The organism is Paraburkholderia ferrariae NBRC 106233 (genome assembly GCF_000685035.1).
Taxonomy (GTDB): domain Bacteria; phylum Pseudomonadota; class Gammaproteobacteria; order Burkholderiales; family Burkholderiaceae; genus Paraburkholderia; species Paraburkholderia ferrariae.
Window position 1 is genome coordinate 56,108 of sequence record NZ_BAYB01000008.1, and the last position, 57,671, is coordinate 113,778.

The 57,671-nt window shown below is 64.4% G+C and carries 47 protein-coding genes and 1 riboswitch (1 of these 48 cut by a window edge); of the genes, 20 read left to right on the forward strand and 27 right to left on the reverse strand.

Going from position 1 to position 57,671, the window contains the following annotated elements; translation table 11 throughout:
- The 3 genes in view from BFE01S_RS09065 to BFE01S_RS09075 are tightly spaced (at most 17 nt apart) and all read right to left on the reverse strand, a layout consistent with a single transcriptional unit that may run on beyond the window.
- A protein-coding gene (locus BFE01S_RS09065) for an efflux transporter outer membrane subunit (RefSeq protein ID WP_028225207.1) crosses the window boundary here: on the reverse strand, positions 1 to 974 show its 5' portion. It extends 514 nt beyond the left edge of the window; the window shows 974 of its 1,488 coding nt (coding positions 1–974); its start codon is at positions 972 to 974; its stop codon lies off the left edge, out of view.
- Between the two features lie 17 nt (positions 975 to 991).
- Positions 992 to 2,593: an MDR family MFS transporter gene (locus BFE01S_RS09070; protein ID WP_028225208.1), complete on the reverse strand. Its 1,602-nt coding sequence runs from the start codon at positions 2,591 to 2,593 to the stop codon at positions 992 to 994.
- A complete protein-coding gene (locus tag BFE01S_RS09075; protein WP_028225209.1) occupies positions 2,586 to 3,722 on the reverse strand; it encodes an HlyD family secretion protein in 1,137 nt (378 codons plus the stop codon). Before BFE01S_RS09075 ends, BFE01S_RS09070 begins: the two co-directional genes overlap by 8 nt.
- 94 nt (positions 3,723 to 3,816) lie before the next feature.
- On the opposite strand from BFE01S_RS09075, the gene BFE01S_RS38015 reads away from it, so the two are divergent.
- The 5 genes from BFE01S_RS38015 (at position 3,817) to BFE01S_RS09100 (ending at position 7,637) form a co-directional block, all read left to right on the forward strand.
- On the forward strand, positions 3,817 to 4,548 hold the full coding sequence (locus BFE01S_RS38015) for a CerR family C-terminal domain-containing protein (RefSeq protein WP_042337389.1): 732 nt from the start codon (positions 3,817 to 3,819) through the stop codon (positions 4,546 to 4,548).
- 94 nt (positions 4,549 to 4,642) lie between these two features.
- Complete coding sequence (locus BFE01S_RS09085) at positions 4,643 to 5,278, forward strand: LysE family translocator (protein ID WP_028225210.1); 636 nt, start codon at positions 4,643 to 4,645, stop codon at positions 5,276 to 5,278.
- Between the two features lie 139 nt (positions 5,279 to 5,417).
- Positions 5,418 to 5,924, forward strand: coding sequence for a hypothetical protein (locus BFE01S_RS09090; RefSeq protein ID WP_028225211.1), 507 nt, complete (start codon positions 5,418 to 5,420; stop codon positions 5,922 to 5,924).
- Positions 5,925 to 6,385: 461 nt separating this feature from the next.
- Positions 6,386 to 6,691, forward strand: a complete 306-nt coding sequence (locus BFE01S_RS09095) for a hypothetical protein (protein WP_028225212.1) — start codon at positions 6,386 to 6,388, stop codon at positions 6,689 to 6,691.
- Positions 6,692 to 6,974: 283 nt separating this feature from the next.
- A complete protein-coding gene (locus BFE01S_RS09100) occupies positions 6,975 to 7,637 on the forward strand; it encodes a dihydrofolate reductase family protein (protein WP_028225213.1) in 663 nt (220 codons plus the stop codon).
- A 30-nt stretch (positions 7,638 to 7,667) separates the two neighbouring features.
- On the opposite strand, the gene BFE01S_RS09105 is transcribed toward BFE01S_RS09100, so the two are convergent.
- The 5 genes from BFE01S_RS09105 to BFE01S_RS09125 form a co-directional block, all read right to left on the reverse strand.
- Positions 7,668 to 7,883, reverse strand: a complete 216-nt coding sequence (locus tag BFE01S_RS09105) for a DUF3820 family protein (RefSeq protein WP_028225214.1) — start codon at positions 7,881 to 7,883, stop codon at positions 7,668 to 7,670.
- Between the two features lie 49 nt (positions 7,884 to 7,932).
- The gene (locus BFE01S_RS41850; protein ID WP_052420835.1) at positions 7,933 to 8,838 is read right to left on the reverse strand and encodes a CopD family protein; all 906 of its coding nucleotides are present in this window, start codon (positions 8,836 to 8,838) and stop codon (positions 7,933 to 7,935) included.
- 2 nt (positions 8,839 to 8,840) lie between these two features.
- Entirely contained in the window at positions 8,841 to 9,206 is a 366-nt protein-coding gene (locus BFE01S_RS09115) for a copper resistance CopC family protein (RefSeq protein WP_028225215.1), read from the reverse strand.
- A gap of 16 nt (positions 9,207 to 9,222) precedes the next feature.
- Positions 9,223 to 10,140: a hypothetical protein gene (locus BFE01S_RS09120; protein ID WP_028225216.1), complete on the reverse strand. Its 918-nt coding sequence runs from the start codon at positions 10,138 to 10,140 to the stop codon at positions 9,223 to 9,225.
- A gap of 103 nt (positions 10,141 to 10,243) precedes the next feature.
- On the reverse strand, positions 10,244 to 10,618 hold the full coding sequence (locus BFE01S_RS09125; RefSeq protein WP_028225217.1) for a DUF2946 domain-containing protein: 375 nt from the start codon (positions 10,616 to 10,618) through the stop codon (positions 10,244 to 10,246).
- A gap of 178 nt (positions 10,619 to 10,796) precedes the next feature.
- Positions 10,797 to 10,954, forward strand: a riboswitch (adenosylcobalamin (AdoCbl) riboswitch).
- Between the two features lies 1 nt (position 10,955).
- On the opposite strand from BFE01S_RS09125, the gene BFE01S_RS09130 reads away from it, so the two are divergent.
- Positions 10,956 to 12,017: a HoxN/HupN/NixA family nickel/cobalt transporter gene (locus BFE01S_RS09130; RefSeq protein WP_028225218.1), complete on the forward strand. Its 1,062-nt coding sequence runs from the start codon at positions 10,956 to 10,958 to the stop codon at positions 12,015 to 12,017.
- A 566-nt stretch (positions 12,018 to 12,583) separates the two neighbouring features.
- Here the strand turns inward: BFE01S_RS09130 and BFE01S_RS09135 are convergent.
- The 4 genes from BFE01S_RS09135 to BFE01S_RS09150 form a co-directional block, all read right to left on the reverse strand.
- A complete protein-coding gene (locus BFE01S_RS09135) occupies positions 12,584 to 13,093 on the reverse strand; it encodes a flavin reductase family protein (protein WP_028225219.1) in 510 nt (169 codons plus the stop codon).
- A gap of 191 nt (positions 13,094 to 13,284) precedes the next feature.
- The gene (locus tag BFE01S_RS09140) at positions 13,285 to 14,313 is read right to left on the reverse strand and encodes a methionine synthase (protein WP_028225220.1); all 1,029 of its coding nucleotides are present in this window, start codon (positions 14,311 to 14,313) and stop codon (positions 13,285 to 13,287) included.
- A 26-nt stretch (positions 14,314 to 14,339) separates the two neighbouring features.
- The gene (locus BFE01S_RS09145; protein ID WP_028225221.1) at positions 14,340 to 15,323 is read right to left on the reverse strand and encodes a DUF1852 domain-containing protein; all 984 of its coding nucleotides are present in this window, start codon (positions 15,321 to 15,323) and stop codon (positions 14,340 to 14,342) included.
- Positions 15,324 to 15,549: 226 nt separating this feature from the next.
- A complete protein-coding gene (locus BFE01S_RS09150) occupies positions 15,550 to 16,221 on the reverse strand; it encodes an epoxyqueuosine reductase QueH (protein WP_028225222.1) in 672 nt (223 codons plus the stop codon).
- Positions 16,222 to 16,560: 339 nt separating this feature from the next.
- On the opposite strand from BFE01S_RS09150, the gene BFE01S_RS09155 reads away from it, so the two are divergent.
- On the forward strand, positions 16,561 to 17,469 hold the full coding sequence (locus BFE01S_RS09155; RefSeq protein WP_028225223.1) for a LysR family transcriptional regulator: 909 nt from the start codon (positions 16,561 to 16,563) through the stop codon (positions 17,467 to 17,469).
- Between the two features lie 95 nt (positions 17,470 to 17,564).
- Here the strand turns inward: BFE01S_RS09155 and BFE01S_RS09160 are convergent, their stop codons facing one another.
- A complete protein-coding gene (locus BFE01S_RS09160) occupies positions 17,565 to 18,938 on the reverse strand; it encodes an FAD-binding oxidoreductase (RefSeq protein WP_042337390.1) in 1,374 nt (457 codons plus the stop codon).
- 224 nt (positions 18,939 to 19,162) lie between these two features.
- Between BFE01S_RS09160 and BFE01S_RS09165 the strand changes: the two genes are divergently transcribed.
- Both BFE01S_RS09165 and BFE01S_RS09170 read left to right on the forward strand, forming a co-directional pair.
- Positions 19,163 to 19,429 carry a DUF4242 domain-containing protein gene (locus BFE01S_RS09165; RefSeq protein WP_028225225.1) on the forward strand — a complete coding sequence of 89 codons (267 nt, stop codon included), beginning with the start codon at positions 19,163 to 19,165 and terminating at the stop codon, positions 19,427 to 19,429.
- Between the two features lie 9 nt (positions 19,430 to 19,438).
- Positions 19,439 to 22,489 (forward strand): helix-turn-helix transcriptional regulator, encoded by a 3,051-nt coding sequence (locus tag BFE01S_RS09170; protein ID WP_028225226.1) that lies wholly within the window; start codon positions 19,439 to 19,441, stop codon positions 22,487 to 22,489.
- Between the two features lie 46 nt (positions 22,490 to 22,535).
- Here BFE01S_RS09170 and BFE01S_RS09175 read toward each other — a convergent pair whose 3' ends face one another.
- Positions 22,536 to 23,519: a LysR family transcriptional regulator gene (locus tag BFE01S_RS09175; protein ID WP_245621069.1), complete on the reverse strand. Its 984-nt coding sequence runs from the start codon at positions 23,517 to 23,519 to the stop codon at positions 22,536 to 22,538.
- A gap of 102 nt (positions 23,520 to 23,621) precedes the next feature.
- On the opposite strand from BFE01S_RS09175, the gene BFE01S_RS38025 reads away from it, so the two are divergent.
- From BFE01S_RS38025 to BFE01S_RS09200, 4 genes are all read left to right on the forward strand, one after another.
- Positions 23,622 to 24,761 (forward strand): MFS transporter, encoded by a 1,140-nt coding sequence (locus tag BFE01S_RS38025; protein WP_169742611.1) that lies wholly within the window; start codon positions 23,622 to 23,624, stop codon positions 24,759 to 24,761.
- A 31-nt stretch (positions 24,762 to 24,792) separates the two neighbouring features.
- A complete protein-coding gene (locus BFE01S_RS09185) occupies positions 24,793 to 25,674 on the forward strand; it encodes an alpha/beta fold hydrolase (RefSeq protein ID WP_028225228.1) in 882 nt (293 codons plus the stop codon).
- 199 nt (positions 25,675 to 25,873) lie between these two features.
- A complete protein-coding gene (locus BFE01S_RS09190; RefSeq protein ID WP_028225229.1) occupies positions 25,874 to 26,677 on the forward strand; it encodes a lipid II flippase Amj family protein in 804 nt (267 codons plus the stop codon).
- Between the two features lie 1,089 nt (positions 26,678 to 27,766).
- The gene (locus BFE01S_RS09200) at positions 27,767 to 28,090 is read left to right on the forward strand and encodes a hypothetical protein (protein ID WP_028225231.1); all 324 of its coding nucleotides are present in this window, start codon (positions 27,767 to 27,769) and stop codon (positions 28,088 to 28,090) included.
- A gap of 270 nt (positions 28,091 to 28,360) precedes the next feature.
- On the opposite strand, the gene BFE01S_RS09205 is transcribed toward BFE01S_RS09200, so the two are convergent.
- From BFE01S_RS09205 to BFE01S_RS09215, 3 genes are all read right to left on the reverse strand, one after another.
- Positions 28,361 to 29,098 carry an SDR family oxidoreductase gene (locus BFE01S_RS09205; RefSeq protein WP_028225232.1) on the reverse strand — a complete coding sequence of 246 codons (738 nt, stop codon included), beginning with the start codon at positions 29,096 to 29,098 and terminating at the stop codon, positions 28,361 to 28,363.
- 18 nt (positions 29,099 to 29,116) lie between these two features.
- Complete coding sequence (locus BFE01S_RS09210) at positions 29,117 to 29,524, reverse strand: VOC family protein (protein ID WP_028225233.1); 408 nt, start codon at positions 29,522 to 29,524, stop codon at positions 29,117 to 29,119.
- A gap of 182 nt (positions 29,525 to 29,706) precedes the next feature.
- Entirely contained in the window at positions 29,707 to 30,333 is a 627-nt protein-coding gene (locus tag BFE01S_RS09215) for a TetR/AcrR family transcriptional regulator (RefSeq protein WP_028225234.1), read from the reverse strand.
- A gap of 348 nt (positions 30,334 to 30,681) precedes the next feature.
- Between BFE01S_RS09215 and BFE01S_RS09220 the strand changes: the two genes are divergently transcribed.
- On the forward strand, positions 30,682 to 31,251 hold the full coding sequence (locus tag BFE01S_RS09220; protein WP_028225235.1) for a TetR/AcrR family transcriptional regulator: 570 nt from the start codon (positions 30,682 to 30,684) through the stop codon (positions 31,249 to 31,251).
- Between the two features lie 371 nt (positions 31,252 to 31,622).
- On the forward strand, positions 31,623 to 32,048 hold the full coding sequence (locus BFE01S_RS09225) for an organic hydroperoxide resistance protein (RefSeq protein ID WP_028225236.1): 426 nt from the start codon (positions 31,623 to 31,625) through the stop codon (positions 32,046 to 32,048).
- Between the two features lie 93 nt (positions 32,049 to 32,141).
- On the opposite strand, the gene recD is transcribed toward BFE01S_RS09225, so the two are convergent.
- The 7 genes from recD to BFE01S_RS09260 form a co-directional block, all read right to left on the reverse strand.
- The gene (gene recD, locus BFE01S_RS09230) at positions 32,142 to 34,370 is read right to left on the reverse strand and encodes an exodeoxyribonuclease V subunit alpha (RefSeq protein ID WP_245621070.1); all 2,229 of its coding nucleotides are present in this window, start codon (positions 34,368 to 34,370) and stop codon (positions 32,142 to 32,144) included.
- The gene (recB, locus tag BFE01S_RS38030; RefSeq protein ID WP_042337392.1) at positions 34,367 to 38,185 is read right to left on the reverse strand and encodes an exodeoxyribonuclease V subunit beta; all 3,819 of its coding nucleotides are present in this window, start codon (positions 38,183 to 38,185) and stop codon (positions 34,367 to 34,369) included. The genes recD and recB overlap by 4 nt, the downstream gene beginning before the upstream one ends.
- Positions 38,182 to 41,769: an exodeoxyribonuclease V subunit gamma gene (gene recC / locus BFE01S_RS38035; RefSeq protein WP_063834409.1), complete on the reverse strand. Its 3,588-nt coding sequence runs from the start codon at positions 41,767 to 41,769 to the stop codon at positions 38,182 to 38,184. The genes recB and recC overlap by 4 nt, the downstream gene beginning before the upstream one ends.
- Before the next feature lie 435 nt (positions 41,770 to 42,204).
- Positions 42,205 to 43,287: a sn-glycerol-3-phosphate import ATP-binding protein UgpC gene (locus BFE01S_RS09245; RefSeq protein ID WP_028225238.1), complete on the reverse strand. Its 1,083-nt coding sequence runs from the start codon at positions 43,285 to 43,287 to the stop codon at positions 42,205 to 42,207.
- A gap of 115 nt (positions 43,288 to 43,402) precedes the next feature.
- Positions 43,403 to 44,248, reverse strand: coding sequence for a sn-glycerol-3-phosphate ABC transporter permease UgpE (gene ugpE, locus BFE01S_RS09250; RefSeq protein ID WP_028225239.1), 846 nt, complete (start codon positions 44,246 to 44,248; stop codon positions 43,403 to 43,405).
- Positions 44,248 to 45,129: a sn-glycerol-3-phosphate ABC transporter permease UgpA gene (ugpA, locus tag BFE01S_RS09255; protein ID WP_028225240.1), complete on the reverse strand. Its 882-nt coding sequence runs from the start codon at positions 45,127 to 45,129 to the stop codon at positions 44,248 to 44,250. The genes ugpE and ugpA overlap by 1 nt, the downstream gene beginning before the upstream one ends.
- Before the next feature lie 251 nt (positions 45,130 to 45,380).
- Positions 45,381 to 46,622 carry an NAD(P)/FAD-dependent oxidoreductase gene (locus BFE01S_RS09260; protein ID WP_028225241.1) on the reverse strand — a complete coding sequence of 414 codons (1,242 nt, stop codon included), beginning with the start codon at positions 46,620 to 46,622 and terminating at the stop codon, positions 45,381 to 45,383.
- Positions 46,623 to 46,922: 300 nt separating this feature from the next.
- Here BFE01S_RS09260 and BFE01S_RS09270 point away from each other — a divergent pair, with 300 nt between their 5' ends.
- From BFE01S_RS09270 to BFE01S_RS38040, 4 genes are all read left to right on the forward strand, one after another.
- Positions 46,923 to 47,234: a tlde1 domain-containing protein gene (locus BFE01S_RS09270; protein ID WP_281177397.1), complete on the forward strand. Its 312-nt coding sequence runs from the start codon at positions 46,923 to 46,925 to the stop codon at positions 47,232 to 47,234.
- A gap of 95 nt (positions 47,235 to 47,329) precedes the next feature.
- Positions 47,330 to 47,614 carry a hypothetical protein gene (locus BFE01S_RS09275; protein WP_245621071.1) on the forward strand — a complete coding sequence of 95 codons (285 nt, stop codon included), beginning with the start codon at positions 47,330 to 47,332 and terminating at the stop codon, positions 47,612 to 47,614.
- Between the two features lie 387 nt (positions 47,615 to 48,001).
- On the forward strand, positions 48,002 to 48,565 hold the full coding sequence (locus BFE01S_RS09280) for a cytochrome b (RefSeq protein WP_245621072.1): 564 nt from the start codon (positions 48,002 to 48,004) through the stop codon (positions 48,563 to 48,565).
- Between the two features lie 210 nt (positions 48,566 to 48,775).
- Positions 48,776 to 50,137 carry an MFS transporter gene (locus BFE01S_RS38040; protein ID WP_042337453.1) on the forward strand — a complete coding sequence of 454 codons (1,362 nt, stop codon included), beginning with the start codon at positions 48,776 to 48,778 and terminating at the stop codon, positions 50,135 to 50,137.
- A gap of 34 nt (positions 50,138 to 50,171) precedes the next feature.
- Here BFE01S_RS38040 and BFE01S_RS09290 read toward each other — a convergent pair whose 3' ends face one another.
- Positions 50,172 to 51,479 carry an MFS transporter gene (locus tag BFE01S_RS09290; RefSeq protein ID WP_028225245.1) on the reverse strand — a complete coding sequence of 436 codons (1,308 nt, stop codon included), beginning with the start codon at positions 51,477 to 51,479 and terminating at the stop codon, positions 50,172 to 50,174.
- Positions 51,480 to 51,674: 195 nt separating this feature from the next.
- On the opposite strand from BFE01S_RS09290, the gene BFE01S_RS38045 reads away from it, so the two are divergent.
- Positions 51,675 to 52,208 (forward strand): nucleoside 2-deoxyribosyltransferase, encoded by a 534-nt coding sequence (locus BFE01S_RS38045; protein WP_042337393.1) that lies wholly within the window; start codon positions 51,675 to 51,677, stop codon positions 52,206 to 52,208.
- 128 nt (positions 52,209 to 52,336) lie between these two features.
- Here the strand turns inward: BFE01S_RS38045 and BFE01S_RS38050 are convergent, their stop codons facing one another.
- Positions 52,337 to 55,318, reverse strand: a complete 2,982-nt coding sequence (locus BFE01S_RS38050) for an autotransporter family protein (RefSeq protein WP_052420837.1) — start codon at positions 55,316 to 55,318, stop codon at positions 52,337 to 52,339.
- A 673-nt stretch (positions 55,319 to 55,991) separates the two neighbouring features.
- Positions 55,992 to 57,671 (reverse strand): S10 family peptidase, encoded by a 1,680-nt coding sequence (locus BFE01S_RS38055; protein ID WP_042337394.1) that lies wholly within the window; start codon positions 57,669 to 57,671, stop codon positions 55,992 to 55,994.

Sequence of the window (57,671 nt, forward strand, 5' to 3'; positions counted from 1 at the left end):
GACGCGAGCCGGCGCTCCGCCGCGCGGATATCGGGACGCTGCGCGAGCATGGTCGAAGGATCGCTCACCGGCACCGCTGCCGGCATGGCCGGCAGCGGCTTCGCGGCGGCCAGTTCCTGGTCGAGCGCGCCCGGCGCCTTGCCGGTCAGCACCGCCAGTTGATCGAGCGAAATCTCCACCTGGGCCGCGAGCGGCGTGATGGTCGAACGCGTGTTCTCCACCTGGGTGGTCAGCCGCTCGACGTCCACGTCCGCCGCCGTGCCGCCCGCGCGGCGCTGCTCGGTGAGCGTGAGCATCTGCTGCTGCAGGGCCGCCGTGCGCTGCGCGATGGCGAGCCGCTGCTGCTGGTCGCGCAGGTCGATGTAGGCCTGCGCCACTTCTGCCGCCAGCGAGACTTGCGCATCGGCGAGATCGGCGTTCACCGCGTCGGCCTCGTCGTTTGCCGCTTCGATCGCGCGGCGCGTGCCGCCGAAGAGGTCGATTTCCCACGAAGCGTCGAAGCCTGCCGTGTAGAACTGCAGCGGGCCGCCGCCGCTCGAAACCGCGCTGCTGCCGCTATCGCCGCCCTGCGTCTGCGAGGACGTAAATGCGCCGAGATTCGGCTCGCGCATGCGCACGGCCGCCGCGGACGCGGAGACCTTCGGCAGTTCCGCCGCGCGCTGCTGCGCAAGCTGCGCGCGCGATTCGCGCAGCCGCGCCTGCGCCGCGCGCAGGTCGGGGTTATGCGCGAAGGCCGCGGCAATCAGTTCGTCGAGCTGCGGGTCGTTCAGCGCGAGCCACCACTCGCTCGGGGCCGGCGTGGGCACGACGCCCTTCGCGGGCGTGCGCACGAAGGTGGCGGCGCTGGCGGCTTCGGGCGCCACAACGGGCGCACCGCGGTAGTCGGGGCCGACGGTGCAGGCCGCGAGCGCGCAGGCGGCGGCGAGCGCCGTGAGCGGGACGATGGAGGGGCGGAAAAAACGAATTGCCGTCATGAGAGCAAAAGTGAACGTCAATGGCCGGCGGACGGCGCCTTGGCGCCGGGCTGGGGCTTCTTGAGCAGGAGCGCGAGCGGAATGCAGGCGGCAAGCGCGATGCCGAGCACCCAGAACGTTTCGGAGTACGTGATGACCATCGACTGCTGCTGGATCTGCGCGGCGATCTGGCCGAGCGACTGCATCTGCGCGTACGCCATGTCGCCCGTCTGCGCGAACCAGTTCGCGGCGCCGGAGGCGATGCGCTCCTGCCCGATCAGAGAATTCGCGCTGATGGACTCGCGCAGGATGGCCGTATGGAAGGTCTCGCGCCGGTCGATCAGCGTGCCGATGATCGCAAGCCCCACCGACCCGCCCAGGTTGCGCGCCATGTTGTAGAGCCCGGCGGCGTCGCCCGAATCCTCGCGCGCGACGGCCGCCATCGAAGCCTGGTTGAGCGGCATCATCGCCAGCACCTGGGCGCAGCCGCGGATGAGCTGCGACCACACGAAGTCGTGGCCCACGCTCTGCGCGGTGAGCGAAATGTCGAGCATGCAGCTAAACGAGAACAGCACCAGGCCACTCACCACGAGCACGCGAAAATCCATCTTGCCGAGCAGGCGCGGCAGGACAGGCATCATGAGGAACGCCGGCAGCCCCGAGAGCAGCATGATCGCGCCCGACTGCTCCGCGTTGTATCCCGCCACGAGGCTCAGGAACTGCGGCAGCAGGTAGGAGATCCCGTAGAGGCCCGCCCCCACGGCAAACACAATGACGATGACGCTCGCGTAGCGCAGGTTGCGCATGAGCGACAGGCGCAGGATGGGCTTTTTCGCGGTGAACTGCGAGAGCGCGATCAGCGCCATGCCCGCCAGCGAGACCCAGGTGAGCGCGACGATCATGTTCGACTCGAACCAGCGCTCCCGCTGCCCTTCTTCGAGCACGACGGTCAGCGAAGACAGGCCGATCGCAAGGCCCACGATGCCGAGCCAGTCGGCCTTGAAGAACGCCTCCCAGTGCGGCCGGTCGGGCTCGAGCCCCACCACGAGCAGCGTGATGAGCGCGAGACACACGGGCAGGTTGATGAAGAAGCACCAGCTCCAGCTGATGTTCTCGGCGAGCCACCCGCCCACCACGGGCCCGAGCAGCGGGCCGAGCAGCACGATCAGCCCGAACACCGTCATGCCCACGGGCAACTGCGAGAGCGGCAGCCGCGTGCGGATGATGGTCTGCCCGGTGGGGATCATCGCGCCGCCGGTAAAGCCCTGGCCGATACGCCCCGCGATCATCGCGGGCAGCGTGTGCGACCAGCCGCACATCATCGAAAAGCCGATAAAGAGCGCCGAATTCGCCAGCAGGAAATTTCGCAGTCCGAACACACGCGTGAGCCACGCGGCGAGCGGAATCATCACGATCTCGGACATCAGGTAGCCCGTGGAGATCCACGTGCCCTCGGTGCCCGTTGCGCCGATTTCGCCCTGAATCTGCGGCAGCGCCGAATTCGTGATCGAGATGTCGAGCGTGGCCATGAGCGCGCCGAGCGCGCCCGCGGCCACGGCGATCCAGTCGGCCACGCTCGCGCGCTCGCCGTGCGCCTGCGCGCCGCCGGGGGTCGAGCCAGCAGCGGCGGCATCAGCCACGATGGTTCTCGGCGTCGATGCGGCGCTCGTCGTCGCGGGCGGAGCGCGTGTCCACGTCCACCGTCACCGACATGCCCGGCAGCAGCACGTGGCGCGTTTGCGGGCCGGTGTCGATGCGGATGCGCACCGGCACGCGCTGCACGATCTTCGTGAAGTTGCCGGTGGCGTTCTCGGGCGGCAGCAGCGCGAACTGCGCGCCCGTGCCCGGCGAGAAGCTGTCCACCACGCCGTGCAGCGTGTGGCCCGGCAGCGCGTCCACATGCAGTTCGACGGGCTGGCCCACGCGCATGCGGCCAATCTGCGTTTCCTTGAAGTTCGCTTCCAGATAGGTGCTCTGCACCGGCACGACCGTGAGCATGCGCGTGCCCGGCTGCACGTACTGGCCCACGCGCACCGTGCGGTCGCCCACGCGGCCGTCGAGCGCGCTCTTCACCACCGTGTTGTCCAGATCGAGCTGCGCCTGGGCCGCGTTCGCGCGCGCCGCTTCGAGTTGCGCGCGCGCCTGCGCGAGCTGCGCCGCGAGCGCCGCGGTCTGCGAGCGCGCGGCCTCCACGGCGGCGGCATCCGCCGCGAGCGTGGCCTGCGCCTGGTCGCGCGTACTCGTGAGTTCGGCGAGCCGCTCCGTGGTTTCCGCGCCCGTGGCCGCGAGCGGCGTGTAGCGCGCCACCTCGTCGCGCGCATGGCGCAGGCTCACGCGCGCCACGTCTTCCTGCGCCTCAGCCTGGGCGATGTTCGCGTGCTGCTGCTCGATCTGCGCCTGGGCGTGCTGGATGTCGGCTTCGCGCGCATCCACCGTGGCCACGGCCTGATCGAGCGACACCTGGTACTGCCGCGCATCGAGCTTCACGAGCGGGTCGCCCGCCTTCACCGCCTGGTTGTCGGCCACGTACACGTCGGTCACATAGCCGTTCACCTTCGGCGCAATCGTCACGCTGTCGGCCTGAAGGTAGGCGTCGTCGGTCGATTCGATGAAGCGCCCCACGAGCCACCAGTGCCCGAGCCACACCGCACCGGCCGCGAGCGCGACCAGCGCCAGTCCCACCAGAAACATCCGCTTCGCCCCGCCACGCGAGGACGTTGCCTCTTTGTCCGCCACCGCGCTACCCGGTGCACCTGCCGTCGTTGACATGTTCTCGATCTCAATTTATTCCAGCCGGAAGAATTATTCCACCCGGAAGATTTGTGTCAAGTGATATATTTCTGAAAGCGAGGCAAGGAAACCTATGAGCGAGAGCAAACGGCCGCGTCGCCCCTCGGCGGGTGGCTACGCGCGCGGCGACGAAACGCGCCGCAAGATCATCGAAGCGGCAATCGGCCTGTTCGGCCAGCACGGCTTCGAAGGCGCCTCCACGCGCGAGATCGCCGCAAAGGCGGGCGTCAACGCGCCGGCGCTGCAGTATTACTTCGAGAACAAGGAAGGGCTCTACCGCGCCTGCGCGGAATGGATTGCCGACGAGTCGTGGCAGACGATGGAGCCGGCCGTGCTGCACGCGCGCAAGGTGCTCGCCGGCGAGGCGGATGGTCAAGCCAGCGACGAAGCGCTCGTCGAAGCCTTCATCGGCATCCAGATGGCCGTGGCCAACCGCACCTTCATCAAGCACCACGAACCGGACGCGCGGCTCTTCTTCGCGCGCGAGCAGAGCGGCAGCGAGCCCGAGATCGGCTCGCGGGTCCTGCGCGAGCGCGTGCGCGAACCGCTCAACCAGATCAACCTGGAACTGCTCGGGCGCATGACGGGCTGCCGCGCCGACGACCCGCGCACGGGCGTGCGCCTCTTGAGCCTCTACGGGCAGTTCCTGCTCTTTCACATCGCGCGGCGCTCGGCGCTTTCGCTGCTCCAGTGGGACGACATCGACCCGGAGCGGGCCGGGTTCATCAAGGAAACCGTGCGCGACCAGACGCGGCTTTTGCTCGCGCACTGGATGCGCGAGCGCGACGCCAAAAAAACCGCCTGAACGCGGACCGGGCCGATCCTGCGCTGGTCGGCGGCATGCGCCCCCCGCCGCCCCGTGCTACCGTACGCGTTTCGTGCCCGCCGGGAGCCCCGCCATGTCGCCTTTCGCCGCCGTCCTCAGCATTCTCGCCGCCCTCCTGCTGGGGGCCATGAGCCCGGGGCCCAGCTTCGTGCTGGTCGCCCGCAATGCCATCGGCCTGTCGCGCCGCGACGGCGTGGCCACCGCGTTCGGCATGGGCGCCGGCGCGATCTGCTTCGCGGGCGTCGCGCTCGCCGGCCTCTACACCGTGCTCGCCACTGTCGCGTGGCTCTACGCAATCCTCAAGATCGCGGGCGGCGCCTACCTGCTCTATATCGCTTCGCGCATCTGGCGCGGCGCGGGCCAGCCCGTCACGATGGGCAGCACGGCCAGCGCCGCGAGCCGCCCCGGCAAGTCGTTCTGGGTCGGCCTCACCACGCAGTTGAGCAACCCCAAGACGGCCATCGCCTACGGCAGCATCTTCGTCGCGCTGCTGCCCCAGCATCCGCCGCTCTGGTGCTACTTCGTGCTGCCGCCCTTCGTGTTCGCCATCGAGACGGGCTGGTACACCGTCGTCGCGCTCTGCTTCTCGAGCCAGCGCCCGCGCGACCTCTATCTGCGCGCCAAGCGCTGGATCGACCGGGTCGCCGCCGGCGCCATCGCCGCGCTGGGCCTGCGGCTCATCTTCACGGCGGGCCACCGCGGGCTCTGATCCGGCCTCGCTCCGGCCGGTTCTGCTTTGGGGCATCCTCAAGCCCCGCACGCCATTTGCCGTTATTGGGACAGAACAGCGCAACACCGTCGTGCTGCATCGCGGCACGACGGCCGTCCCAACCCACGGAAATGCGTGCATGAGTCATCCGGAATCCCAGACGTTCCCGCCTGCGTCCCCCTCGACCGGGCGTCCCGGCGCGCCTCCTGAACGCTTCGAAATCGCACTCGGCACGCGGGCCTACCGCCGCGCCGGCGAAGCCCGCGCCCGCGCCGCGCGCTCGTTCAAGGCACGTGGCGCGATGCTGTTCGACGGCGGCAATCTCCACCTCGTCGCGCTCGAAACCGGGCCGCTCGGCGGGGTGCGCGAAACCGACCTGCGCTTTGCGCGCGCCGACGTGCGCGACGTGGTGGTGGACGGGCGCATCGTCGGCTTCGACGTCGCGCCGCCCGGCTCGCCGCACGCCGCGTGGCGCGACGCGAAACTGCGCTATTACGACGATGTCCAGCGCAGCATGCTGGGGATTGCCGATCTGGCCTCGCTGCACCCGAAGCCGGACCCGGCTGTCGTGGACAAGCTCAAGATCCTCGTGGCCGATGCGCAGCGTGAGCACGCCGTGGCCATTCACGCGCTCAAGGCGCCCTGAATCGGGCAGAGACGTTCCGCGTCATAACGACAAGAAGACACGCGCGGAACGTTATTGCTGCGCTCTCCCTGCGTAATCGTTCGGCTCCCGAAAGGATTCGCCGACGGCAAGGGCACGGTCACTCAGCGCCCGTCGAACCCAACCTCAGCCCTTGGGGCTGTTACGCCCCCAACCCCTCGCCCGCCCCGCTCCGGACATGGCCGGTAGATGGCCAGCACATGGCCGATACCGGCTATCGACCGTCCTGGTCGGCCGCCAACGCGCATTTTCGCCCTGCCCTATACTGTAGGAAACGCTTCAGTAAATCTGACCCCTGGATGTTTTCCGTTGTCCCTGGCATCGGGCAGTCCGGTCGGCGGCAAGTGCGGGTCCGCACCGGCCGCGGCGATTGCCGGATTCATGGTCAAGCAGGCGGCGACCGGCTGCGTCGATATTCCAGCCCACTCATAAAGGAGCGAAACATGGAGAAGGCACTCAAGACACTCGTCGCGGCTGCAGCCGCACTCGCGCTGTGTGGCGGCGCTCATGCCCAGAACAACACGCTGGCAACCCCGAGCGTGAAGTCGCCGGTGGCCGCTGCTGCCGCCACCGCGAATAGCGGCTACGGCACCCCCGGCGCAACGAGCTCGGACAGCGGCATGGGCAGCGGTTCGATGGACAAGACCGCGGACAAGACCACCACGCTCAGCCCGGCCCCCGGCGCTGGCGCTTACGGCAGCCACAATACGCTGGCCACCCCGAGCGTCGTTTCGCCGGCTAACCAGTAACGGCCATCGAGGGCAGCGGGACGATCCGAAGTTCGCGGACATCGTTCGTTGCCCGTCGCAGGGAAAACCGCTGCGCTTGCGAGCAGCGGTTTTTTTTCGCCCTCGCCTCTTCTTCCGCCCGGATGCGACGCAGACGCTCGAACGTCAGGCGAATCGGGCGCGCGACGAGCGGGCCGTCATCGGGGGCCGTCGAACACCACGATGTCCGGGTGAGCGAGGAAACGGTTCAGCTTCGTCTACATTACGTCAGGCGTACAGTGACGCGTCTGAACGGAGGCAAACGATGACACGCGTTCGCGTTGAAGGCTTCACGATCTCGCTCGACGGCTATGGAGCCGGCCCGGATCAGGACCTCGACCATCCGCTCGGCGTGGGCGGAATGGAACTGCACCAGTGGCTGTTCCCAACCCGCACGTTCCAGCGCAGCCTGTTCGGCAAGGACAGCGGCACCACCGGCGTTGACGACGATTTCGCCGCCCGTAGCTTCCAGAATGTGGGCGCCTGGATATTGGGCAGGAACATGTTCGGCCCCATTCGCGGGGCCTGGCCGGACCTGAACTGGAAAGGCTGGTGGGGCGACACTCCGCCGTATCACGCTCCGGTCTTCATCCTGACGCATCACGCTCGCCCCGCCATCGAGATGGAAGGCGGCACGACCTTCCACTTCGTCACCGGCGGCGCGCACGAAGCGCTCGACCGGGCACGCGAGGCCGCGGCGGGCCAGGACGTGCGGATCGGCGGCGGCCCGGACACGATCCGGCAGTATCTTCGCGAGGGCCTCGTCGATGAACTGCACGTTGCGATCGCACCGGTCCTGCTCGGCCGCGGAGAATCGCTGTTCGCAGGCATCGACCTGCGCGCGCTGGGATACGAGTGCGTGGAATCCGTGGCGTCCGGGAAAGCCACGCATGTCGTCCTGCGGCGCGGAGGGCGCACGGACGCCTGACCGCGCGCGCAAGGTCACGGACTGAAAGCGCTATTCGCGCTTGCGCAGCGGGTCGAGCAGACCCCTCAGGCCGTTGTGATCCATCTCGTGTATCAACGCGAGCAGGCGGCCGACTTCGCCGCGCGGAAACCCTTCGCGGGCAAACCAGTTCAGGTAATGCCCGGGCAGGTCGGCAATGAGCCGGCCTTTGTATTTGCCGAAGGGCATGGTGACGGTGAGAAGGCGTTCGAGGTCCTGGACTTGCATGAGGCTATTATGCAGTGCTTTCTGTTTTCGGCAGCGCGGTGCGGCGCTTTCAAGCGCCCACCGGAGACGTATGCCCCAGCGCGGCCGCAATCGCCAGCACGGCCAACATGAACAACGCCTCGACAAACAGCCACGTATCGAAACGGTGCTGCACAACCGCGTATGCCGGGTCGTTGCGATGGGCCCGCGCCTGCAGATCCGGCAGGACTGCCATACGATTCCATCCGCCCAGCACCACGGCGGCGGCAACGCATACCAGCTTCGCCGAAAGTATGCGGCCCCAGGCCGTGCCCATGATCGAAGCATGGACTTGCGCGGTGTCCTCGATCATGTTGTAGATCCCGGTGATGACCACCACCACGAGCGCCATGGTCGCCAGATGGGACAGGTGGCCGCAGAACGCCGCACGCCGCATGGGTGCGTCGCTGGTGGTATACGCAAAGCCGCGTTGCAGCATCGCGGCGACCATGACGCTGCCCGCCCATAGCGCCGTGGCACACAGATGCACGAGGTGGATCGTCTCGCGCACGGAAAAGTCGCCCGAATCGGCAGCGTGGCTGGCCGCGGCCTTCCCCGCTGCCCAGACGACGAGGCCAAGTGCGAACAGGGGCAACCCGCGGCGTGCGGGCAGGCGGCTCAACGCCGCCAGCAACGCGCCGGTGAACCCGATGGTCCATGCGAGTCCAAAGTGAGACTCCGATAGCACGGCGCCCACGGCGGAGCCGGCCTCCATCAGTGGCGAGCCGCTCATCACTGCCGCCTGCAACCAGAGATAGGCAAGCGCCGCGATCGCCATGGCCAGCGCGAGGAGCAACTGCCCGATGCGCAACGAGGCCGGCACAATGAGGCCACTGCGCCCGGCCATCACGCCGCAGGCCAGCGTGCCGGCTGCGGCCGCAAACAGCACGTCCTGTATTGCCGCCAGCACAATCTGCGCAATGACGAGCGGGTCCACGCTTATTTCACCGTGAACGTATAGTGCCCTTGCGTACGATGGCCGTCGTCGGCGACCGCCACCCAAGCCACCGTATAGACGCCCGGCATCAGCGCATTGAGGCCCACCGACATGTGCTTCTTGTTCGACGGATCGACCACGGCCTTACCGCTCGTCGCGGACTTGCCCTGAGCGTCGGTCACGGTAATCGAGCTGAACGCGGGTTCGATGCCGTCGTCGAAATCGATTGCCACTTCCTTCTGCGTGGCCGGCACGGTTGCGCCGGCAGAAGGATCCTGGTGCTGCGGATAGGCATGGGCGTGCGCGAGCTGGCAGGCGGCGACGAAAAGCGCGGCGACAGCCGTGCGCGCGAAGGTATGCAGTTTCATCAGGAGTCTCCTTCAATCAGAAAAGGGGCTTGCCAATCGAGCCCGGGAAGATGTCGTCGAGGAACAGGTGCGCATCGAGCAGCACCCCGACGTGGGCGCCGGTCAGGCGATTCACCGGAATCTGCGCTTCGACGCCGAATTGCCCCCAGTGGTTCAGCCACAGCACGCCGGGGTTGATGGTCCCGGTCGTTTGCCCGGCGCAAGCGCCTGCCGTGCAGGTGCTCATCGGCGCTTCCACCACGAAATAGGCGCCGGCGAGCGGCTGCGGCAGGCCGAAATCCTTCACCTCATGCTGCAGGTAGGGGATGCTGTACTGCAGCGTGAGGCCCCAGAAGAACGAGTTCGGCCCCTGATCCGACGATGCGGTTGTCATGTTCGGGCTCAGTTGCGCGGTGACGGCCATCGGCCGCAGATACGAAAGCGCATCGGGCAGATCGCCGAAGCCCTTGCCCAGGTAAAGATTCGGGCTGATCGTCGAATACGGGCTTCCGATCGATCTGGCGCCGGTGCCGCCAATCTCGGCGAGGAGGCCGACCGATGCCATGAATTCGTGCGCCGCGTTCGCGTAGACCATGTACTTCGTGCCCACGGTCACGTTATCCCAGCCTTTGGCGGACCCGCCATCTGGATCGTTCTGGCTCACGTAGTCGCTCGAAACGCTGAGCTGCCAGTTCCGCGTGATCGTTTTATCCCACTCGTACGAGACGGTGTTCACGTTCATGTCGTCGCCGTTGGCATCCGGCGACTTGATGTGACCGAACTGCGTGTCGAATTCGTCGTCCACGCCGGGGTCGTCGACGGTCATCGTCGCGGGGAAAATGCGGTCGCCGACCACGGCGTGGGCATGGGCGCCGGAGGCGTGGGCGAGGCAGGCAATGGCGGCAAGCATGGCGGCGCGCGAAGGCGAGGCATGCCGCTCGAAGAAGGAGCGCATGAGAGTTTTCTCCAGTTGTCGTTCGATAGCGTCGTGCGCGGGCACGACAAGCGGCCGCCCGCAACGTATGCAAGGCGGCAACACTTGAAAAGGCAAAACGAGATCAGGAGAAAACGGGAGGGGCCCGCGATTGCGCAACCGTGTGAACAACCTGGTGGCGCACTTCGACCGGTGCGACCGCCACCAGCACATGCGTTTGCGCCAGTGCCGCGGCAAGCGCTGCCGGCGTACCCGGCAGCGTTGGGACGTGCGCGATCAGGCTGCAATAGGGGCAAAGCCGCCAGTGCGCCCCGGCCTGATGTGCCGGCTTGCCGTCTTGCGCAGGCGCCGCGACTTCGGCCGAGCAATAAGTCTGCAGCGCATCGCTGAGCCGATGATGCGACGCCAACACCTGCGACACCGTCGGCGCGAGCGTCACCATCAGGATTGCAAGCAATCCCAACAGGCTGCCGAGTCGAGGGAAGCGAACGCGGTACATGGCGCGCGGCGTGAACGCGAAAAACGAGGACGCTGAATTATGCCACGCGCCCCGCGCGTTCAAGCTGCAAAATCGGGCGCCCCCCTACTCCCGTCAAGGGAAAGCAATTAGAAAGAAAACGACACGCAATGCGAAAGAGAATCGACTGTGCGTAATTGGCGAGGTATAAGCCCAAATGGCTACGCAACAACACGGATGCCGGGGGAAGCCGGTGAGATTCCGGCGCGGTCGCGCCACTGTATCGGGGCATTGCATTGCCGGTCTCGCCCCGGAGTCAGACCTCGCGGCATCGTCCTTTCCATCTGTCACGGAACGCGTCAATTCCGGGAGATATTGAATGCTTGATCACCTGATCCAGATTTTCAACGACTCGAATTCGAGAGTCCGCAACAAACTGTTCGGCATCTATGGCGTGCTCATTGCCATCAACATACTGGCCTGGGTGTGGGCACTGGCGGCCTTCCACGCGTACCCCGTGCTCCTCGGCACGGCGATGCTCGCCTATGGTTTCGGGCTGCGCCATGCCGTCGATGCCGACCACATTGCGGCAATCGACAACGTGACACGCAAGCTCATGCAGGAGAACAAGCGGCCCGTTGCCGTGGGATTCTTCTTCTCGCTCGGACACTCGACCGTCGTCGTCCTGGCTTCGGCCGGCGTGGCACTGGCCACCGCCGCGATGCAGAACCGCTTCGACTACTTCAAGGATATTGGCGGTGTGATCGGCACACTCGTTTCCGCCTTTTTCCTCTTTGCGCTCGCGCTGATGAACCTCCTGATTCTGCGCGGCATTTACCGCGCGTGGAAACACGTCCGCAGCGGCGGCGCCTATGTCGATGACGACTTCGACATGCTGCTTGCCAACCGCGGCTTCGTGGCGCGGCTCTTCCGCCCGCTCTTTCGCCTCGTGACGCGAAGCTGGCACATGTATCCGATCGGCTTTCTGTTCGGCCTCGGCTTCGATACGGCGACCGAAATCGGGCTGCTCGGCATCGCGGCAACGCAAGCGGCAAAGGGGCTTTCGCCGTGGTCGATCATGGTGTTCCCCGTGCTCTTCAGCGCAGGCATGTCGCTGATCGACACGCTGGATGGCCACCTGATGCTGGGCGCCTATGGCTGGGCCTACCAGAAGCCGCTGCGCAAGATCTACTACAACATGACGATCACCCTGGTTTCGATTGTGGTGGCTGTCGTGATCGGCGGGATCGAGGCGCTCGGCCTGCTCGCCGACCAGTTGAACCTGAAGGGTGCGCTCTGGGATACGATCGGCTCGCTCAACGATAACTTCGGCATGCTGGGCTACATCATCATCGGCATTTTCGCCCTTAGCTGGATTGCGTCGGTCGCGATTTACCGGGCGAAGCGGCTCGACGATGTGCAGGTAGGTTCGCAGTCCTGACTGGATTGTGGCGGCGGGTGGGGCAACGTGGCGGCTACGCCGGGTTGTCTCTGCCGGTTATGCGAGAGCGGCTGAGGCCCCGGTCCGTTACGCCGATTCGTCGACGCGGCGCAGCGGGGAACGGTGGTCGCGGAATGCTTTCGGCCACTGATCACGTTCGCCATGGTGAAGGCCGCGTGGCCACCCATCATTCTCCGGGGGTCGATTCAGCGCCGAGGCGCCGTATCTTCTGGCTCGAACCATTCGGGCCAGGAGCAGACGTAGAGAGTGTCCTGCAAGCGGCAGCGGCCGCAGGTATCGCAGCCGACCAGCGGTCGCTTAATCGTCCGTTCGACGGCATGTAGCGCGTGCGCAGCCACGCCGGCCTTCCAGATCGGCCGCGTCACGCTCCAGCCAAAGGCTCTGCTGAGCCATCCCGTGCGACTGAAGAACTGGCTATGTACCGAAGAGAGCAGCGTGTGTCGCGGCGCTCCCGGCGGGTGGCGGTGACATCGGATTGCCCCATTTCCCAGGCACCGCTTTCAGGGGTGAAGCAGACTTCGGGCGCCCCCAGCGGAGGTCAACGCTCAAACCGCGCCATGCGCGGCGATGTTGCGATATTGTCCCTTGAAATAAAGCAATGGCTGCGTCGCAGCAGTTTCTTGCAGGTTTAACGCTTTCACTTCACCAATGACGATCAGGTGATCACCTGCGGCGTGTTCGGCGTAAATTTCGCAATCAAGCCAGTGAAGGCTGCCGGCAATGATCGGATTGCCCAGCGGCGATTCCTGCCATTCGACTCCATGCCACTTGTCCGTGCCGCGCCGAGCAAACTGGTTCGAAACCTTGACTTGCTCATCCGACAGGATATTGACTGCGAATCGACCTGCCTGGCGAATTTTAGGGAAGCTGGCCGAACTGGACATTACGCTGAATGACACCAGCGGCGGGCTCATCGACACGCTATAGAACGACTGGCAAGTGAAGCCAATCGGCTCGCCATCGATATGCGATGTAATCACCGTGATACCGGATGCGTAGTGCCCGAGCGCTTCCCGAAAGCTCAATGGCTCGATGACGGTACTAGGGAGTGACATAGTAGGTACTAAATACTGGGTGCAGCTCGAAAGGGTTAAGGAAAGCCTGAAGTCGTCCGGGAAGGTGGGCTGACTTCAGCCTTTGCCAATATTGAAAGCGCCCCATCGATCAGAGCCGACCGGGTCGCCTACTCAATTCTCCGCGTCTGGCCGTCGCGAGCCGCTCACGACGGCCATTTTCCGCCTCAGAATCAGTTCGAGAGTTCGCTTCGGACGATTTCTGCGCCCGCACTCAAGGCTTCCAGCTTGCCTTTCGCTATTGCACGAGACAAGGGAGCCATGCCGCAGTTGGTGCAAGGATAGAGCTTGTCGGCATCGACAAACTGGAGTGCTTTTCGCAGGGTATTGGCGACTTCCTCGGGCGTTTCAATGGTATTGCTAGCCACGTCAATGGCCCCCACCATCACTTTCTTGCCGCGAATAAGCTCGATGAGATCCATCGGAACGTGAGAGTTGTGGCATTCCAGCGAGACCATGCCGATACTGGACTTTTGCAGCCTGGGGAACGCCTCTTCATATTGCCGCCACTCCGACCCCAGCGTCTTCTTCCAGTCCGTATTGGCCTTGATGCCGTAGCCATAGCAGATATGGACAGCCGTTTCGCACTTAAGCCCTTCGATGGCCCTTTCCAGCGTGGCAACGCCCCACTCATTCACCTCGTCAAAGAACACATTGAATGCGGGTTCATCAAACTGAATAATATCGACCCCGGCCGCTTCCAGCTCCCTGGCTTCCTGATTCAGGATTTTGGCGAATTCCCAGGCCAGTTTTTCGCGGCTTTTATAGTGATCGTCATAGAGCGTGTCGATCATCGTCATCGGGCCGGGCAGCGCCCATTTGATGGGTTGCTTCGTTTGCCGACGCAGGAACCTGGCATCTTCGACAAAGACCGGTTTCCGGCGAGCAACGGCACCAACGACCGTCGGTACGCTTGCATCATAGCGATCACGAATTCTGACGGTCTTGCGGTTCTCGAAATCGACGCCGTCCAGGTGTTCGATAAACGTGGTCACAAAATGCTGACGCGTTTGTTCGCCATCGCTGACAATATCAATGCCCGCGTGTTGTTGCTCTTGCAGTGACAAACGCAAAGCATCTTGTTTGCCCTCAACCAACCCCACATCCTGCAATTTCCACGGTGACCAGAGTTTCTCGGGTTCTGCGAGCCATGAGGGTTTGGGCAAGCTGCCAGCAGTCGAAGTGGGTAGCAATTTTTTCACAACAGATGACCTTGTCTTTTGATTAGTCAAAGAGCGTAGCTAGCAGACCACTGCTCAAGAACAGCCTGGTATGGTTTGATAAACTGCTCCTCAACAAACCTTCCCTGCTCAATAGCCAGCCGGCTACGTTCTTCCCGATCGTAAACAATTCGGGTTAGCGAAAAATCTTCATGCTTCAAACTTGGCTGATACGATTTTCCTGCCGCTGAATTTGCATTGTAAATCTCGGGCCTGTAAATTTTCTGAAAAGTATCCATCGTGCTGATGGTGCCGATCAGCTCAAGATTGGTGTAATCGTCGAGCAAATCTCCGGAAAAATAAAAAGCCAGAGGTGCGGCACTGTTCGGAGGCATGAAATAACGAACCTTCAGCCCCATTTTCCTGAAATATTCGTCAGTTAGCGAATATTCATCCTGTTCGTACTCAACGCCCAATACAGGATGCTGATTTTCAGTCCGACGATAGGTCCTGCTGCTCGAAACGCTCAGGCAGATAACGGGCAGCTTATTGAAATTAGCCTTGTAGGCGCTTGAATTCACGAAGCACTTAAACAGCTTTCCATGCAGATCCCCAAAATTATCTGGAGTGCTGAATTCGGCCTGATTCTTGTTGTGCTCCAGTAAAAGCACACTAAAATCATAATCCCGAACGTAGGAGGAAAAATTATTCCCTGCAATACCCTCGATCTTCTCGCCGGTTTTCCGGTCAAGAATATTCGTTTTCAATATTTCGATCAAAGGGAGTGCGCCACCACTGCCTTCACCATCGATACTCATCTCAACGGAAATGATTTCAAGCTTGACGGCATAACGATCGCCTTTAGGGTTATCCCAATGCGCCAGGGCATTGAAACGATTGTCAATCATCCTGAAGGTGTTGCGCAAGTTCTCCTGGCGGCTACTTCCTCTAGCCAGGTTGGCAAAATTGGTCGTGATGCGCGTATTGTCTGAAGGACGGTAGTCCTCATCGAAACAAATGCTCTTGATAGCAAATGTAAAATCTTTACTCATTGTGATCTGACAACCTGATTTCCGAAATAAATTCCGCAATTACTTCTTGCTTTTCCAGAATTTTATGCCAGGTCATCCATGAATGAAAATGAATTGATTTCATGCAATCATTAGTCATTTTCATGCCGTGCTGTCCGTGTCGACGGTACGCAGCGCGACCAGACTTTGGCCCGGGTACGGTGGCGTCAAGACATTCAGCCTGCTTATCTGGCTACAGACGGCGAGCTCAGGATTCGATTGCGGAGTCGTCGTCGCCGTAGAACTTCACGCCCAGTTGAATGCGTTCCCGGCCGCTTTCCAGGCGATGCCGGTTGGTGTCGCGTAGCGAGTAGACGCAGCCGCAATATTCTTGCTGGTAGAAGTTTTCCCGCTTGCTGATCTCGATCATGCGGGCCGATCCGCCTGCCTTGCGCCAGTTGTACTCCCAATACATCAGATCGGGATAACGGGACGCAGCACGCACGCCGCTGTCGTTGATCTGCTGCATGTTCTTCCAGCGGGAAATGCCCAGCGAACTGGTCATGACCGGAAAGCCATGCTCGTGAGCGTAGAGCGCCGTGCGCTCGAAGCGCATGTCGAAGCACATGGTGCAGCGGATGCCCCGCTCCGGTTCGTTCTCCATCCCGCGTGCGCGTTCGAACCAGTTATCCCGGTCGTAATCGGCGTCGACGAAGGGAATGCCGAATTTCTCTGCAAAGCGGATGTTTTCGTCCTTGCGCAGTTCGTATTCCTTGCGCGGATGAATATTGGGGTTGTAAAAAAAGATCGTGAAATCGATGCCCGACGCCACCATGGCTTCCATGACCTCCCCGGAACAGGGCGCACAGCACGAGTGCAGCAGCACCTTGCTCTGGCCGCCAGGCAGCGGGAGAGGCTTACGGTGATGGGTTGATGTCATGACATCTCCTTTCGCTGAAGCGAAGCCGCACTTTGGCTAGCGCGCCAGTTGTTACAGCGATGCATATTTAACGGCCTCGCCGATCCGAAGAGTCATGCCTTGAAGCGGGACGCGCCAGATTTATTGAAGCAACCCATAATTATCCTGGACAGCCGGCGATCCGACCATGGATTATTCTTCATACATCCATTAGTTTCATTCATCGAAAATCCGGTCGTTGGCCTCACACTGCGTTCGCGTACGATAAGGATTGCATGGGGCTTATCCTCGATGAAGAAAAATGGCATTATCCCGCCCACCCATTAAATTTCTTCATTTTTCGCTGGTTTATCCATTTCCATGCTCGAGCGCGTTCATCTCGTCATCGTTCGCGAAGTGGCCCGTCAGGGCTCGCTCACCGCCGCCGCGGAGTCGCTTTTCCTCACGCAATCGGCGTTGAGCCACACGGTCAAAAAGATCGAGCAGCAACTCGGCACCCCGATCTGGCACCGCGAGGGGCGCAGCCTGCGCCCTACGCAGGCCGGCCAGTATCTGCTCTCGCTCGCCGAGCGGCTTCTGCCCCAGTTCGAACTCGCCGAGGAGCGCATGAAGCAGTACGCGGCGGGCGAGCGCGGCACGCTGCGCATCGGCATGGAATGCGCGCCGTGCTATCAGTGGCTGCTCAAGGTCGTTTCGCCGTATCTGGCGAGATTTCCCGATGTGGACGTGGATGTGAAGCAGCGCTTCCAGTTCGGCGGAATCGGCGCGCTGATCGGTTACGACATCGACGTGCTGGTGACACCCGATCCGCTCAACCGCCCAGGCCTGCGTTTCGAGCCGGTGTTCGACTACGAGCAAGTGCTGGTGGTCGCGGAAAATCATCGGCTGGCAAGCGAGCGCTATGTGAAACCGGAACAACTGGTCGACGAAACGCTCATTACCTATCCCGTGGAAACCGACCGGCTCGACATCTACAACCAGTTTCTGCGCCCCGCCGGCATCATTCCGCGGCGGCACAAAACGATCGAGACGACCGACATCATGCTGCAGATGGTCGCGAGCCACCGTGGCGTGGCGGCGCTGCCCAAATGGCTCGCGGAAGAATACGCGGACCGCATGCCGCTCGCCATCGTCAAGCTCGGCAAACAGGGCATCGCCAAGCAGATTTTTTTGGGCACGCGCGAGGACGATGCCGTGGTCGATTACCTGAATTCATTCGTCGAGTTCGCGCGCGAGTCGAACTGGCGGGCGCCGCGCGTACGGCGCTAACTAATCTGAATCTGGCCGCACCCGGTGGAGGCGTTGCACCCGGCCAACTCCATCAGTTACGGAACATTGCCCCCCCACCTGAATCCGCATGCCCACTATGCCGGCCGGATGTTCTGGTTCACGCGGAAAAGGTTGTGGGGGTCGAACTCGCGCTTGACAGCAGACAGACGCGCATAGTTGTCCCGGAAGCTGGCCTTCACGCGCTCCTCGCCCTCCTCCATCATGAAGTTCACATACGCCCCTCCGGCCGAATACGGGTGTAGTGCGGTCTGATAATCGCGAGCCCACGCACCGATTCGCTCCGCGTTCGCGGGATCGGGATCGACGCCGGCAAACACCGCCGCCCAGCGGGCATCGCGATAACTGAACGCAGTCTCGTTGCGGCCCACCCGGTGCGCGGCTCCGTCTATGGGATAAAGGTGCATGGTCGAGTGCATCGTCGGAAGTCGTTCGGCGTACTCATCATGCAGTGCGACCGCTGCGTCGGAAAAATCGTTGAAAAAATCGGCGCGCCAATACCACTGCAGTCCGGGCGGATAGAGGCCGTCGAACGCGCTTTGCAGCGCCGGGAACGGCAACGCTTGAACCCCGTGCAACGCAGGCCGGGTCGCCAGCACCGGAGCGAAAGCCGCATCGGCTTTCGCGGGATCGCCGCTCCAGCACCAGACCACTGCACACATCTTTTGCAACTGCAGCGGTTCGGGAAACGGCGCCACCGGCGGCACGGTCATGAACGCGAAGAAGCCGTTGAGTTCATCCGGTGCCTCGGTAATGAACGTGCGGTACCACTGCAGGATTTCCGTCGCGCGTTCGAGCGGCCACAGCGTCGGCCCGGCGACGACGTCCGACACCGGATGCAAGCGGAATTCGAATGAGGTGACCACCCCGAAATTGCCTCCGCCGCCGCGCAGCGCCCAGAAGAGATCTCCATTGCTGTGCTCGCTCGCGGTGACGAGCCGTCCGTCCGCCAGCACCACGTCGGCGGAAAGCAGGTTGTCGATCGTCAGGCCGTAGCGGCGCGTCAAGTAGCCGATGCCGCCCCCGAGCGTCAGGCCGCCGACGCCGGTGGAACTGATAATTCCGCTCGGCGTGGCGAGCCCGAACGCGTGCGTCGCATGATCGACGTCGCGCCACCGGCACCCTCCCTCCACGCGGACGGTGCGCGCGGCCGGGTCGACGCGTATGCCGCGCATTCCCGAAAGATCGATCACGAGACCGTCGTCGCAGGTGCCGAGACCGCCGCCATTGTGTCCGCCGCCTCGCACGGCCAGCAGCAGAGCATGCTCGCGCGCGAAGTTCACGGAGGCGATCACGTCCGCGACATCCGCGCAGCGCGCGATCAGCCCAGGACGCTTCGCAATCATCGCGTTGTAGACCTTGCAGGCATCGTCATAGGCGGCGTCGGCCGGCTGGACGAGCGTTCCCCGAAGGGTCGCGCGCCAGGCCGTCAAGTCGTTGTCGCTGAACATTTCGATCTCCTCGATGCGTTCCTGACACTCACTGTAGGCCGGTGGCGCACGAACGGCCATCCACAGGATTGATCAAATTGCACTGCGATGTTTCTGTGCGCGCTAGTCGATTCTGACTATCGCAGCACCCGCAGCCGCGCCAGCGCGCGCTTGACAGGTCGACGGGGCGTCACTACAACGGAAATACGGCTCATCGCAAGCATTCAGTCAGACGGGAGAAAGCGGTGTCACTATTTCTCATCGAACGCCAGTTCGCCGAAGCATTGAAGCTGGACGCCGCCGGTGCGGTAGCGCTTAAAGAAATCAACGACGCGAGCGGCGTCAACTGGTTGTTTTCATTCCTCTCGGCAGACAGGAAGAAGACCTACTGCCTGTATGAGGCGCCGAGCGCCGAAGCGATTCGCGAAGCGGCGAGGCTCGCCGGCCTGCCGGCCGACGTGGTGGTGGAAGTGAGCGAAATGCGGCCCGAGGCGTTCAGCCAGGCATCGTAGGCGATTCCGATGGAATGCCCGCTCTGTTGTCGGAACAATCGCGCAGACGCCCGCTTTTGCGATGCCTGCGGCGCGCGTCTTGCGGCGTCCGGGGAGGATCGGCAGGCCGAAACGTCGATCGTCGGCCGCGAAAGCGAACTCGCGGCGCTCGCCGGTTTGCTCGGACGAATGGCGGGCGGCCATGGCGCAATCGCCATGCTGGCCGGCGAGCCCGGCATCGGCAAGTCGCACACGGCACAGACCCTGGCCCGGCGCGCCGCCGGCGTGCGCGTGCTATGGGGGCGCTGCAACGAGGAGCCGGGCGCACCGCCCTATTGGCCGTGGCTGCAGATCATGCGGGTCTGGCTCGAAGGCCACGACGACGAGGCGTTGCGCGCCATGCTCGCCGCGGCCGCGCCCATTGCGGACGTTCTCCCCGAGATCAGGCGGCGGCTCGGCGATCAGGCACCGCTGCTGCCGACATCCGATCCGCTGCAGCAGCGCTTCCGGCTATTCGATGCCATTGCCGGCTTCTGGCGGTTCGCGGCGGCACGCGAGCCGCTGTTGCTGATCATCGACAATCTTCATTGGGCGGACGCGTCGTCGCTCCGCCTGCTCGAGTTTCTCGCGCCGGAGATCGGGGACAACCGCCTCCTGCTGCTCGCCACTTATCGCGACATCGAGTTGAACCGCCAGCATCCGCTATCGGTCACGCTCGGCGACCTGGCCCGCTACGGGCATTTCCACCGCTTGCGTCTTGCCGGGCTGACCCGCCGGGAAACCGAGGCGCTGATCGCCCAGTCGGGAGGCAAGGGCTTCGCGCCGGCGCTCCTCGACGCAATCTATGAGCAGACCGAAGGAAACCCCCTGTTCGTCGCCGAGACAACGCGGCTGCTCGTTCAGGAAGGCGTGCTCGGGCGCCGCACGCCTGCCCGGCTGGCGGAGCCGTGCGCGGCGCCGGGAATTCGCATTCCCGAAGGCGTGAAGGAAGTGATCGGGCGGCGTCTGAACCGCCTGTCGCCGATGGCCAATGTCGTGCTCGAACGCGCCGCCCTGATCGGCAGGACGTTCGATCTCCAGTTGCTGCAACGCGTGCTGGACGAACCACCCGCGAACGGCATCCAGAACACGATCGAGGAAGCCCTGCGGTCCCGCATCGTCGAACCGGAGGAGCGGCCGGGCTGGTTCCAGTTCTCGCACGCGGTGATCCGCGAGACGTTATATGACGAAATCGCGATACCGGCCCGCAGCGGGCTCCATCTACGCGTCGCACAGGCCATTGAAAGCCTGTATGCCGACGAAGCCGACCGGCACCTGCCCGCGCTCGCGCACCATTACACGCGCGCGCTGCCGGGCGCAGACGCCGCGCGCGCGGCCGATATCGCGCGCCGCGCCGCCGAACGCGCAGCCGGGCTGCTGGCGCACGAGGAAGCGGCTCGCTACTATCGCCTCGCGCTTCAGGCGGCAGGCATGACGAGTGCCTGCGATCCGGCTTCGAAGTGCCGGCTTCTCAACGCGCTCGGCGACTCGCTCACGTTCGCGGGCGAGTATCTGCAAGCGCGCGAAGCGTTCGAACAGGCCATGTCGCTGGCGCGCGAAGCAAAAGCGATCGACGAGATGACGCGCGCCGCGCTCGGCTTCGAGAGGGCCACCTGGGCGCCGGGGCTGCCGGGACAGACGGCGGCGCGGCTACTGCGCGAGGCGCTCGCCGCCCAGGACAGCGGCGACGGCACGATGAAGGCGCAGTTGCTCAGCTCGCTGGCGCGGGCGCTGATCTTCAGCGGCGAAGACGCCCAGGCCGAGATCGTGCACGAACAGGCGGTGGCGATGGCCCGGCGCAGCGGCGACACGGGAACACTCGTCTCGACGCTGGTCTCGACGCTCTCCACTCGCTGGCAGCCGGAGCGCAGTGCCGAACGGCTGCGGGATATCGAGGAGGCGCTCCGTCTGGCCGAAAGTTCGAACGACGTGCTGCGCGCACTCGACGCGCAGGCCTGGCAACTGTTCGAACTGATGGAACTGGGCGATCTTTCGACCTGGCGCGTGCGGCTGGAGCAATTCGAGCGCCGGGCCGCGGATTTGCGACAGCCGTTTGAAAGCTACGTGGCGGCCACGTCGCGCGCGACTTTCGCGCTGATGGAGGGCCGGTTCGACGACGCCGTGCCCCTGATCGAGCAGGCGCTGCAGATTGGCCGCCGCATGCCCGGGCTGGACGCGCCCGGCGTCTACGGCATGCAGATGTTCACGTTGCGCAGCGAGCAGGGGCGTCTGCGCGAGCTGGCGCCACTGGTGCGGGTCTTCGTGAACGCGACGCCCAAGACGGGCACGTGGCGCCCTGGCCTCGCGCTGCTCTACTCGGAGATTGGCCTGCTCGACGAGGCGCGCAGCGAGTTCGAGGAACTGGCAGCGGACCATTTCGCGATCGTCCGCCACGATGCCTTGCGGGCGGCGAGTCTCGCGTATCTGGCTCAGGTGTGCGCACGGCTCGACGACCAGGATCGCGCGGAGGCCCTCTACTCGATGCTGCTCCCGTATGAAGGCCGCAATCTGCTGATCGGGACTACGGTCGGATGTCTGGGCGCGGCGTCGTCGGTGCTCGGCTTGCTCGCGACGACACGGCACGCATGGTGCGACGCTCAGCGTCACTTCGAAGACGCGCTGGCAATGAACCTGCGGCAGGGAGCGGAGCCCGCCGCCGCGCGCACGCGCGTGCGCTACGCCGCAATGCGGCTTGCCCGCAACGGCGATGGCGACGTCGGCGCGGCGCGCGTGCTGCTCCAGGATGCACGTGCTGCGGCGCAGCGCATGGAGATGCGCGCGCTCGTCGAGCAGATCGACGGCATGCTGCACTCGACCGCGCACACGTCAAGTCCGGTCTGTCCGGCCGGGTTGAGCACGCGGGAAACCGAGGTGCTGTTATTGGTTTCGAGCGGGCTCGGAAATCGTGAGATCGCGAACCGGCTCTTCTTGAGTCCGAACACGGTGGCCAACCACATTCGGGCCATTCTGGCCAAGACCCATTCCGCCAATCGTACCGAGGCGGCTGCGTTTGCAATCCGCAACGGGTTGACGGAAAGATGAGGCAGGTGTTTTCTTCGGTGGCCGACGGTAGGAAGGCATGCCGCCGCTACAGCTTCTCGTTGCTCAACGCTGCCGCCAGATAATCGATCAGCAGCCGCGTGCGCTGCGGCATCGTTTTGGTCCGCGCCCAGATCGCGTTCAACGGCATCGACTCGATCGCGTAGTCGCCGAGCAATTGCTCCACGAGCCCTGCGTCCAGCCATTCCCGAATCTGCCAATGCGCCGCGACGCCAATTCCCAGACCGCTCGCGACGCCGGCGTTCACGCCGGCCACCTGATCGCTGTCGAAGCGACCCTGTACGCTCACGTCGATTCTGCTGCCGTCGCGTGCGGCAAAGCTCCAGCGCCCGGCATGGGCGACCCCGCTGCGGATCACGCAGTCGTGTCTCGCGAGATCCGCCGGATGAGCCGGACGCCCGCGTTCGGCCAGATAGCGCGGCGCCGCGAATACCACCCGGCGAACCGTGCCGATACGGCGCGCGACCAACCCCGAATCCGGTATTTCACCGATGCGAATCGTGACGTCGGCGCCGCTTTCGACCGGATCGACGAATGCCTCGGTGAGATCCAGCGAGAGCGCGAGTGAAGGATGGCGCTGCAGAAATTCGCCGGCCAGCGGTGCGATGTATTTCGGCCCAAATAGCGTGGGCGCATTGACGCGCAGGCGCCCCGTGAGCCGATGCGCCTCCTCCGCCAATTCCGTGCGCGCAAGTTCGAGCCCGGACAAGGCCGCCTTGACACGCTCGTAAAAGCGCATTCCGGCCTCACTCGGCACGCACGTTCGCGTGGTCCGCACAATCAGCGTCGTGCGGTGCGCCTGTTCGAGCAGTTGCAGCGACCGGCTCACCGTTTGCAGCGAGCGTCCGAGCCGGTGAGCCGCACGTGTCAGGCTGCCCTCTTCGACGACGCACACGAAGATTTCAAGCTCGCGCAATGCATCCATTCGCCGATTCTCCCATAATAATGGAGAATATATCCTGATTTTGCATGATTGTTGTTTAAGGAAGCGAGGGTAGTATCGGGACATCATCACTTCAAGGCGTAACCGATCACCATGCAAACGCCCGACATTCGATGTTCCCGTCTTCCCGCCGCGTCGCAGTCGGCGGTGCCCGTCGCATGGTTTGCCGTCATGGTCGCGGTGGCGGTATTGCCGCTCTACGCATCGCAAACATTGCTGGTTTCTCTGGATGCGTCGCTGCATCTCGGTTCAAAGGCAACCCTCATTACCGGCCTGACGATGCTCGGCTACGCGGTGGGCCTCGTCACACTCGTACCGCTGACCGATCGCTTTTCTAACCGGCCACTGATTGCCGCCACGCTGATCGCGCAGATCGTATGTCTGTTCGCCTCGGCAGTCGCGCCAGTCGCGTGGGTCTTTCTCGTGGCGACCTTCGCACTGGGCGTCACGGCGAGCGTCGTTCAGATGCTGGTGCCTGCCGCGGCGTCGCTCGCACCGGTCGCTTCGCGAGGCGCGGTGGTCGGCACTGTCATGAGCGGCCTGATGCTCGGCATCATGCTGTCGCGACCCATCGCGGCATTTGTTGGCGGCTTGCTCGGCTGGCGCGCGTTCTATGCCGGGGATGCGATGGTACTTGCGGCGGTTGCACTGGTTGTGCTGAAGCGCCTGCCCGACGTGCGGCCCGTCGGCACGCTGCCGTATCGGACGCTGCTCGCTTCGATGGCACAGATCGTCGCGCGCGAGCCGGTACTCCGTCGCAGGGCGCTCTATCAGGGCCTCTTGATGGCAGGATTCAATCTCTTCTGGAGCAGCGTCGCGATTGTGTTGTCACGCGCGCCGCTTCATCTCGACAGCTACGCCATCGCGATTTTTGCGCTGGCCGGCAGCGGAGGCGTGATAGGCGCGCCGCTCGCCGGGCGCGCCGCGGACCGCGGCCACGACGTGGGTGCTGCGATCGTCGCCCACGGGCTCGCTATCCTCGCCGTGTTGATTGCTGCCGCCAGCATCCATCAGGGCATACCGCGCACCGTGGCAGTCGTCATGCTTGCTCTCGCGGCACTTCTGATCGATAGCGGCGTCGTGGGGGATCAGGCCATTGGCCGTCGCGCGATCAATATGCTCACCCAGGAATCGCGAGGCCGGATCAATGGCCTGTTCACCGGTCTGTTTTTCGTCGGCAGTGCTGTTGGCGCCACACTCGCCGGGCCAGTGCTCGCCCGTTTCGGCTGGTTGGGCGTTTGCGCTGCGACGCTTTTCTTCTTTGCGGCGGCCACGCTGCTGCATCTCCGCGACACCATCCGCAAGGCCTGATCGATCACCCGATATTCCAGGGAGAACTAATATGTCCGATTCACACACCGGAATGCGTTACCGTAGCATCGCAGTTGACGGACTCGACATTTTCTATCGCGAGACCGGGCCGAAAGACGCGCCAGCCATTCTTCTGCTGCATGGCTTTCCTTCGTCGTCGCGCATGTACGCCACGCTCATGCCGCTGCTCGCCGACACGTACCGCCTCATTGCGCCGGACTATCCGGGCTTCGGCCATTCGAGCGCGCCGCCGCCCGATCAATTTACCTATACGTTCGATCATCTCGCGGACGTGATGGCACACTTTGTCGAAGCCCTTGAACTCAACGACTATGCGCTATTCGTGCAGGACTACGGTGGCCCGGTGGGATTGCGGCTGGCGCAGCGCTGGCCTGAGCGCGTGCGCGCATTGATCGTGCAGAACGCGGTCGCGCACGAAGAGGGGCTCGGACCACTATGGAATACGCGCAAGGCGTTCTGGAACGATCGCGCGGCGCACGAACCGGCGCTACGGGCCAACCTGCTTTCCTTCGAAGCGACGCGGCTGCGCCACGTGGGACGTAGCCCGAACCCCGAGCGCTACGATCCCGATAGCTGGACCGACGAATTTTCGTTCCTCTCCCGGCCCGGTCAGATCGACATTCAGACCGAACTCTTCTACGACTATCGAACCAATGTCGAGCGTTATCCCCAATGGCAGCGCTATCTGCGCGAACATCGGCCGCCGACGCTCGTGCTGTGGGGGCAATACGATCCCTCCTTCGAGGTGGCGGGCGCGCATGCCTATGGACGAGACATACCGGACGCGGAGATTCATCTGCTCGAAGGCGGTCATTTCGTTCTCGACGAAGCCTGCGACGAAGCCGCGGCGCTGACGAGGCGCTTTCTCGCGGCGCAACGGGAGCCCGCGTAAGACGCTAAACTTTGACACGCCAGCCCAGCGGTTCCATCAATTTGTTGCATCGACCGGTTGAATCCGCAGTCGGCTACGGCCGACCGCGTCGGACGGCAGCCAGTTCCGGTCACACGATCAGTGAGCGAAGATCGCCGACAATCGGGCCGGGGGGGTACTCCCGGTAGACTTCGGTTCTTGCCAATCTCGCGGCGACAACATGGACACCCAGCTTTGGATCATATGCGGGCTTACATTCGTAATCCATGTGATCGCGACGCTTGCGTATGCAGTTCGGATTGCGGGTGTTCGCACGCGCCGCATCGCCGTGTCATTTTCTCTATTCGGGATCATCGCCCTGGTTTCCCGGACGGCAAATTCCTTTCAGGGGCCATTCATAGCGAAGCGGGTTGAGCTCGATATCGCTCATCACATGGAGCAGGGTCTGCTCGGCGACTTTCGGCTTTTCCTGCTGACCGCTACTGTGGCAAGCACTGTCGGCGCGTTTCTAATTCCCACGTTCCAGCGTTATTTCAGCCGCGCTGTCGATCACTTTCAAGCAAATCGCTCGATCCCTCGCCTGCTACTCCATGTCTTCAGTCGCGAGGGCATCAGCTACATTCGGCTTGGAGCGCAGTTCCCTTCGCGACACAACGTCACCCAACTGGCAACTGGCGCAGGCGTTTCCTGGAAAGTTATAGGGCTGAACGTTATCGCGATGGCGATTTGGACGGTCGGTGTTTTCGCGTCACTTTATGCTGGATACCTGAAGCCCGACTTGCGAGTGACATGCGCGAACCTTTCATCCGTTATCAATGGCTTCGCGACCGTGGTATTGGCGGTCGTCATCGATCCGCAGGTTTCAGTGATGACGGACGATGTAATCGAAGGCCGGAACTCGGAAAATAGCTTTCGGCGCGCCATTACAACTCTCGCAGGCGCACGCGTTCTCGGGACGCTTTGTGCGCAGGCGGTGCTCGTTCCTGCGGCGTTAATGATTGTTCGCATCGCTGAACTCATTTAGCGCGGCGACCAATACTGGAAATCGCGAACGTCTCTCTCTCGCCGCACTGAACCACATGTGTCGGGCAGCACGCGGCCACTACCGGTCGTTCGACATCGACGCATGAATCGTCGACAATTAGGTTCATCGCCTTTATTGGCATCTGCCCGGCCATCCCTGTTGAGGGCGAAAAAACCTTAGAGGAGTCTTCTGTGGCATGCGCCCGATGCGATGATCTTTGCGTTCGGTATGCAATCAGGCACCCTCGCGAGCTACACAAAGCGATACAGATCGCAGCGGAGAACATTGCGGATAAAACGCTTGTAGAAGTGATTCCCGACAGCCCTTGCGTCTCCGTCTCATTTGACAAACTCGCGGCGGGTGCCGCATGGGACGACTACGTCGAGTACCATTTTCGCTGCCTGCATTGCAATGAAGCTTTTTGGTTGCGCGCGGAAACGTATCACGGTAGCGGTGGGTACTGGGAACCGAAAGACCCAGCATCGATACGCGACAACATCACCAACTAGCCGCGAACGGTGGCGGATTTGGTCGTTCGACGCCGTCACTCAGATCGTCGAAAATTGGTGTCTCCGACATCGGGATTACCTTCTACATCATGCGCAGATTACAGGCATCGCGGTTCTATATTGCGGGCGGCGCCGTCGCGGAGCCAGTCTTCATACTGGACGGTGCAGTCTCCGAGTGGCTCTTTGCGTCTGGATTCTGGAAGCGAATCAACAGCTCGTTGGGCACGATGTTCGACCAATTCGAAGAGGACGAGGCTGAGCCAACGGTTCTTTTGCAAATTGCGTCTGAGTTAGAGTTTTGCGTTCGGTCGCTTCACTCGCAGAGTGGAGACACGGTGTGTTTCGTTTGCGGTTGGTCCCCTAGTGGGGACGTCGGCACTGTTGAGGTTCAGCGGAAGGATCTTGTCTCGCAACTGGTCATGCTACGAAGCCTCCTTGCTTCGGCTGCTGCCAACAGGGAAGTTCTTGAATTCAGTCTTTGACTCCAGCCTGCTATCGAAATGGACGGGCCACAGCCACTATGTGCCGTTCGATACCCTGAGGTAAATTGTCGCCAGTTACTGTGCAAGGAGCACGACGCATGGATAGTAGGCTATTGCCCGTTGAACCGCTGTCGCAGGTTGTATTTATCCACGACTATTTCCAGCTCGTTTTTCAGGAAGAACGGTTCACCGTCTATAACAGGGCTGCAATTGCAGATGGAGAAAATGTAATCCGGCAAGGAAGCGTAGGCTTCTGCGACAAACTCGTTGAGTTCATAGGCCAGTCGGTGGTCGCTGTCACGCAAACAGATACTTATGTGCTTTGCCTTCGCTTTTCAGGTGGCGCGATGTTTCAGGTCGAGGCAGACCAGGATCCGTCGTGGCCAGAAGCCTTCGACTTCATCGGTAGAAGCCAATTCTGACACACCGAAATGAATCGCTGAGTCGCCCCGCTGAATGTCTGCTTTGAAGAGATGCAAGTGGCCGCAACGGGTCGGGAGTACTCACTGCCGACTGGCCGCTTCCGGGAGGCGAAATTCCACTGGCCGCTCTCAGGCGATGAATTTGAAGAACGGACTGACGCAACCCGACCCGTTGCGGCCGGTCATGCCATTGGAGACTCAACGGCAGCTAACGAAGTCAAGCCGACTTTCCATGCTGCCGCGCAGAAAAGTGCGTTGACGTCACGCACATTAGTTACGGCCGCCATTTGCCTTGATCACTTGACCGTTGACCCAGCCGCTTTCCGGGCTCGCAAGAAAAGAAACGATGTGTGCTATGTCCCCGGGCTCGCCTAACCGACCCAGCGGAATGTCAGCAACGATACGCTTGACGAATTCCTCCGAGCGCCCAGCAAAGAACAGTTCCGTAGCAATCGGGCCGGGTGCAACGGCATTGACCGTCACGCTGCGCGTGCCAAGCTCCTTGGCGAGAGTATGGGTCAGTGCCTCGATTGCGGCCTTGGTCGCAACATAAACGCCATGCGCAGGAAGATAGTTGCCGATGATACTCGTCGACAGGTTGATGATGCGTCCACCGTCGCGTACGCGCTTCGCGCCCTCCCGCATCCCATTGAACGCGCCGGTCAGATTCACTGCAATCAGTTGCTGGAAGTCCTCATCTGTCGTCTGTGCAAGTGGCGCGAGCTTGATGATGCCAGCGTTATTCACCAGCACGTCGACCGGACCGTACGCGGCCTGTGCCTGATCAAACAGCTCTTTGACCGCTGCCGAATCGGCTACATCGGCGCGAATTGCCTTCGCGCGACCGCCAGCCCGCTCGATAGCGGACACGACTTCCGCGGCCTCCGTCGCGCTGGATGCATAATTAACAATGGTGCAGAAACCATCCTGAGCGAGTCGCCTGGCCAGCGCCGCACCGATGCCTTTCGAGGCACCCGTGACGATCGCGGTACGTGTTTCGTTGGACATGTATCGCCTCCGCGCACCTTAATTCTTGAACGTGCCGCGATACTCGGGCGCAGCATCGGCACGCGTATTCAGTTCGAACATCACGCCGCCGGGCGCGCGGCAGAAGAAGCGGGAACCGCGGCCGTTGTTAAAGACCTCGGTCTCCATTTCGACGCCAGCGGCCTTGAAGCGTTCGTACAGGTCGCGGACATTATCGAGGCTCGGCAATTCGAACCCAGCGTGGAACGCCTTGGGCCATGCCGGAACGTCGTTGCTGACATGGTCGATCACGACGTCAAAGCCAGGCCGCTTCAGTATGTAGCACTGTTCCCATACACCCGAAACGGTAAAACCCAGGTATTGCTCGAAGAACTTCGCGGTAGCGGCCGTGTCGGCCGAGGGGAAGCTCAGATGGTTGAGCTTCATGTTTTTGGTCAGATGGTCCATCATCGGTCTCTCTTCAGATAGCTGCGGGCACCGTTGCCCGACGAGATTAGAATATAAGCAAAAGCTCATATTCAACAACTCGCATTGCTAGCCAACGACCGTGCGCGCGACGCCCACGTGCAGCCTGCGATCCGGGGAATGTGCAATAGGCAGACTGTCCCGATTGCTCACATTTCGTCCGCTCACGACCAATCTTTGCGGCTTCGCCAGACCCTCGCCAGATAGCCGAAAGCGGCCGCACGCACGCGATGCTCCAGATTTTGCAGATCCTGCTCTCCGCGTTCGCCAGCCGAATCCGTCAGCCCCTGAACAATCGCCAGTAAATCGGCCGCAGCCACTTCAGGATGTTCGAGTCGAGGGGCCACGCGTTTGACAACCGCTATGATCAACGCGTTGAGCCCTGTTTTCTCGATCTCGCCGCGCAGTGCAGGATTGCTCTCCTGCACATCAAGCAAGCGCGCCAGCATCGGGCGGTGGAGTTGCTGACGTACCGCTGCGCCGATCAGAAATTCGAGCGAAGCCTTACCGCTTCGCTGAGCAAGGGCGGCGGCCGCATCATCGTGGAAACGCTGCGTTTCTCGCCGGATCAGCGCGAGGGTTAGCGCCTCCTTGCCGGGAAAGTACTGGTATAGCGAGCCGATGCTGACGCCAGCACGCCGGGCGATCGCGTTCGTATTGAATCCTTCGATTCCATCGGCTTCCAGAACCTGGGCGGCGGCCTCGATGATGGATTCCACGGTTTCTTCTGCGCGAGCCTGGCGCGGCATTTTGCGCGGATGAATGGGTGTTGGGCGTGGAGACTGGGTCATGTGTATGCCATTGCGCAGGATATTCCTGATGGGCTTATACACTGCGGCTTAAGCGATGTCGATCAACGGCGAAGCCGATTCGACCTATGCCTAAAGTCCGTTGTTAGAGCAAAATCAGACGTTTAAACGTCGCAGTTGTCTCTCCGGCGACCGTCTCATGCTGGCCGATTGGGTGAGGTCGCCAACGGCCGCTTAGTGGTACTCCAGTTTGCTAAATCTGAATTTGACTGATTGACCGGTTTGGAGAAAATTGTCTGACCGGAGTGGGTCTGCAACCGCCTCCAGAGAAACGAGCCCCCCAAAAAATCCCCCTTGACAATCTACCTTCCAGTAGATAAAGTCAATCTCATGGAAACGAAATCGACCGTCCGCGAGCAGATCCTCGACCACGCCATCACGTTGATGATGCTGCGCGGCTACAACGGATTCAGCTATCGCGACCTCTCCGAACTGGTGGGCGTGAAAACGTCGAGCATCCACTACTATTTCCCGTCGAAGGACGATCTGGTGCTCGAAGCGGTGCACCAGTACAGCGGCGAAGTCATGGCCGGCCTGAAGGCGATCGACGCCAGCCAGCCCGCCGAGGCAAAGCTTGCCGTCTACACGAAGCTGTTCGGCAAAACCCTGGGCGACGGCAACCAGATCTGCCTGTGCGGCATGCTGGCCGCCGACATCGAGTCGCTGCCCGAGGTTATCCGCGAGGCCATCCAGGCCTTTTTCCGCGCCAACGAAAGCTGGCTGGCGAAAGTGCTGGCCGAGGGCGCGGCGCAAGGCACGCTCGTGGTGAACGGCAGCCCGGAAAGCGCGGCACGCACGCTCTTCGCGGCGCTGCAGGGCAGCGTCGTGGCGAGCCGGCTGTTCCATACGAGGTCGCGCCTCGAAGACGTGAGCGCGATGTGGATGAAGGCGGCAGCCTGATCGCCGCAGAAGTTTCGCAGCAAGGCGGGTTACCGCCTTTTTTGAGGATGTTATATCTATCTTCTAATAGATAGCATTAGAGTCGGCGCAGGAAATAGCAGAAAGCACGACGACTCGCGAGTTTCACGCCGGGCGACTACTCTTCACGAGAGGGTGCCGCCGTACCGGCGAAGCCGCGCCGCTCGTGGCAAGAAGTCCCCGAAGAAGTCCGCACGACCCATGCTTTACCCGGCATTACCAGGCCCCAGCCAGGACCAGGCAGGACCCAGGCAGAATCACCCAGGATTGCCCATGCGACCGGATTCGATCTGCATGGCTAACGAATTTTTCACGCCGTACACCTTGGCCGTATCACCCAACCGGAGTTTGTCATGTCGATCGAAAAAGTTCTCTACACCGCCCACGCTCACGTCACCGGGGGCCGCGACGGCCGCGCCGTTGTGCCCGCAAGCAATCTCGACCTCAAGTTGACCACGCCGCGCGAACTGGGCGGTGCGGGCGGCGACGGCACGAACCCCGAGCAGCTTTTCGCAGCGGGCTACAGTGCGTGCTTCATCGGCGCGATGAAGTTCGTCGCGGCGCGCGACAAGATTGCTTTCCCGGCCGACGCCGCCGTGGACGGCAGCGTGGGCATCGGCCAGATCCCGAATGGTTTCGGCATTGAAGTCGAACTGAAGATCTCGCTGCCGGGCCTCGAGCGCGCCGCCGCGGAAGACCTCGTGAAGAAGGCCCACGTCGTGTGCCCGTATTCGAACGCGACGCGCGGCAATATCGACGTGACGCTGACCGTGGTCTAAAAACGGCTGCGTCGCTGTTGCACCGACAAGCACACCACAGACGGCCCGCTCACATTGCGGGCCGTCTGCTTTTCGGCTCGACCGTGAGCGAGGCTACGCCGACGCGGCATCTCGCGCGAGGCCGGCCATCAGACCGCTCGCGCGCTGCACTTTCGCGTTCACCGCACGCTCCAGGACCGAGCGGCCCTCGGGCACCGCGAGCGTGAAAAACGCGCGCGCGCGCGTGATGCCGGTGTACACGAGTTCGCGCGTGAGGATGGGGCTCCACGTGTCGGGCAGCACGAGCGCCGCGTGCATAAACTCCGAGCCCTGCGATTTGTGCACGGTCAGCGCGAACACCGTCTCCACCCCCTGCAGCCGGCTTGGCGAGACCCACTTCACGCCGCCCGATCCGTCGCCGGCGGGGAACGCCACGCGCAGCACGGGCGGCTCGCCCGCCTCCACCGGCAACGCCAGCGCGATGCCGATGTCGCCGTTCATCAGCCCCAGGTCGTAGTCGTTGTGCGTGACGAGCACGGGGCGCCCCGCATACCAGTCGCCGCGCGGATCGATGAGGTTCTCCGTATGCAGCAGATGCGCAATGCGCCGGTTCAATCCCTCGACGCCCCACGGCCCGCGCCGCAGCGCACACAGCAACTGGAATTCGCCATGCGCCTTCAGCACGCCCGCCGCCCACTGCGCGAGCGCTTCGGGCGAGGCGCCGGGTGCCGGCTGCGAATCGCGCATCGTCTCCAGGTAGTGCCGATAACCGCGACGCACAGCGCCCTGCTTCAGATGAGCGGCCGTATCGTCCCCGCCCGCGATGCCGTCCACAATCAACGCGCGCCAGGGCGCATCGTCGGCGGTCGAGCAGGCCAGCCGGGCAAGATCGCCGTAGCCGCGCGTCCAGATCTTCGCGACGCTCACCGCATCGCCCGCGTTGACGAGGTCGGCCAGCGCGCCGATGCCGCTATCGGCAGCAAAACGATGGCTCTCGCGCAGCATCGCCACGGCCTGGTCGAGCGGCAGGCCGCGGGCGTCGAGCATGGCCGCTTCGATGCGCTCGCCGGTCGCGGCTTCGAGCCACGCGCGCGTGGCTTCCGTATAGTGGCCTTCGCGCGCGCGGTCGCACAACTCGCCAAGCACGGCGCCCGCCTCCACCGAAGCGAGCTGGTCCTTGTCGCCGAGCAGGATGAGGCGAGCGTTGGGCGGCAAGGCATCGAGCACGGCGGCCATCATCTCCAGATCGACCATCGAGGCTTCGTCGATCACGAGCACGTCGATGGGCAGCGGATTGGCGGCATCGTGGCGAAAGCGCCGGCTGCCGGGCCGCGTGCCCAGCACGCGGTGCAGGGTCGCGACGACCCTGGGAATCGCGGCACGCAGCGCCTCGCCTTGCGGCAGCATGCCGAACGGCAGCCGGTCCACCGCGCCCGCTATCGATTCGTTGAGCCGCGCGGCCGCCTTGCCCGTGGGGGCCGCCAGGCGAATGCGCAACGGCCGCGCGCCCGCCTGGCCCAACGCCAGCGTCTGCAGCAGCGCGAGCAGCTTCACGACCGTCGTGGTCTTGCCCGTGCCGGGGCCGCCCGTGACGATGCTGAAGGCGCTGCGGGCCGCGAGCGCGCACGCAAGCTTCTGCCAGTCGGCACGCGAAGATGGCCGTGCCTCCTGCACATCGCGCGCGCCATCGTTTGAGCCAAACAGTGCGTCGAGTGCCGCACGTGCCGCGTCGGCCGGCAATGCCGCTTCGCGTTGCGCGCTGCGCGCGAGCCGCATTTCGATGCCCACGCGCACGTCCTGTTCGTACTGCCAATAGCGCCGCAGATAGAGGCGCGAATCGGCCAGCACGAGCGGCGTATTGCCGGCCGCCGAGCCCACCACGCCGGGCACGTCGAGCGCCGCGCGCCATTGTTCGAGCGTCACGCCCGCCAGCACCTCGGCAGGCGAAGGCGGCGGCTCGGCCGTGACCGGCTGCGGGCCGTCGGGCGGCAGCGAAAGCGCAAACGCGGGATCGTGCAGCGTTGCCTGCAGATCGAGACACACATGGCCGCGGCCAAGCTGATGGCTGGCCAGGCCAGCCGCCAGCAGGAGCAGCGGTGAGGATTCCTCTGCTTCGGTCCAGAGAAAGCGGGCAAATGCGGCGTCGAGCGTGCGCAGCCAGCCGCGCTCCACCCAGCGGTCCAGCACGGCCAGCATTTGCGCAGCCGATTCGCGCGCCGCGTAGGTCTTGCCCGTGCCGTTCGACACAGGCGGCGGCGCCGGCGGCATGACCGCTTCGAGTTCGAGTTGCGCGAACAGGTCGCCGGTGAGGCCGTCCGTGTCCTTCGTGCGTCGCTTCGTCATGCCACATCCTCTAGCGCGTCGTGTTGCGCGAAGAGCGCATCGAGCCGTTCGATCAGTTCCCGCGGCGGCCGCTCGAAGTGCAGCCCCTGCCCCGGCGCATGGATGCCGCGCAGGAACAGGTACACCGCGCCGCCCACGTGGCGGTCGTAGTCGTAATCGGGCAAGCGGGCCTTCAGCAGCCGGTGCAGCGCGAACAGATAAAGCACGTACTGCAGTTCGTAGCGCGAGTGCAGAATCTGCGCGCGCATCTTTTCGGCGGTGTAGGCAGCGTCGTCGGGGCCCAGCCAGTTCGACTTGTAGTCGGCCACGTAGTAGCGGCCCTCGTGCTCGAACACGAGATCCATGAAGCCCTTGAGCATGCCGTTCAGGCGCGTGGCGTCGAGCGCGGGTCGCGCCGCGCCGTCGAGCGTCATGGCGGTCACGAGTGCGTCGAGTTCGAGCGTATCCACGCGGTGCGCCGCGACCCAGAACTCCATTTCGGCCATATAGGCGCCGAGTTTTTCGAAAGCGGCCGGCGGCACGCTCGCGCCCGCATGCGGCGGCAGGCGAAGCGGCAGCCTCACGAGATCGAGCAGCCATTGCGTAAGCGGCTCGACCCAGTGCGACCAGCCGCGCACGCTGCAGCGGCGCGCCACCATGTCGCGCACTCGTTCGGGGTCCTGCGCGATTGCGGCGAACCCTTCGTTGGCGGCCCACTCCATCAGGTCGTGCAGGAAGCTGCCTGCGTCCGCGCCGCGTTCGAAGCCGTGCATCGTCGCGCCCGCGGGCGCGATGCTCTGCGCGCCATCGTCCTCGTCTTCGTCTTCGCGCGGCGTGCTCGCGTCGAGCAGTTCGAGGAATACGTCTTCGCCGGGCGTATCGGGTGCGGGGCGCGTGCCGTCCGCGCTGTCCGCGCCCAGCGTGGCAGCCGCACCGGGCGCCGCCTCCACGGTCTTCAGGCTCGAATAGCTCGCAACCCACCAGCGCTCGCGTTCGCGATACGGGAATACGCGCGCCGGACCGCGCGCCGTTTTCGGCCCGCGCATCGCAAACACCTCGCGCGCGGGCGGCGGCACCGGCGCGACTTCGATATCGCGGCAATCGCCGCGCAACGCTTCGAGCCGCGCTTCGCTCTCTTCGGCCGGCAGGGGCGCCCCGCCGCCCGCCAGATAGCCGATGGCGCTCGACTCCACGCCGGCCAGCGGCGCGTACCCGATCCAGGTTGCGTAGCAGGCCCGCGTGAGCGCAACGTAGAGCTTGCGCAGGTCTTCGCCCAGCCGCTCGCGGTCAGCCTGATGCAGCACCTGCGCATCGGCTTCGAGCGTCACGCGCAGATTGCCCGCTTCGTCGTGCCACTTGAAGGGCACGTCGTCGGGCTTGACCGCACGATACGCGCACGCAAACGGCAAGAACACGAGCGGATATTCGAGACCCTTCGACTTGTGGATCGTCACCACCTGCACGAGCGCCGCGTCGCTTTCCAGCCGTAGCTGGCGCGCGTCGCCGCCTCCGCCGGCGCTCTCGTCCTCGCGCTGTTCGTCGAGATAGCGGATCAGCGCGTGTTCGCCGTCGAGCTGCGTGCTCGCCTGTTGCAGCAGTTCGGCCAGATGCAGCAAATTCGTGAGCGCGCGCTCGCCGCCCGCGCCCTCATACGATTCGCGCCCCGCGCCCAACAGCCGCTGCGGCACGTGGAAGTCGTTGAAAAGACGCCGCAGCATCGGCAGAACGCCCTTCCTGCGCCAGTAGTCGCGATAGCCGCGGAACTGCAGCACGCGCGCTTCCCACGCGATCTCGTCGCGGCCCAGCGCGTCGAGTTCGTCCCAGCCGAGGCCCAGCACCGGGCTCGCGAGCGCCGTGCGCACGAGGCGCCCGTCGTCGGGTTCGGCGCACGCGGCGAGCCAGTAGCGCAGCTCCGCGGCCTCGGGCGTCTGGTACACGGAATCGCGATCGGAGAGATAGACGCTGCGCACGCCGCGCGCGGCGAGCGCCCCGCGAATGGCGCGCGCCTCGTCGCGATTATTCACGAGCACCGCCATATCGGAGGGTTGCAGCGCTCGGCTTCCTCGCTCGCCTTCGAAGGCAGCCTCCCCCGCCTGCCCGAGATTGAGCAGGCGCGCCATTTCGGTCGCGCAGCTTTCGGCCATGGCCGCGAAGTACGCGGTCTTGCTGAGCGGCTTGCCGTCTTCCGCAGGCGGCAGCCACCACACGGTCAGCGCCGGCAGTTCGACGCCATGGGCCACGAGCTTGTCCGGCAGGCCCTTCGCATCGGCGGGCACGAAGGGCAGCGCATTCGCACTTTCCTCCGTACTGCGAAACAAAAACGCACCGCTCCCTTCGCGGCGCTGCTCGGCGGCATCGAAGCACCGATTGACGGCCGCCACCATTGCACGCGTCGAACGGAAGTTCTTCTTGAGCGTGTAAAGACGCCCCTCGCATGCGCGCCGCGCCCGCAGGTAGGTATAGATATCGGCGCCGCGAAACGCGTAGATGGCCTGCTTCGGATCGCCGATCAGGATGATCGCCGTCGCCGGGTCGCAAGCCTCGATGCGATAGACCCGGTCGAAAATCTCGTACTGCACCGGGTCCGTGTCCTGGAACTCGTCGATCAGCGCCACCGGGTACTGCTTGCGGATGATGTCGGCCAGGCGCGGGCCGTTCTCCTTCTTCAGCGCCGCGAGAAGGCGCGTGAGGAGATCGTCGAAGCCCATCTGCGAGCGGCGCGCCTCTTCTTCTTCGAAGCGCCGCGCCACCCAGCGCGCGGCATGGCACAGCACGTCCTGGCGCGCCTCGGGCTGCGAACCGAGCGCCTCGCGCAGTGTTTCCATGGCGACGAAAGCCGGATGCACGGGCGGCTCGCTACCGGCTTTCCAGATTTCCATGAGGCCCGCGGGCGTGAGCCGCGTCCACACGGCGGCCTTCTCGTCGAAACCCGGATGCGCGATTTCGGGTTCGTTCGCCCACGCGCGCAGCTTGTCGAGCCAGCCCTCGCAGTTACGCGTGTTCAGCTTGCGGGCATCGAACTGGTTCTTAGCGCGCGCTACATCGAGCAACGCCTTCACCTCGTCGATCCAGACGCGCCACGGAGCCTTGAGCGCTTCGAGCGCTTCCCTTGCCTGCGTGCGGGCGTCGAGCAGCGCCACCACGGGCTCCGGCGCATCGGGCAACAGGTCCGCATGGCCCAGCAGGCCGCGGATAGCCGTATGCAGCGCGTCGGGGCTCGCGAACCACGTGCGCACCTCTTGTGCGCACTGCGCATCGAGCGGCGCCATGAAAGTGCGCCAGTAATCGCGCACCACCTCCGCGCGCAATTCGGTCTGGTCGGTTTCGAGCGTTTGCGAAAACAGGCTGTCGCTATCGAACGCGTGCTCGCTCAGCATGCGGTTGCACCAGCCGTGGATGGTCGAAACCGCCGCCTCGTCCATCCACTCGGCCGCCAGTTGCAGGCGCCGCGCACAGGCGGCCCACTGTTCCGGCGGATAGTCTTCGCGCAGGTCGTACAGCAGATCGCCGGCCGCCGCGGGAGGCCGCAGATCGTCGGGATCGGCGCGAAACACCTCCGCGGCTTCGGCCAGGCGCGTGCGGATGCGCTCGCGCAACTCTTTCGTAGCCGCATCCGTAAACGTGACGACGAGAATTTCGGGCGGCGTATAGGCGCGCATGCCCTCTCCTTCGTCGTCCTCCCCCGCGTGGCCGAGCACGAGGCGCACGTAGAGCATGGCGATCGTGAAGGTCTTGCCGGTGCCCGCGCTCGCCTCGATCAGGCGGCTGCCGTGCAGCGGAAAACGCAGCGGCTCGAGGTCCTGCACCTCGGCGGCGATATCGTGAGCCGGCGTCATGCGGTCTCTCCAGCGGGGGTCTGCGCACTCTCGCGCTTCGCGCGCGAGCCGGCCAGCGGCGCGCGCTGCACGGGCAGCAGCAGCGAGGTCGCAAGCGCGATGAATTCGTCGTGGGCGATCAGCGCGTCGAAGTCAGGAAACGCGCGGCGCAGATACGGATTCGTCTCGCACTCGCCCGGCGCGCGAACGGCGCCTTCGTAAGCGGTGCGGGCCGCGTCCCACGCTTCGGGCGGCACCGAAGCGCGGCTGCCGTCGAACGTTTCCGGCAGCCTGCGCAGCCATGCGAATGCCGTTTTGACCGCGAGCGGCAACGGCCGGCGCGCACCCTCGCCAAAAGCGCGCACGAGCGTCGCGAGATAGTCGCGCGCCACCTCCGGCGCGACCGGCGCGAACTCGGCCACACCCACCTTGCTCACGATGACGGTGGTCACCTCGCCCGCCGCAAGCTGTGCGGCCACGTGCGCCACCCAGTACGCAACGAGCCGGTCGCCGCGATACTTGTTGTCCTTCACGAGCGTGCCGGCGTCGAGCATCACGCGGCCGCGCGACCCGTCCGGCCCCGCGCGCAGATCGTCGATCCAGTCCGTCAACGCGAGGCCCGCCAGGTCGCCCGGCGCCGCATCGAGACGCACTTCATATTGATGTTCGAGCACCTGCGGCCAGCGTGCGAGCGCCTTGCGGTATTCCGCGAAAAGCTCGTCCATGGGCGCGAGCAGTTCCGCGCCAATCACTTCGCCAAAGCCGCCCGCCGCCAGGTCGCCGCCGCGATGCATGCGTTCGAGCCGCGCGAGCGCCGCGGGCTGGAGATCGTCCTCGCCGCGCTCCATCGCCGCGATCTGCGCGCGGATCAACTCGCCCTGCAAACGCCACGCCTCCAGCGCATCCACTTCGAACGGCTCGTGATTCTCGCTCGCCGCATCCGCTGTTTCGAACGCCACGCGCAGACGCTGCCGGAAAAAGCTGCGCACGGGATCGCGCAGAAACTCGGCCAGTTCCGCGATCGTGAGCGGTTCGTCGCGCTCGGGCGGCGCGAGCGCCGTCACCGTCGCGGCGGCAACCGGCGCCGTGCGGCTCCATTCGTGCGCGTAGGTGTAGAGCCGCGCAGGCTGCCCTTGCGGCGGAAAATAATCGGCGCTGAACGGCTGCAAACGGTGCTCGATTGTCAGCGCGTCGAGCAGCGCGCCGCGCTGCCCTTCCGGCGCCCCTGCGAGCCGCCAGCCGGCTTCGAGATGATCGCGCAGTTGCGCCACCAGCACCGAAGGCGGCCGCTCCGTGTTGTCGGTCACGCTGCGCCCGATCCACGAAATATGCAGATGGTCGCGCGCCGAAAGCAGCGCCTCCAGAAACAGATAGCGGTCGTCTTCGCGGCGCGAGCGGTCGCCCGGACGATAATCGCGGCGCATCAGGTCGAAGTCGAGCGGCGTGCGGCTGCGCGGATAGTCGCCGTCGTTCATGCCGAGCAGGCTCACGTGGCGAAACGGAATGGCGCGCATCGGCATGAGCGTCGCGAAGGTCACCGCGCCCGCAAAGAAGCGCTGCTGCAGGCCGCCGCCTTCCAGTTCGCCCAGCCAGTTTTCGGCGACGATCGCGAGCGGCAGCGGGTCGGTGAGTGCGGCCTCGTCGCACGCGTCGCGCCAGGTTTCGAGCGCGGTATCGAGGCGTTCCAATGTGTAGGCATCCTCTCCATCGCCCGCGTCGAAGAAGGTGGTCTTCAGCGCGCGCAGGCGCTCGCACCACACCGCCACCGTGGCCGGTTCGCGCAGCGTCTTCCAGGCGGCGTCGAGCGCATCCACGAGGCGCGTGAGCGGACCGAGCAGCGCGGCGTCGAGGCCGCCGATCTCCGCGTATGGCTCGATGCCGCGCCAGGCGCCCGCGCGGTCGCCCGCCGCATAGCCGAGCAGCATGCGCCGCAAGCCGAAGGCCCAGCTATTGGGCGCGCCGGGTTCGCCGGCCTGCGGCAGCCCCAGGCTCGCGCGCTGTTCGGCATGCAGACCCCAGCGGATATTCGCCCCGTCGATCCAGTTGTGCAGCACCGGCAAGTCCTCGACGTCGATCCCAAAGCGCGCGCGCACCGCCGGCACTTCGAGCAGATCGAGCACGTCGCTCACGGTCACGCGCGAAAACGGCAGCGAAAGCAGCATTTCCAGCGCGCCGATCAGCGGATCGAACGCACGCTGCGCGCGGTCGGCAATGCTGAACGGGATGGTGCGCGGATCGTCGGCGTCGAAGAGGCCGAACACGGCCTGAATGTGCGGCGTATAGACCTCGATGTCGGGCACCATCACGATCACGTCGCGCGGGCGCAGCGTGGGGTCGGCGGCGAACGCGGCGAGCAGCCGGTCGTGCAGGATCTCCACCTCGCGCTGCGCGCTGTGCGCCACGTGAAAGCGGATCGATTCGTCGCGCTCCGGATCGACTTCGTCCCACTGCGTTTGCGTCTCGTCGAGCGGGCGCAGATCGCGGATATCGTCCTGCAGTTGCGCGAGCAGCGTGAGCGCATCGTCGCCGTCGAACAGATCGATGCGCTGGCCGATGCGGGTGAAGTGCGGCGCGTAGCTCTCGCGCGCCTCGTCGCTGTCGTATTCGTCGAGCAGGCCGATGAAGTCGCGGCCCTGCTTGCCCCATGCCGCGAGCAAGGGCTGCGCGTGCAGATGCAGGAGCGAGTCGTCCAGCACGGCCGGTGCATTCGGGCGGCGCCGCTGGCGCGCATGGCGCGCGCGCAGCAGATCCTGGTCGGCCACGATGTCGGCCCAGTAGTGCATGCACGGGTTGTGCACGCACATCAGCACCTGGGTCCAGCGCGCGAGCGCCGCGAGCACTTCCACCGACTGGCGCGGCAGGCTCGAAATGCCGAACACCACGATGCGGCGCGGCAGCCCCTTCGGCCTCGCATCGCCCTCGCGCCAGTGCTGCGCGACCTGCATGAAGGCCTCGTGCACGGCCGCGCGGCCCGTTTCGCGCGCATCCACGCTGCCTTCGTCATGCGCGCCCACGTCGTCGAGCAGCGCGCGCCACAGCGCCGCCTGCCAGCGTGCGTCGTCGGGCAGCGGCGTGCGCTGGTTGCGCGCGTCGATCACCACGTCTTCGTTCGCCGCCCACGCGGCCAGCCAGTCCGCGCGATAGACCTGGTACTGGTCGAACAGATCGGCCACGCGCTGCGCGAGCTGAAAGCGCTTTTTCTGATCGTCGTCGCGCGCCATGAAGCGCTTGAGCGGCTCGTAGCCGGGCTCGTCGAGCAACGCGGGCAACATGCGCATGAGGCGCCACGTGAGGCGCGACTTGTCGAACGGGGAAACGGCCGGCACCGCCTCGGGGCCGAGCACCGCGCGATAGACCTGCCAGAGAAACCGCGAAGGCAGCGACATTTCGAGCGCCGCGGCAATGCCGCAGCCGCCCTCTTCGGGATCGGCGGCAAACGCGAGCTTGAGCCATTGCGCGATGCCGTTGCTCTGCACCAGCATCACTTCTTTTTCGAGCGGCCCGACGGGGTTCTCGCGAATCCACTGCACGATCAGGTCGCGCAGACGCTCCGGCTGGTTGCCGTGAGCGAGCATGAGGCCGGTGGGAAGGTCGCGGGCGGTCAAGCGGACCTCCGGCGCGGCGCGAGGAGGACTAGACGAGAAAACGAGTAAGTGGGAAGTGCAACCATGCGGCGTGTTCGTGCGCTGTGACCAGATCGTCTCGACATGCTTGTAAGCCGGGATTTCAAGCCGATTTCGATGCCTGCGGGAAGGCACCGCGGGAAAACGCTGCGGGAACACAGGGTGCCGCGCCCGCCAGCGCTATCGCCACAGCCATCCTGCCCAGGTCATTATGGCATAGGCCACGAACACGCCCGAAACGCCGGGGCTTTCAGGGGCTAAAGCCCTCCCGGCGTGGCCGTTATCCCTATCGGAACGATGCGGAAGTCGTGCGATCCGTCCTGTGTCGCCGAAGGACACCCGAGAGCTGACGAACAGAACGGAACGCTCCACTCCCGTCGTGCTGCCTTTGTGGCGCGTGGCCGCCGCGCACGGTCCTTACTCGATCCGCAACCCCGTCTGCGGGTCGAAGAAGTGCAGCCGCGCGCCCGGCAACTGCACCGGAATCCGCTCGCCGCGCGCGGGCCGCTGCTCGTGCGGCAGGCGCACCACCACGTCGTTGCTGCCCCAGCGCCCGTGCACGAGGTTGTCCGCGCCCAGCAGTTCGCAGGTCTCCACTTCCAGCGTGGCCGTACCGGCCAGGCCGCCCGCGTGCATATGCTCGGGCCGCACGCCCAGCACGCATTCGCGGCCCTTCGGCACCGCCACTTCAAAACCCTGCACGGGCAGCGGCAGATGCGGCCCGTTGCCGGCCGGCTCGAAACGGCTGCCGTCCTCGCTCACGCGCCCGCGCAGCAGATTCATCGCGGGCGAGCCGATAAAGCTCGCCACGAACATCGTGGCCGGCCGCTCGTACACCTCGACCGGCGTACCGATCTGCTCCGCGCGCCCGCCGTTGAGCACCATCACGCGCTGCGCGAGCGTCATCGCCTCGATCTGGTCGTGCGTGACGTAGAGGCTCGTGGTGGACAGACGCGCGTGCAGCCGCTGGATTTCGAGGCGCATCTGCACGCGCAGCTTCGCGTCCAGGTTCGAAAGCGGTTCGTCGAACAGAAACACCGACGGCTCGCGCACGATCGCGCGCCCCATCGCCACGCGCTGGCGCTGGCCGCCGGAAAGCTCGCGCGGCTTGCGTTCGAGCAGCTTGCCCAGTTCGAGGATTTGGGCCGCAGCCGCCACGCGCGCGTCGATCAGGTGCTTGTCGAGCCCCTGCAGCTTGAGGCTGTAGCCCATGTTGCGCGCCACGCTCATGTGCGGATAGAGCGCGTAGTTCTGGAACACCATCGCAATGTCGCGGTCCTTGGGTTCCATGCGGTTGACCACCTTGCCGCCAATCGCGATCTCGCCCGAGGTGATGCTCTCGAGACCCGCCACCATGCGCAGCAGCGTCGATTTCCCGCAGCCCGAAGGGCCCACGAGCACGAGGAACTCGCCGTCCTGCACGTCCACGTCGATGCCGTGCAGCACCTGCTGGCCGCCGTCGTACGACTTCGTCACCCCGCGTATGGTCAGCGCCGCCATGCCGTGTTCCCCTCAGTGTTCACGTTCGTCCTGCTCTTCATCGAGATCCCCGCCACCCGCTGGCGTGCCGCAAGGCGCGCCGTGCCGCAAAACGGCCCGTTAAAAGAATTCGCGTTCATTTTTCGACGTCCACGAGACCGCGCACGAACCAGCGCTGCATGGCGAGCACCACCACGAGCGGCGGCAGCATCGCAATCATCGTCGCGCACATCACGAGGTGCCACTGCGTGGCCGCGTCGCCGCTCGCGATCATGCCTTTGATCCCCACCACGGAGGTCGTCATCGAAGCCGTGCTCGAAATGAGGATCGGCCAGAGGTACTGATTCCAGCCGTAGATGAACGTGATGACGAAAAGCGAAGCGATGTTGGTCTTCGAGAGCGGCAGCACCACGTCCCAGAAGAAACGCAGCGGCCCCGCACCGTCGATGCGCGCGGCTTCGACGAGTTCGTTGGGCAGCGTGAGGAAGAACTGGCGGAACAGGAAGGTGGCCGTGGCCGAGGCGATCAGCGGCAGCGTGAGGCCCGTATACGTGTTCGTGAGATGCAGCGTGGCCACCACCTGCACCGTCGGGAAGATGCGCACTTCGACGGGCAGCATGAGCGTCGCGAAGATCAGCCAGAACGACAGCTTGCGAAACGGAAAGCGGAAAAACACGATCGCATAGACCGAGAGAATCGAAATCGCGATCTTGCCCACCGCGATCACCAGCGCCGTAATCACGCTGTTCATGAGCATCTGCCCGAACGGGCTCGCGGCGTTGCCCGTGCCCACGTTCCAGATGCGCGCCGCGTTCTCGAAGAGGTGCGTGCCCGGCACGAGCGAGAGCGGCACCGTGAAGACCTCCTGCTCGTTCATGGTCGCGGCGCAAAACGCAACATAGACCGGAAAGGCCACCACCGCCACGCCGAGTATGAGCATGGCGTGGCAGAACAGGTTGAAGTACTTGCGATTCTCGATCATCAGTACTGCACCTTTCGCTCGATGAAGCGGAACTGGAAGACCGTGAGACCCGTCACGATCAGCATGAGCACCACGGACTGGGCGCCGGAGCTGCCGATGTCGAGGCCGCGAAAGCCTTCGTCGAAGATCTTGTAGACGAGCGTGCGCGTCGCCTGGCCGGGGCCGCCGCCCGTGGCCGCGTCGATCACCGGGAAGGTGTCGAAGAGCGCGTAGACCACGTTCACCACCAGCAAAAAGAAGCTCGTGGGCGACAGCAGCGGGAACGCAATGCCGAAGAAGCGCCGCACCGGTCCCGCGCCGTCGATGGCGGCGGCCTCGAAGAGCGACTGCGGAATCGACTGCAGGCCCGCGTAGAAGAACAGGAAGTTGTAGCTGATCTGCTTCCACACCGAAGCCATCACCACGAGCGCCATGGCCTGGCCGGGGTTGAGCGCGTGATTCCACGTCACGCCCACGCGCGCGAGCGCAAAGGTCACGAGCCCGATGCTCGGGTTGAACAGGAAGCCCCACAGCACCGCGGCGATCACCGGCGCGACGGCATACGGCCAGATGAGCAGCGTCTGATAGAGGCGCTTGCCGCGCGTGACGTGATGCGCCATGGCGGCGAGCAGCAGCGATATCGCCAGCCCGCTGAAGGCGACGAGCACGCTGAACACGACCGTGGTCTTGATCGAGTCGAGGTAGAGCGGGTCGTGAAAGAGCCGCGCGAAGTTCGCGAAGCCGACGAATTCCGTCGAGGTGCCGAACGCGTCCTGCGCCTGGGTGGACTGCAGCAGCGCCACGCCGGCGGGCCACAGGAAGAAGATCGCGGTCACGGCAAGCTGCGGACCGACGAGCAGGTACGGCAGCAGGCCCGGCCCGAAACGGGAGCGTTGTTCCATGACGTCAGCCCTCCTTGTGCGAGCCGCACGGGCACACGACGAATCGGCCGCCAACGGGCGGTGTGGCTTTCGACATCCGGTCTCTCCTCGGCGGTGTTCTATGCGATGCGCCGCAACGCAGGCCGTCCCGCGTTGCGGCGACCGCATTCTAGCCGAGTCGTGTGACGGTTATGTAAACGTTTTCGATACCGCGCGAAGAAGCCTCGCCGGAGGCTCGCCGAGCCCCCCGCCCCGGCCCCGCCGCTGCCGGCCTACGCCAGCGTCGCCGCCGCGAACTTGCCGATATCGGTGGCCGGATCGCGCAGCGCGTCGAGGTCGAGCGGCTTGCCCGAGCCCACGAGTTTCTTGCCGCAGAGAAAGTCGGGCATGGAGTTCACCGCGTCGACCGCAAGCAGCGTGCGGCCCGCGAGGTAGTACACCGCGAAGCGGCGCGCGGCCGGATCGCCGCGCACGACGGTTGCGTCGTAGCCTTCGTGCAGGCCCACCGTCTGCAGCTTGAGATCGTACTGATCGGACCAGAACCACGGGGCGTCGCAGGCCGGGCGCGGCTTGCCCACGATGGCCGCCGCCGCCAGCTTCGCCTGCTCCACGGCGTTGTGGACGCTTTCGAGCCGGCCCGTGCGGCCGTAATGCGCGAGCGGCCGGCTCGCGCAGTCGCCGATCGCGTAGATGTCGGGGTGGGAGGTACGGGCGTCGTCGTCCACCTGCACGCCGTTGGCGCAGACGAGGCCCGCCTGCTGCGCGAGCGCCACGTCGGGTGCAATGCCGATGCCGACCAGCGCGAGCGTGGCCGGCACGATCTCGCCGTTCGCGAGCTGCACGCCGGTCAGTGCGCCGGCCTCGCCCACGAAGGCCGCAATCTGGGCGCCCAGGCGCAGATCGACGCCTTTCGCGCGATGCTCGCCCGCATAGAACGCCGAAACGGTCTCGCCCGTCACGCGGCCCAGCACGCGCGGCGCCGCTTCGAGCACGGTCACGTCGTGGCCGAGCTGGCGCGCCGCCGCGGCGGCTTCGAGGCCGATATAGCCCGCGCCGATCACCACCAGCTTTTCGCCGGGCTTCACGCGCTCGCGCAGCACGTCGGCGTCGGCCAGCGAGCGCAGCGCCACCACGCCGTGCAGGTCGTGCCCGGGGATCGTCAACGCGCGCGGCACCGAACCCGTGGCCAGAATCAGCGTGTCCCAGGCGATCTGGCGGCCGTCGGCGAGCGTGAGCGTCTTGCCGGCGGCATCCAGTGCGGTGGCCGCCGCGCCGAGCACGAGTTCGATGCGGTTCTCGTCGTAGAACGCGCGCGGCTTGAGCCAGAGCCGCTCCACGTCGGCCTCGCCCTTCAGATAGGCCTTGCTGAGCGGCGGACGATGGTACGGCGGCACCGGCTCGGCGCCCACCAGCACGATCCGCCCTTCGAAACCGTATTGCCGCAACAGCGCCGCGGCGTTGCCGCCCGCATGCCCTGCCCCGACGATCACCACCGTGCTGCCCGCCCCTTCCATATCCGCTCCCTTGCGCGTATTCGATTCAGGAACGAGATCATCTCATGCCTTGGGATGGGCGCTGGAAATGCGCGCGAGCAGCGCGCGTAACGCCTCGCTCTTGGCGGCGCGATTCGCGCCCGCCGGCTTTTCGTCGCGTGGTCGCGCGCGGAATTATCCTCGCGCAAAGATTCGTCATCTCAAAAATTGCGCCGCGTTTCGCTATCTGCTCTAGTCATAAGTCCCAATCACGAAAATGGAAAAAATATGCCGTGGACTTATAGCCAGAGCAGCGGCCAGCTTAAACATAACGGTCTCCTTATGGGAGATGGTTATTCAGGACGGGGCGAGGGGAAAAATAACGCCGCCATGCAATCATCCTCAAACATTGGCCCGATTCCCCGGGGCAAATACCAGATCACCTCGCCATTTACGCACCCGCACGCCGGCCCCTACACCATGCGGCTACACCCCAAGCCCGGGACCATGACTTACGGCCGTAGCGGCTTCATGATTCACGGCGACAGCGTGGCTCACGCGAGGAACGCCTCGAAGGGCTGTATCATCCTCGCGCCGACACTCCGTCATCGAATCTGGCACAGCGGGGACAGAGACCTGGAGGTCGTGCAATGAGGTGCCATTTAGCGGTCCTGTTACTTTCGCTTCCCGGGCTATGCCTTGCCGGCGCACGATCCGGCTCGCCACCCTGCACGAACTGGCCGGAGAGCATGGCGTTAGTCCACCTGAAAAACGCGGGCATTACCGACCCGACGAAAATCGACGAGTCGAAAACCCGTATCGTGCAGCTCGCCTCGGAGAAAATCGGAAAGGATTTGTATCGCCAGATTTACGACATGACTTTCGTGGAGAAAGGCGGCACACGCTTTGAGGTCGTCACGTCCAATAAGGCGTCATGGCAGGAATGCTCAATGAGTGGCGTGGACGTTTTCGTCGTCTCCCGGCACCTCGGCGGTCCCGACCCGGCCGAAAGCCTCCCCGACACCGCGAAGTAGCGGCATAACGGCACAAGGCAACGGCACAACGAATGGACGGTCAGCCCAATTTTTGCAACCGTGAAGCGTGACCCAGGGTAGAAGGGCTTGCGCACGGGTATCCGGGCTCGAAATGGGCTCGGCTTGCGCCCGGCGCGGCATGTCCGCACGCACCACCACAACACGTCCCCCCATTTGTTGCGTCGCTCTCCCGGTGTGGCTCTCCTCGCCTGCCTGTTCAAGTCAATGAAAGTCTTGCAAGTTATATGTAAATGATATTGATTATCATTGTTGTTTTCATTGACTGAACTATGCCGGATGGGTACGATCTGACACTCGCCCGTTCCCGCGCCTCTCCCTCCGCACGCTGGCGCACGTGCTGATCCCTTCTGATCGACGAGTCAGGACATGAATATGTCTATGAACCCGATGCCGCAACCGGCCCACGCCGCCCAGGCTGCGCACCCGGCGCGCTACGACGCGATCGCGCGATTCTTCCATTGGGTGTTCGCGGCAGGCATCCTCTATACGAGCATTGCGGGCTACACCCTCGCGCAGCTTCCGGACGGCGCCGGGCGCGATGTTCTGTCGCACCTGAACATGTCGCTCGCCACCGTGCTCATCGCGCTCTTTCCGCTGCGCCTCGGCTGGTCCTTCGTGCGCACCGAACCGCACGCGCTGCCGGGCGTCCCGCGCTTGCAAAGGTTGCTGGCGCACGGGGTTCACGCGGCGATCTATGCGGTGCTCTTCGTCGTGCTCACGAGCGGCTTTCTGATGGTGCCGAAGGGCTATGCGTTCTTCGGTCTCTTCGAGATTCCCACGCCGTTCGCAAAAGGCCCGCTTACCGATGCGCTCTTCGTTGTGCATCGCATCGGTTGCGCGCTGCTTGTGGCGCTGATCGCGGTTCATGTGCTTGCGGTGGTCAAGCATCAGTTGATCGCACGCAACGACGTGTTGCGCAGGATGCTCTGAGCGCTCGATTGAAATCCGGCACGAGGGATATCGTGCGCGCGGCCAGCATTTCGAAGCACCCGCTGCATCTCCTGCAACAGCAGCACGTTCCACTATGTGAACCAAACTTCCGTATCGCGCCGCCACCGACTAGTCTTTAACCACATCAAAGGACTGGCCCATTGCCGGCGCATGGGCACCGGCGCGCGCGACCGGTCCGGGGAGACATCCATGGAGCTCGAAGCACGCACCATGAGGCGCGTGACGGCGCGGCTCGTGCCGTTCCTGATCGTCTGCTACTTCGTGGCCTATCTCGACCGCGTCAACGTGGGGTTCGCCGCCCTGCAGATGAACAAGGCGCTCGACCTCACCGCCAGTGCCTTCGGCTTCGGCGCCGGCATCTTCTTCATTGCCTATTTCTTCTTCGAAGTGCCTTCGAACCTGCTGCTCGAACGCTTCGGCGCGCGGCGCTGGATCGCGCGGATCATGTTCACGTGGGGCATCATCGCGGGCGCGATGGCCTTCATTCCCCAGCTTGCCCAGTGGAGCGGCATGTCGAACGCCCATGTGTTCTACACCTTGCGCGTGCTGCTGGGCATTGCCGAGGCGGGCTTCTTCCCCGGCATCATCTTTTTGCTCACGCTCTGGTTTCCGGCGAAATACCGGGCGCGCGTGGTGGGCTACTTCATGGCGGCCATTCCGCTTTCCACCGTGATAGGCGGCCCGGTTTCGGGCGCGCTGCTCTCGCTCAACGGCAAGGATGGACTGGCCGGCTGGCAGTGGGTCTACCTGATCGAGGCCGCGCCCGCGCTCGTGCTTTCGCTGGCCGTGCTGTTCTATCTGACCGACAAGCCCGCCGACGCCCACTGGCTCGCCAACGACGAACGCGACTGGCTCGTGAGACGCCAGGCCGAGGAGCGCCGCCACCGCGAAACCGTGCAGACGTTCCGCGTGATGGAAGCGCTCGTCAACCCGCGCGTGCTGGCCGTGGCGCTGATCTACTTCGGTGCGAATGCAACCAATTATGGCCTGAGCTTCTTCCTGCCGCAGATCGTCAAGTCGTTCGGGCTCACGAATCTGCAAACGGGCTTCGTCACGTCGCTGCCCTACGCCGTGGGCGTGATTTCGATGATCGTCTGGGGCCGCCATTCAGACCGGCGGCTCGAGCGCAAGCGCCATGTCGCAATCGCGCTCACCGTGGCGGCGGCCGGCATTGGCGCGGCCGCCGGGCTCGACAATCCGGTGCTGAAGATGCTGGCGCTTTCCGTTGCCGGCTTCGGGATCTTCGGCTGCCTGCCGGTGATCTGGACCTTGCCCGCCGCCTTCCTCTCCGGCGCGGCGGCGGCCGGCGGCATTGCCGCCGTCAATTCGCTCGGCAACCTGGCCGGCTTCTTCGGCCCCTATGCCATGGGCTGGATCAAGGACAGTACCGGCGGTTTCGGCGCGGGCTTGCTGTGCCTCGCCGGCGCGGGCCTCGTGGGTGCGGGCGCGGCGCTTGTTCTGCACCACAACCCGGCGCTCGAAGCGCTCGACTCTCTCGACGAAGCGGCACGGACCGGCCCGCACGAAGACGGCAGCGTGGTGAGGCCGTGAACCGCGCGAGCCGGAAGGCTCGCGCTCGCTTCGCTCAACCGTTCACGAGTTCCTTCGGCTGACGCAGCGCGAGCACCGCGCCCAGCAGCATGGCTGCCGCCACGAAGTACATGCCTGCGTTCGTGCTGTGCGTGACATCCTTCAGCCAGCCGATGATCGAGGGGCTCACGAAACCGGCCAGATTGCCGATCGAGTTGATCATGCCGATGGCCGCCGCGGCCGAGCCGCCCGCCAGCATGGCACTCGGGTAGGTCCAGAACACCGGCATCGTGGCGAGCATGCCGGCCGTTGCGACCGAAAGTGCCAGCAGCGCGAGCACGACGTTCGAGGCAAACACCGTGCTGAAGAAGAAGCCGAGCGCAGCCGCAATCGCCGCGAGGGCGAAGTGCCAGCGGCGCTCGCCCGTGCGGTCGGCGCGCTTCGCCACGCCGAGCATGCTGACCACGGCGCACGCATAGGGCACGGCGGTGAGCAGGCCCACGTCGAGTGCGCTCTTCACCCCGCTCGCCTTGATGAGCGTGGGCAGATAGAAGCTGATGCCGTAAAGGCCCATCATGCAGCAGAAGTAGATCACCGCCATGAGCCACACGCGGCCGTTGCTGAACACCGAACCGATGGACGCGTGGCCCTTGCCCGCCTGATCCTGCTCGATATTGCGCTCCAGCACGCGCTTTTCCTCGTTCGAGAGCCACTTTGCCGCGCGAATGCTGTTGGGCAGATAGAACAGCGTGATCACGCCGAGCACGGCGGAAGGCACCGCCTCGATCAGGAAGAGCCACTGCCAGTTCGACCAGCCGCCCACGCCCTGGAATGCCGAGAGAATCCAGCCGGAGAGCGGACCGCCCAGCACGCCCGCAATGGGAATGCCGATCATGAAGAGCGCGTTCATGCGGCTGCGCCGCGTGGCGGGGAACCAGTAGGTGAGGTAAAGGACGATGCCGGGGAAGAAGCCCGCTTCGGCCACGCCCAGCAGGAAACGCACGATATAGAACTGCGTGGGCGTCTTCACGAGCAGCGAGGCCGCCGAAATCACGGCCCAGGTGAGCATGATCCGCGCGATCCACACGCGGGCGCCCACGCGGTGCATGAGAATATTGCTTGGGACTTCGAAGAAAAAGTACCCGATAAAGAAAATCCCGGCACCGAGGCCATAGACGGTCTCGCTGAACTGCAGGTCGCTCAGCATCTGGAGCTTGGCAAAGCCCACGTTCACGCGGTCCAGATAGGCCGCGACGTAGCAAAGGAAGAGAAACGGCAGGAGGCGCAGTGTCGCCTTCGAATAGGCGCGCGCTTCCAGATTGAGAAGTTCGGCTCTGGACTGGCCGCTGGTAATGGTATTCATGGTCTCCACATGATCCGGATTCAACGCATTGCACAGGCACCATGCATAGGCAATGCAGGGCGCATGATACTAGCTACTTAAAACATTCGTTGTCAACACAATGTAAGTGAAGCCGCGCGAATTGCCGTCGAGGGCTAGAATCCCCTTCTTCGGTTTCGCCCGCCCGACGCCCAACCTCACCTCAGGAACCTCGCCATGACGAACGCTACGCTGCCCCGCCGCCCGCGCGTCTATCTCGCCGGCTTCGACGTGTTCCGCCTCGACGCCCGCGCATTCGGCGAACGCCTGCGCGAAGCGTGTGCCGAGTACGGATTCGAAGGCGTCTATCCGCTCGACGCCGAAGTGCCCGCCGACCTGGACGGCTCGCGCGCCGCGGCCTGGATCTATCGCTCGAACATCGACGCGATCCGCGGCGCCGATATCGTCATGGCCAACGTCGACGACTTTCGCGGGCCCGGCGAACCGGACTCGGGCACGGCGTTCGAGATCGGCTTCGCCGCGGCGCTGGGCAAAGAGGTCTGGGCCTATACGACCGATGCCGGCGCGCTGATCGAGCGCGTGCCCTCGCGCGCCATCCCGCAGGGGCGCGAATGTGCGAAAGGTTTTCTCGTGGAAGACTTCGGACTGCCGAAGAATCTGATGATCGCGTGTTCCGCGCGGATCGTGAACGGCGACGCGCGCGCCTGCCTCGCCGCGATGGCGGAAGGCCGCGAGGTGTGGCAGGGATAAACGCTATAGGCAGCATACCCGGCGCAATGCGGGCGCTTTGCCAGGATGAAACGAAAACGGGTCGATCGACCTGCCGGACGCCCTGCCCGAACGGCTCCGGCAACGCAATCCGGCAGGTCCCCTGACGATTACCAGCTATAGCGATAGCCCGCGTTTCCGGTCACGCCGTGAGCCGTCTGTCCACCGAGATTGTGGTTATAGTCAACGGCGGCATAGAACGCCCCACGCTTGCCGAACGTCGCGTTAATCCCCAGCCCCACCTCCATCCAGCTACGGGCGAAGTTGACGTTGAACGGCGACTCCCCGACTGTCGTTTGCCCCGGGGCGAGAAAATCGTGCAGCACATTGGCGCTCACATAAGGCCGGATCGTACTCGTGCTGCTCGCATTGGCCATGGCATCCGTGAACATGCGGAACCCGATCCGTCCGCGCAGCGCATTCGACACGGTCGATGAAATCGCCGAAACGTTGTCGCTGAACGCATTCAGGTGCATGTACTGCCAGGCGAGCTGCGCCTGCGGCTCAATCGCCAGCGGCAGGCTGGCAATCTGGAACGGCCTGCCGACTTCCTCGGAGATCGCGAGGGAATAGCCACCCTGGCCGGGCGTATTGCCGCCGTTGTCGTCGTACCGGTTGTGATAGTGCGAAACCTGCGCAACGCTATCGGAATACAAGCCGTTTGCCAGATAACGGGTGAAGTAGCCGCCCAGCGCCTGAACCTGGGTCTCGACAGAGCCGGTCGCCGTATCGCGCCCCGCATCGCCGCGCAACAAGTCGGAGAACGTCGCGGACGCGTTGCCGAAGGTGGCCGTGATACCCGCATGCGCGCTGCCTCCGGTTGCGGGAGCGCTCAGTGTCCAGTCGTTGCCGAACTGCACGAATGCACTGCGGGTATCGGCCGAGAAACGGTCCAGCGCGTCGCTCTGCGCATTCCAGGCATAGACGCGTCCCCATACGCCATGGGTATTCGATCCCGACTGGCGCTCCGCGCCCGGCACGTCGCCAACCCGCTGGTCGAGCCGGCCAAGCGTCGCAAAGCCGTAGTTTGCGTCGAGTTGCGGCGTCATCACGTAGCCGACGGTGGCCGGCCGGTAGGCCACGGGTGCGTCGGCGGGCGGCAACACATTCGTCACGGGCGGCGACGAGCCGCCGTCCCCGTCCGGCCCCTGCGGCGGCGACGGCGGCGCCTCTTCGAGGGTCGAACGCAGATACCAGTTGCCGCTCGATGCATCCGCGCCCACGCCGCCCTTGTACAAGGTGTATTCGTAGGCCCCCGCCTGAACCGTTCCGGCCTGGGTGAACTGGCCGTTCGATGCGCCGTCGACCTGGACCAACTTGATGCCGTCGCCCGTGGTCTGTGCGCCAAGGCCGCCCGTGTTGGTCACCTGCACGCCGGTGCTGCCGGAGGTCGAACCCGCTACGTGCAGCAGGTCCGTTACCGACGACGAATCGCCGAGAGCCGTATTCATCGCCAGCAGGCCGCCATTGCCCACGTAGTCGCCTGCCACGTTCAATGTGGTTCCGGCCGTCTGCCCGAACCGGATCGTGCCGCCGTTGGCCAGTCCGCCCACCGTCTGGCCAAACCCGTTTAGGTCCAGCATGGCACCGGGATTGACGTTAAAACTCGAGGCAGAGCTGAAAACGTCCGCCGCCCCGGCCTGCAGCGTACCCTCGTTGACGTTGGTCGCGCCCAGGTAGCTGCCGGAGCCCGCGAGGGTCAAGACCCCGTTGCCGACCTTGGTCAGCGAGCCGGAACCGCTCAGGGCAGCATCCAGCGCTGCATCGAAGCCGTTCGTGTCGAACGTGCCGCCGCCGGCGGCCAGTACCGCGCTGCCCGCATTGATCTGGGCAGGCGACAGGAAATGAATCGTGCCGTTGTCCAGCGTGAGAGTCGTCAGATTCGACGCGCCGGGTACGTTCCAGACCGATCCGTTCTGCAAGGTGGCGTTGAGCGTGGAGGACGAATCCGCATTCGTTGCGCCGGTCAGGGTCGAGGCATCCGCGACGACATTCAGGACGCCTCCATTGATGGCTTCCAGGGCGTTTGCCCCCGCCGACACGGTCGAGCCGGTCAGCGTGGCATTGAGTGTCGCGTTGTCCGCCAGCAAGCCGTCTGCCTGCGCCGACACCAGCGTGCTATCGCTGATGTTTGCGATGGCCGGGGCCGTGGTGTCGAAGAAGGTGGCATAGAGCGCATCCGAGCCCGCGCCGCTTGCCGAGAGCATGCCGTTCGAGAACGACAGGCTGGCGCCGCCCGTCAGATAAGCGGCGGGAGCAGCCGCGCCGCTGGTGCTCGCCTGCAGTCCGCTCGCGACAATGGTGGGGGCATTCGTGCCGGAATCGCTGGACGTTGCGGGCATGCCGGCGACCAGCAGGGCGGACGCCGCATCCCCCAAGGTCTTGATGGTGCCGCCCTGAATCGCGGTCTGCGCGCCGAAGATCGACTCGACGCCGAAACTGCCCGCGCCTGCCGTATTGACGTTGACATCGGTCACCTTCAGCGTCGCATTGTCCGATGCCAGCAAGCCGGCCGAGCTGTCGCCCAGCGTGGTGACCGAGCTGCCGGAGATGACCGTGGTATCGGACGTCGAGCCGTCGCCGATGACACCCTGCGAGCCAATCAGCACACCTGGAGCCTTGGCGCCGGTCGTGCTGATGGAAACGCCATCGAGGGTCATCAGGCCGCCTGCCTGATTGTAGGCACCCGCGCTTGCATTCCCCGAGGTCAGGACCACGGTTCCGCTTGCCGACAGGTTGCTGTTCGTCCCGATGTTGTACAGGCCATAGGCATACTGTCCGCTGGTCGTCGCGCTGCCGCCCTGCACGGTGACGGTGCTGTTGTTGTTGGCTTCGATGGCGGCGGCCCAGTCGCCCTTGGTCTGCACCGAGGTATCGTCAAGCGACAGCGCGGCATTGCTTCGCGAAGCCATGGCGCCGTTTGCCTGGTAACCGGTCGTACTGATGACGCTCCGGCTCAGCGAAATGCTGCCGCCATCGGCTGCGCTCGCACCGTGTGCGCTCGAGCCGGTTGTCAGCAAGGTGACCTGCGACCCGCTCACCACGCTGCCGTTTTGCGCCAGCAACGCATACTGGGCCGGATTCGACGTCATGTAGGTGCCGGAGGCGGTCTTTGTCGAACCATCCTGGACCCAAAGCTGCGCGTGAGCCAACGGGGAGATCAGCAGTGCCGCCGCGATGGCAGCGCTTCGCCGGGGAAACGGGGCAAACGCTCCGCCTGCGTGACGGCATTGCACCCGATGTCGAGCATGCCTGAGCGATTGACGTGGCAGGGTGTAATCTCTACTGCTCATCTTCTTCCTTTCTTTTTGTGCTATCTGGAAAGAGGGAGTCCGGAAGCTGGACCCGTTACGGTCTCTTCCGTCGTCCTTGGAGAGGCGAATTGCCGGGCAACTTACGGCGCGGGAAAGCGATGCTTATGCCGCCCTGGCCCGCCCACCAGTTTCAGTATTTTGGTTCGCCACTCAATCAGACTGGTCAGGAAAGGGGCGACGAAACAGGAAATGAGATCAGAGTTAGCCCCGAAAGCCCGCGCAATGCGGGTTCTTCGCGCTCATGGACACAGGAAGTAGCGGTATCGCCAGGCGAACGACGCGGCGTGAATTGCCAATCAATCGTTTTATATAGGAATGCAGAATAAATGGCTTGCGCCACGCGCATCATGAACAACCACAAGGCGCGCGCCGGCCTCGCGGCCATGACGCACGGCCGCGAGGCGAGAGAGACAACCGTTATCGCCGGCAGAACCGGCGCAAGGCGAACGCCCTAGTGATGCATCGCGCTCAGCGTATTCATGCGCTGCAGCGCGCGAATGCGGGCGATGGCCGGCTGGTCCGCCACCGCGCTCTGGTAGAGCTTCGCCAGATCGCCCTTGAGTGCGGTGCGCGAGGCGTTGTCGAGATAAACCATGTGCCCGGAAGGATAGAAGCGCGCACTCAGGTTGTCGCGCACCTTCTGGTCGGCGAGCGGCATCTTCTGCAGATCGATCACGGTCTGATAGAACGGCGTGACGAAGTCGTAATAGCCGTTGGCCGAAAGCACCCGCAAATCGGGATTCAGCGCCATGACCGCGGCCAGGTCGCCGGCCGTGTAGAGAATCACGTTGCCCTGCGCGTCGATGCCCTTTTGCGCGCCCGTGGGATCGATGTGGCTGAAATTCCAGTTCTGAAACGCCTGGTCGTTGAGGTCGGTGAACGACGAATTGGTGCGGAATTTGAGCTGCTCGTTGAGGTAGCTGTTCCACATCGCCGTGTAGACCCCGGTCACGGCCGTCATGGTGGGATCGTTGCCGCCCGAGTTCGGGTCGATCTTGCCGGCAATGCCGGTGTCGATGGCCGTCACGCGGCCGTCGTAGGCGCCCAGCGCCACGCCCTTGCTCTTGAGCAGCGTGGTGAGGAAGAGCGAGTTGCCGCGGTTGTCGTAGGCGGCGATGTCGAGGTTCCAGGACGAAAGCGTTTGCGTATCGATGCCCGTGTACTGCGAGAGCGTCCTGAGCGCCGCGGTGATTGCCGGATCCTTCGCATCGGGAAACTTCGCGAGCGCCTCGCGGTAATCCGTGCGCGAGAACTGCGCGACCTGCGCCGCGAACGCCTGCAGATCCTTCGGCTTCGGGCTCACGCCCAGACGGTCGTGATACCACGCGTCCGCCGCGGCCGTGGGCAACGCGCCCACGGGATTGCCGCTTTGCGTGTAATCGAGTATCGACGATTGCAGCGTGACGCCGTTCAGGTCCACGCCGTCTTCGTGCAGGCGGTAGGCCAGTACGCAGCTGCGCGCCGTGCCGTACGACTCGCCATAGAGAAACTTGGGCGAATTCCAGCGGTCGTTGGCCGTGAGGTAGCGCTTGATGAACTGCTTGAGCGAATCGGCGTCCTGATCGACGCCCCAGAAGTCGCGGTTGTGATGCGGCGCGATGGCCGCCGAATAGCCCGTGCCCACCGGATTGACGAAGACGAGATCGCTGCGGTCGAGCAGGCTGTCCGGATTGTCTTCGAGCGTATAGGGCGCGGGCGGCGTGAAGCCCGGCATCGCGGTCTTGATGCGCTTCGGCGCGAACGACCCCAGCAGCACGAACACCGACGAAGAGCCCGGGCCGCCGTTGTAGAAGAACGTGACGGGCCGCTCCTGCGCACTCTCGCCGTCTTTCGTGAACGCCACGTAGAAGATCTTCGCGTTGGGCTGCGAGCTGCTGGGGTCCACGGTCACGAGGTGCCCGGCCGTCGCCGTGTAGGGCAGTGCCTTGCCGCCCAGCGCCATGGCGTGATGCGTGATGGCGGCGTTCTCGGTCATGTCGGTGACGAAGTCGTCGGGGCCCATGCCGTAGGCCGTGGGATCGAAGCACGGCACATCCGCCGGGCTGCGATGCCTGCCGTTGCCGGCGGCGGGCGGATGGCCGCTGCCGTCCCCCTGGCCGCTGCCCTGCGTGGACGAAGCGGGGTCGTTCAT

Bases quoted from the DNA above. Each gene is read 5' to 3' on its own strand.
- BFE01S_RS09090 (WP_028225211.1), top strand. From the start codon at position 5,418: ATGAGTCATCCGGAATCCCAGACGTTCCCGCCTGCGTCCCCCTCGACC.
- BFE01S_RS09190 (WP_028225229.1), top strand. From the start codon at position 25,874: ATGGACACCCAGCTTTGGATCATATGCGGGCTTACATTCGTAATCCAT.
- BFE01S_RS09145 (WP_028225221.1), bottom strand. From the start codon at position 15,323: ATGAGTAAAGATTTTACATTTGCTATCAAGAGCATTTGTTTCGATGAG.
- ugpE (WP_028225239.1), bottom strand. From the start codon at position 44,248: ATGATCGAGAATCGCAAGTACTTCAACCTGTTCTGCCACGCCATGCTC.
- BFE01S_RS09085 (WP_028225210.1), top strand. From the start codon at position 4,643: ATGTCGCCTTTCGCCGCCGTCCTCAGCATTCTCGCCGCCCTCCTGCTG.
- BFE01S_RS09130 (WP_028225218.1), top strand. From the start codon at position 10,956: ATGCTTGATCACCTGATCCAGATTTTCAACGACTCGAATTCGAGAGTC.
- BFE01S_RS09220 (WP_028225235.1), top strand. From the start codon at position 30,682: ATGGAAACGAAATCGACCGTCCGCGAGCAGATCCTCGACCACGCCATC.
- BFE01S_RS09105 (WP_028225214.1), bottom strand. From the start codon at position 7,883: ATGCAAGTCCAGGACCTCGAACGCCTTCTCACCGTCACCATGCCCTTC.
- BFE01S_RS38045 (WP_042337393.1), top strand. From the start codon at position 51,675: ATGACGAACGCTACGCTGCCCCGCCGCCCGCGCGTCTATCTCGCCGGC.
- BFE01S_RS09135 (WP_028225219.1), bottom strand. From the start codon at position 13,093: ATGTCACTCCCTAGTACCGTCATCGAGCCATTGAGCTTTCGGGAAGCG.
- BFE01S_RS38015 (WP_042337389.1), top strand. From the start codon at position 3,817: ATGAGCGAGAGCAAACGGCCGCGTCGCCCCTCGGCGGGTGGCTACGCG.
- BFE01S_RS09100 (WP_028225213.1), top strand. From the start codon at position 6,975: ATGACACGCGTTCGCGTTGAAGGCTTCACGATCTCGCTCGACGGCTAT.
- BFE01S_RS09260 (WP_028225241.1), bottom strand. From the start codon at position 46,622: ATGGAAGGGGCGGGCAGCACGGTGGTGATCGTCGGGGCAGGGCATGCG.
- BFE01S_RS09095 (WP_028225212.1), top strand. From the start codon at position 6,386: ATGGAGAAGGCACTCAAGACACTCGTCGCGGCTGCAGCCGCACTCGCG.
- BFE01S_RS09225 (WP_028225236.1), top strand. From the start codon at position 31,623: ATGTCGATCGAAAAAGTTCTCTACACCGCCCACGCTCACGTCACCGGG.
- BFE01S_RS09210 (WP_028225233.1), bottom strand. From the start codon at position 29,524: ATGGACCATCTGACCAAAAACATGAAGCTCAACCATCTGAGCTTCCCC.
- ugpA (WP_028225240.1), bottom strand. From the start codon at position 45,129: ATGGAACAACGCTCCCGTTTCGGGCCGGGCCTGCTGCCGTACCTGCTC.
- BFE01S_RS09150 (WP_028225222.1), bottom strand. From the start codon at position 16,221: ATGACATCAACCCATCACCGTAAGCCTCTCCCGCTGCCTGGCGGCCAG.
- BFE01S_RS09155 (WP_028225223.1), top strand. From the start codon at position 16,561: ATGCTCGAGCGCGTTCATCTCGTCATCGTTCGCGAAGTGGCCCGTCAG.
- BFE01S_RS38055 (WP_042337394.1), bottom strand. From the start codon at position 57,671: ATGAACGACCCCGCTTCGTCCACGCAGGGCAGCGGCCAGGGGGACGGC.
- BFE01S_RS38050 (WP_052420837.1), bottom strand. From the start codon at position 55,318: ATGACGTCGAATCCGGCCCAGTATGCGTTGCTGGCGCAAAACGGCAGC.
- recB (WP_042337392.1), bottom strand. From the start codon at position 38,185: ATGACGCCGGCTCACGATATCGCCGCCGAGGTGCAGGACCTCGAGCCG.
- BFE01S_RS09185 (WP_028225228.1), top strand. From the start codon at position 24,793: ATGTCCGATTCACACACCGGAATGCGTTACCGTAGCATCGCAGTTGAC.
- recD (WP_245621070.1), bottom strand. From the start codon at position 34,370: ATGACGAAGCGACGCACGAAGGACACGGACGGCCTCACCGGCGACCTG.
- BFE01S_RS09120 (WP_028225216.1), bottom strand. From the start codon at position 10,140: ATGCGCTCCTTCTTCGAGCGGCATGCCTCGCCTTCGCGCGCCGCCATG.
- BFE01S_RS09275 (WP_245621071.1), top strand. From the start codon at position 47,330: ATGGCGTTAGTCCACCTGAAAAACGCGGGCATTACCGACCCGACGAAA.
- BFE01S_RS09075 (WP_028225209.1), bottom strand. From the start codon at position 3,722: ATGTCAACGACGGCAGGTGCACCGGGTAGCGCGGTGGCGGACAAAGAG.
- BFE01S_RS09290 (WP_028225245.1), bottom strand. From the start codon at position 51,479: ATGAATACCATTACCAGCGGCCAGTCCAGAGCCGAACTTCTCAATCTG.
- BFE01S_RS38040 (WP_042337453.1), top strand. From the start codon at position 48,776: ATGGAGCTCGAAGCACGCACCATGAGGCGCGTGACGGCGCGGCTCGTG.
- BFE01S_RS09270 (WP_281177397.1), top strand. From the start codon at position 46,923: ATGGGAGATGGTTATTCAGGACGGGGCGAGGGGAAAAATAACGCCGCC.
- BFE01S_RS09280 (WP_245621072.1), top strand. From the start codon at position 48,002: ATGAATATGTCTATGAACCCGATGCCGCAACCGGCCCACGCCGCCCAG.
- BFE01S_RS09125 (WP_028225217.1), bottom strand. From the start codon at position 10,618: ATGTACCGCGTTCGCTTCCCTCGACTCGGCAGCCTGTTGGGATTGCTT.
- BFE01S_RS09170 (WP_028225226.1), top strand. From the start codon at position 19,439: ATGGAATGCCCGCTCTGTTGTCGGAACAATCGCGCAGACGCCCGCTTT.
- BFE01S_RS09215 (WP_028225234.1), bottom strand. From the start codon at position 30,333: ATGACCCAGTCTCCACGCCCAACACCCATTCATCCGCGCAAAATGCCG.
- BFE01S_RS09175 (WP_245621069.1), bottom strand. From the start codon at position 23,519: ATGATGTCCCGATACTACCCTCGCTTCCTTAAACAACAATCATGCAAA.
- BFE01S_RS09200 (WP_028225231.1), top strand. From the start codon at position 27,767: ATGGATAGTAGGCTATTGCCCGTTGAACCGCTGTCGCAGGTTGTATTT.
- BFE01S_RS09115 (WP_028225215.1), bottom strand. From the start codon at position 9,206: ATGAAACTGCATACCTTCGCGCGCACGGCTGTCGCCGCGCTTTTCGTC.
- BFE01S_RS09160 (WP_042337390.1), bottom strand. From the start codon at position 18,938: ATGTTCAGCGACAACGACTTGACGGCCTGGCGCGCGACCCTTCGGGGA.
- BFE01S_RS09245 (WP_028225238.1), bottom strand. From the start codon at position 43,287: ATGGCGGCGCTGACCATACGCGGGGTGACGAAGTCGTACGACGGCGGC.
- BFE01S_RS38025 (WP_169742611.1), top strand. From the start codon at position 23,622: ATGGTCGCGGTGGCGGTATTGCCGCTCTACGCATCGCAAACATTGCTG.
- BFE01S_RS09205 (WP_028225232.1), bottom strand. From the start codon at position 29,098: ATGTCCAACGAAACACGTACCGCGATCGTCACGGGTGCCTCGAAAGGC.